Raw genomic sequence first — 57,671 nt, forward strand, 5'->3', positions numbered from 1 at the left:
CTCTTTCTCCTTCAAACAATATAGGAGGCTTATGTAGTACAGTTTTACTTTCATTTAAATAATCAATAAAATCTAGAAGCCCTCTTTCAGAGTAATATTCTTTTTCTACAACCTCTTCTTTTCTATTATCTATAAGAATAAGCCTTATTCCTTTGTTTTGAAAGGCTAATTCCTGGAGCCTTTCATCTATAACATCAAATTTAAATTCTGTAGTAGAAAATACTTCTTTATCAGGTAAAAACGTTACCTTAGTCCCTGTCTCACTACTCTTACCTATTACTTCTAACTTAGTTTTTGCAGTACCTGGCATACTTTTTTTCATTGAAGGGTCATATGAATATTCGAATCTTTGTTTGTATATGTTACCATTTTGCTTTACTTCAACCTCTAGCCATTCAGAAAGCGCATTTACAACGGAGGAACCAACACCATGAAGACCACCAGAGGTTTTATAACTAGAATTATTAAATTTCCCTCCTGTATGAAGCTCCGTAAATACCATCTCTACTCCAGATTTTTTCTTTGTAGGATGTATTCCTGTTGGAATTCCTCTGCCATTATCTTCAATGGTAACGCTTTTATCTTTATTTAAAGTAATAGTAGCTCTATCTCCATATCCATTAGTTATTTCATCTATAGCATTATCCAATATTTCCCATATACAATGATGAAGTCCTTTACTTCCTGTGGAACCAATATACATACCTGGTCTTACACGCACTGGCTCTAACTTTTCTAAGGAAGTTAATGCTGTAACATCATATATTGAACTGGTTTCAAAATTATTATCCATAACCTTCCTCCTGACCTTTATATATCACAAATCAAAATTATATCAGATATGAGGATTAAAAACAAATGTTCTTATTATTCCTCTAAAAATAATATTAGGGATTTTTGCTATAACAAAAATCCCTACCTTGTTATTATATTTTATCTTCTAGGATTCCTTCTTTATATTCCCTTGTGTAGGCATATATTTCTTCATATTTTTATCTACGGTTCTCTCACAGTAATTATGTCGTATTTATTTAAAACTTCTTTATTCATTTCTATATAAAATCTATTCATTAACTCTTTGATTTTCTTCATTATCCCCCCAGCTATGTAATATCAAAAGTCATTTGCTTTTTTAAAAATAAATGTTGATAAAATTACCGATAATATAATAAACACTAGTGGAAAAATAAATTTAGGTGAAAATGGGTTTAATATATTTCTTCCCATTATAGAATAGCATATAGTCTCTGGTATTACTCCTAAGAGAGATGCTAAAATAAAATCTCTATATTTAATTTTGCTTAATCCACATGTGTAACTTAGAGGGTCATAGGGCAGTATCGGTGGAAGTCTTAATAGAAACAATACCTTGAAACCATTCTTCTCTAAATTTGCATTAACTTTAGCAGCTCGTCCATGCAAAATACTATTTATCCTAGATTGTCCCCAAAATCTGGCTATAGAAAAAGCAAGTGTACCAGAAAAGAAAAATCCTACCATATTTAAAATAAATCCTTTAATTGGTCCAAATAATATTCCCCCTACTATAGAAAATATCGTTGTCGGCATAAAAACTAATAGTGGCTTTAATGCACATAATATTAAAAAACATACAACTGCATATTTACCATATTTAATTACAAAGCAGACTAATAATTCAATATTAATTTTTTCAATTCTAATATTGAACTTTCTTACCAGATAGTATATTGATATCCCAATAGTAGTACAAATACCTAAAGTAGTAAAAGAATCTTTATTTTTCATAATATACCTCTAAAAACCTTAACTATTAATTTATACAATTCTAATATTACAATAGATAACTTATTTATTCAATTAAAACACAACCATCCTTTTGCATTTAATATAATTGAGACTTCTTATTATTTTTCTTATTTTTAATATGGATGAAGGACTTACACTAAATTCATCAAGTCCCATTCCTATTAGTAACGGAATTAACTCTTCTCTACTGGCCATTTCACCACACATTCCAACAGGAATACCAGCTTTATGTGCATTTTCAATTACTAATTTTATTAATCTCAAAACCGCTAAATCGTTAAAATCATATAAATAAGATATCTTTTCATTGGTTCTATCTACTGCTAAAGTATATTGCATGAGGTCATTAGTTCCAATACTAAAGAAGTCCACTTCTTTAGCTAAAATATCGGATATTATTGCAGCAGAGGGTACTTCAATCATTATACCTACAAGTAAGTTCTTATTATATTTTATGTTATCCTCTTCTAACTCCACTTTACATTCATCTAATAACTTTTTTGCTTTTCTAAGTTCATTTAAATTACAAATCATAGGAAACATAATTTGTAAATTCCCGTAGATAGAAGCTCTTAATAATGCCCTCAATTGGGTTTTAAATATATCTTTTCTATTAAGACATAATCGTATAGCTCTTAGTCCTAAAAATGGATTTAACTCCTCTTCCATTGGTAAATAAGAAAGTTTTTTGTCCCCGCCTATATCTAAGGTTCTTATGACTACAGGCTTATCTTTAAATTTTTTCAAAACTTCTTTATATTTATTAAATTGTTCTTCTTCTGAGGGCAAACCATCATTTTCCATATACAAAAATTCTGTTCTAAACAGTCCTATTCCTTCTCCTCCATTTTTATTAACATCTTCCGCTTCTTTTAAATTTCCTATACTTCCATTCACCTGAAGTCTTTTTAAATCTAGAGTGAAAGTAGTTAAATTTTTATAATTTAGCAGCTCATTTTTTTCTTCCTGAATCTTGTTAATTTCTTTTCTATATACTTCTAAAGTTTCTTCATCTGGGTTTATTATAATGATTCCTTTATTTCCATCTAATATAATCAAATCTCCCGTATTAACTTCATTTAATAAATTCTTTATACCTACCACTACTGGAATACCTAAATTTCTTCCAATTATTGCAGAGTGCGAGGTAACTCCACCTATTTCTGTAGCAAAACCTAATACTTTTTTTCTTTTCATTTGAGCTGTTTGTGATGGAGTAATATCTTTACCTATTATTATAGAATCTTTTTCAACTACATTTATAAAATTTTCACTTTCACCTTTTAGTATGCTCAATATTCTACTTCCCACATCTTTAATGTCTGAAATTCTTTCTTTTATATATTCATCCTCTATTTCCTTAAAAATTTTTATTAATTTATCTATTACCGTTTGAACTGCATATTCTGAATTAACTTTTTCATCTAATATTTTTTCCCTTATACTCCCCACAAATTCTGGATCTTCTAATATCATTAAATGACTCTCAAAAATATCTTTGTTTTTTTCCACTTTATGCAATTCTTTCATTCCCTTTTGTACAGCTTCATTAAATCTTTCTAATTCTTTTAATTCATCTTTTACTACAATCTTTATAATATTAAACTCTTCTTCTTTTATAACAAAGGCTTTGCCAATTGCTATGCCAGAGGAAACTTTACTTCCTATAAGCATAAAAAAACCTCCACACTGTAAATATATTACACACATTATATCATTTATTATAATTTGTCAGTAATAAAAAAGACGCATTTGCTAAAAATATAATAGATAGTTCACGATAAGGAGTTGATTTCATGAAGGCATGGAAAACCGTGGCAATTTCAATAATTACTATTTTAATAGGCGCAATAGCCCTTTACACCTCCTTTCATCTACAGGTTTCAAGATTTGATAATAAAATATATCCTAATACTTTTATAAATGATATTGATGTATCTGGGAAAACAAAGGAAGAAGCCCACAATATTGTGACAAAAGCTTTAAATGATTTAAAAGAGAAAAAAATTTTTATTAAAGCTAGTGATAAGACTTATAACTTTTCACTATCTAACATAAAGATGAATGATTCTTTAGATAATATATTAGATAAAGCTTTTTCTCAAGGAAAAAATTTAAATTTTTATAGCAAATACAAACTTATAAAAAGCAGTGAACGAAAGGATTATAATACTCTTTTAAATTATAAAGAAGATATCACAAAGATAGTGAATAAGATAGAAAAGGAAGTAAACAAGGACCCTAAAAATGCTTCTATTAAATCTATAAATAATGGTAAACCAATAATTATTAAGGATGTAGCAGGAGAAAAGTTAGATAAAGAAGATTTGGTAAATAAAATCAATTTAAGTTTAAAAGATGGTGAAGATAGTAAAGAAATCATAGCTAAATTTCAAAAAACCGAGAGCAAAATAACTGAAAAAAAATTAATGGAAGTTAATTCTATAATATCTTCTTATTCTACTAGTTTAGGCAATTCTCCTATAGGTAGAGTTAGAAATATACAGCTTGCCACAAGTTTTATAAACGGCACTCTCTTAATGCCTGGAGAGGATTTTAGCTTTAATAAAAAGGTTGGTAAAACTTCAGCTCAAAGAGGTTTTCAAGAAGCTCCTATAATATTAAATAATCGTTTAGAAAAAGGCATTGGTGGAGGTATATGTCAGGTTTCAACTACTTTATACAATGCTATTACTACTTCAAATATAAAACCTGTAGAAAGAGTAAATCACTCCATCCCTCCCGCTTATATCGAACCTGGTTTTGATGCAACCGTGAGCGAAGATAGTATTGATTATAAGTTTAAAAATACCCTTTCTTATCCCTTATATATAGAAGGTTTTGTAAAAAACGGAAGTATATATTTTAATATTTATTCGAATTCTTCTCTTAATAAAATTAAATACAAACTTGTCAATGAAGTTTATGACGAAACTCCACCTAAAACTATATATGAAGATGATCCTTCTTTACCTAAGGGAACTGTAGAAAAAGTTCAATCTGCTAAACCTGGTTGCAAGGTGAATGTTCATTTAGTAGGGTTTAAAGATGGAAAGGAAATTTCTAGAACACTAATTTCAAAGGATGTTTATAAAGCTTCTGATGAAATAATTAAACGTGGTATTAAATAATAGCTATATGATAATAATATTTTATATAAGTCTTAAGCTTAAGGAGGTACATTATGAATAAAGTTGATAGCATTAAGGTAAATTCAGACACTAAAAAAAGACCTATAGAACAGCATGATACAGCAGCTTGGGCCAATGTAGAATCTATTAAACCTATTTCTCAAGTTACTATACCAAGTGAAGTTGATATGCATAATGCTAAGGAATGGGTGGATTCAAATCAAAAGTAATTTTATGAACAAGTGTCATTACAAAAGCCTTGATAACCTCAAGGCTTTTTTGTTTTTCCTTTTTTATGATAAAATAATGTTATAAATATGCAAGAGGTGATTAATTTGGATAAAATATTTAATGTAGGTCTTATTGGTTATAGTGCCGGCGGAAGAATTTATAATGGTCCTATTATAGACAGTGTACCAGGCTTTCAGATAACAAAAATATTTGAAAGAAAGGACGAAAATGTACGTCTTGCAAATAAAAACTTCCCCAGGGCATCTATAGTCTCCAGTATTAATAATATATTAGAAGATGAATTGATAGATTTAGTAGTTATTGCTGTACCCACTCCTCAGCACTACTCCTTGGCCAGACAATCTCTTTTATCGAACAGACATACTATAGTGGAAAAACCTTTTACTATAACTTCTGAAGAAAGTGAAGATTTAATAAAATTAAGTGAAGAAAAAAATAAGCTTCTCTCCATTCATCATAATAGAACTTGGGACAATGATTTTTTAACCGTTAAAAAAATCATTAAAGAAAGACTGCTTGGAAGATTAGTTCAGTACGAATGTAATTTTAATAGATTTAGACCTGACATAAAACATAATACATGGAAGGAAGTAAATTCTAAAGGTTCTGGGGTTCTTTATGATTTAGGTTCTCATTTAATACATCAAGCCATATTTTTATTTGGTCTGCCTAAATACATAAATGCTAATGTAGGAATTGAAAGAACTGGTGGACTCGCTCCTGATTTCTTTAAACTCACCTTACACTATGATGATTTAACAGTGAATTTAAATTCTAGCATGTTAGTACGTGCAAATCTCCCTCATTTTGTTTTACTAGGCGATAAAGGTTCCTATGTAAAATTCGGCATGGACCCTCAAGAAGAAGATTTAAAAAAAGGACTTATACCTAAAAATCATGAAGAATGGGGAATGGAGAGTGAAGATAATTGGGGTGAAATAGATACTTTAATTAATGGGATTCATATAAAAGGTAAAGTAGAAAGTGCTAAAGGAGACTATAGAAAATACTACCAAAATATATATAATACTCTCATAGGCAAAGACAAATTAATTATCACTCCTAAGCAGGCAAGAGACGTTATAAAAGTTATTGAGATGGCTATGGAAAGTAGCGACAAGGGCTGTACTGTGTCTTTTAAATAATATTATAAAAAGTAAGCTAATTGTATTAAAGTAATATTAAAACCTTAAAAAAAGCACCCAAATTTGGGTGCTTTTTTATTAAAAGTTTTCTGATAGTGTTTTGTATATTCCATACCTTCTCTTTGCATCTTTTTCTGATTCACTAAACATATCTTCAGCAACTTCTGGGAATACGTTAGCTAAGGAAGTGTATCTTATTTCTCCTCTTATGAAATCTTGGTAAGATCCTTCTGGTTCCTTAGACTCAAGTATAAATGCTTTCTTTCCTTCTTCTTTAAGCTGAGGATTGTATCTATATAAATGCCAATATCCAGATTCAACTGCTTTTTTCATTTCCATCATACTAGTTCCCATTCCTGATTTGATTCCGTGGCTAATACATGGAGCATATGCTATTATTAATGAAGGTCCTTTATAAGCCTCTGCTTCTCTTATTACTTTAAGGGTTTGAGTCATATTAGATCCCATTGCTATTTGGGCAACATACACATAGCCATAGCTCATAGCCATAAGTCCTAGGTCTTTCTTTCTTATTCTCTTTCCTGCCGCTGCAAATTTAGCCACAGCTGCAGTAGGTGTAGATTTAGACATTTGACCTCCTGTATTAGAATAAATTTCTGTATCAAAAACTAATAGATTTACATCCTCACCAGTAGCCAATACAGCATCTACTCCTCCAAATCCAATGTCATATGCCCAACCGTCTCCACCTATTATCCAAATAGATTTCTTAACTAAATAATCTTTTTTATCCATTATTTCTTTTAATACAGGGTCATTTGCATAATCTGTATTCTTTAATGCATTAACAACTTTTTCGGATGCAATTTTTGATTTTTCTCCATCATCTACATTTTCTAGCCACTCTCTTAAAGCTCCTCTTAGTTCATCACTAATATTTTTATTTAATGCTTCTTCAGCTAAAAGCATTAACTTTTCTCTTATTTGCTTAACACCTAGATACATTCCATATCCATATTCAGCATTATCTTCAAACAAGGAGTTCGCCCACGCTGGACCATGACCTTTTTCGTTTGTTGTATATGCCGTGGATGGTGCACTTGCTGTCCAAATAGATGAACAACCTGTAGCATTAGCAATTATCATTCTATCTCCAAATAGTTGAGTAACAAGTCTAGCATATGGAGTTTCTCCACAACCTGGACATGCTCCATTAAACTCTAAAAGTGGTTTATTATATTGACTTCCCTTAACAGTTCCTGGATCTTGAATATTGTGTTTTTCAGATAAGGTAACTGCAAAATCCCAGTTATCTGCTTCCATTTCAATTTCTTGTTCCGCTGGCTTCATAATCAAGGCTTTACCCGGAGCTGGGCAAATATCTGCGCAGTTTCCGCAACCAGTACAATCTAGTGGAGCTATCTGAATTCTATACCCATAACTTTCAAGTCCTTTTCCTACTGCCTTTTTAGTTTTAAATGTATCTGGAGCCTTAGCTTTTTCCTCATCATTTAATAAGAATGGTCTCACTGTAGCATGAGGACATATATATGAGCATTGATTACATTGAATACATTTGTCAATCTGCCACTCAGGAATATATACTGCAATTCCTCTCTTCTCATAAGCTGTTGTTCCTAGTGGGAAAGAACCATCCTCTATTCCATTGAAAGCACTTACAGGTAATTCGTCCCCTTCCATTCTAGCAACAGGAATTTGAATGTTTTTAACGAAATCTGGTACGCCCTTTATAACATCCTTTTCTACCTTAACACTACTCCAACTCTGAGGAATGCTTACTTTATGAAGCTCTTCTACGCCCTTATCTACAGCTGATTTATTCATTTGAACAATTTTTTCACCTTTTTTACCGTAGGTTTTCTCTATAGAATCTTTAAGATATTTTACTGCATCTTCTATTGGAATAACCTTTGCTAGTTTAAAGAAAGCTGCTTGCATTATCATATTTATTCTTCCGCCAAGCCCTATGCTTCCTGCTATTCCAACGGCATCAATAGTGTAAAAGTCAATATTATTGTCCGCTATATACTTTTTAACGTAATCTGGTAATTTTTCTCCTAATTCTTCTTCATTCCATGGACAATTCAGAACAAAAGTACCACCTTTTTTAAGTCCTTGTAATAAATCGTAATTATATAAGAAGGACCTATTATGACAAGCAATATAATCTGAATTATAAACTAAATATGGTGATTTTATTGGCTTCTTACCAAATCTTAAGTGAGAGACAGTTGTACCTCCAGATTTTTTACTATCATATGAGAAATATGCCTGGGCATATAAGTTTGTCTTATCTCCTATAATTTTTACTGCTGTCTTATTTGCTCCTACAGTTCCGTCAGAACCTAAACCATAGAACTTACAACTTATTGTTCCTTCCGGAGTAGTATCTATAATCCCTTTTGAAGGTAGTGACGTATGGGTTACGTCGTCATTTATTCCAATGGTAAAATTATTCTTTGGATTATTTTCCTTCAAGTTATCGAATACAGCTATCATTTGGGATGGAGTTGTATCTTTGGAACCGAGTCCATATCTTCCACCTACTATTACTGGTTTTTTATCATTTTTATAAAATATATTTGATATATCTAAATATAAAGGCTCTGCTACTGATCCTGGTTCTTTTGTTCTGTCTAAAACTGCTATTTTCTCTACTGTTTTAGGCAATACCTTTAAAAAATATTGCTCACAGAAAGGTCTATATAGTCTAACTTTTATAAAACCAACCTTTTCTCCTCTTGCCATAAGATAATCTATAGTTTCTTCTAAAGTGTCGCATACTGAACCCATAGCAACTATTATATGCTTTGCATCTTCTGCACCATAGTAGTCAAATGGATGATATTCTCTTCCTGTAATATTTTTAATCATTCCCATATAGTCATTAACTATATCAGGAACTGCTTGGTAAAATTTATTGGAAGCTTCTCTTCCTTGGAAGTATATGTCTGGATTTTGTGCTGTTCCTCTAATCACTGGGTGTTCAGGATTTAAAGCTCTTTTCCTAAATTCATCTATAGCGTCATAGTCTACAATTTTAGCCACATCTTCATAATTTATAAGTTCTACCTTTTGATATTCATGGGAAGTTCTAAATCCGTCAAAAAAATGTAGGAATGGAACTCTAGATTTTATTGCTGCTAAGTGAGATACAAAACCTAAATCCATTGCTTCTTGTACGTTAGAAGACGCAAGTAATGCAAATCCTGTTTGTCTACAAGCCATTACGTCTTGGTGATCTCCAAATATAGATAGTGCATGAGCTGCAAGAGCACGAGCACTAACGTGAAATACTGCTGGAAGTAATTCTCCTGCCATTTTATACATATTAGGTATCATAAGAAGTAAACCTTGGGATGCTGTATATGTTGTAGTGAGTGCTCCGGTTGCTAAAGAACCATGTACTGCCCCTGCCGCACCAGCTTCTGACTGCATCTCGGCAACCTTCACCCTTTGACCAAATATATTTGTTTTTCCGTGGGCAGACCATTCGTCAACTCCTTCAGCCATAGGGGTTGATGGTGTTATTGGATAAATAGCGGCAACTTCAGTGAAGGCATAGGAAGCATATGCCGCAGCCTGGTTCCCATCCATTGTTTTTGTAACTTTTGTCATGATTTAATCTCCTCCTATTTTTATATGTTAAAGAACATCTATGTCTTTTCTGTCATTAACGCTATCATTAATTGCTTTTCTTTCTAAGGTTTGAGAAAACTCATTTACACTGTGTTGTCCCTGAGTTTTCACACCCTTTTTAATATAATCTTTTCTATTTTCATCTTTTACTTCATCTCTACTTTTCATATTTCATCCTCCTAATTTATAATTATTATGAATTTATAATTCCCTTATAAATAATTATCTATCCTCAAAAAAATTATTTTTCAAAAAATAGAAAAGGGATTTGATATTTTCTATCAAATCCCTATATATTTTAATCAAGATATCGCTATTATTTGATTAGTGTTAAAAAACACTATAGCTCCTGCTGGTATACCGTCATATCCTACAGTTAATTTCAAAACTAGAATATTTCCTTCCCTAGATGCTTCTACAATTTCTCCTACAGCTATAGGAAAAGTAGCACTAGTTGTAACTACAGTAACTGTTACTCCATCGAACAAATAAGCAATCTTATTTAAATCCATAAAGTTCACCTCCTTGCTTGCATAAGTACATCATTTTCTAACCTTTTGTTGTTACTTATAGAGGGAACTCTAATAATACTATATGAATAATTTAAAAATTAGTGATTAAGAATTTATTCCTTTTAAGCTTCTTTTGGTTCATACCCAAACATGTCCTCCACATCTAGTCCTCTTTTTAAGTATATTATACCTGTAATGGAGGCTATAATATCTGAAATAGGGTAAGCAATCCAAGCACCAATCGCACCAAACATCTGAATTAACACGAATAGCAGAGGTATGAATATAACAATTTGTCTATAAATAGATAACATAAAAGACGCTTTTGCTTCTCCCATAGCTTGATAAAAATAAATTGTTACATAATACACACTTACACATGGAAAAACCAATATTACTATTCTAAATATCCTAGCTGCATCAAATAAAATATTATTTTCGCCTACAAATAAGCTAATTATATCTTTTGCAAATATAAACATTCCTAGCCAACATACAACAGAAGAAATTATAGCAACTTTCAAAGTACTCATGACTACTTCCTTAACTTTATCATAATCATCTCTTCCAAAGTTAAAGGCTGCTATAGGCTGCATGGAAGAACTTATTCCAATTAATGTTATAAATAAAAACATTGAAATTCTTGTTACCAAACCGAAGATTATAACAGACTCTTCTCCTCCATAGCTTAATAAAAGATTATTTAATATGAAAGCTACCAAGGCATCTGAGATTTCTATTATAAATGTAGAAAATCCAACACTAACTATGGATGTTACTACTGCTTTTTCAAATGAAAATTGAAATTTTAAATTAAATCTTTTTCTTACCTTATTAAAGAAATAATAGGCATATATAAAAGACGCAATCTGGGATATTACTGTAGCAATAGCTGCTCCCCTTACCCCTAAATTAAAGTTTATTACCAATATATAATCTAAAACTATATTGCAAATTGCCCCTAGGGAAACTGCCTTTAAGTTAATTTTCGTATCTCCTAGTGCAGTCATAATATGACAGTATACCACTGTTAAACATTGAAATATTCCCCCAAATATAACTATGGAAATATAATCTTTTGCATAGGGGAATATTCCTCGACTGGCACCTAAATTTAAAATTATCCTCTCTCTAAATATAAATATTAATAGCGTAAGACCCAAAATTATGGATATGGTTAAAGTGATTGAATTTGCTATGGTCTTCTTCATTTCCTCTTCATTATTTTCTCCTAAGTATCTCGCAACAGCGGTGTTAACTCCCACTGCAATCATTAGCCCTAAAGCTATTATCAACCTTTGTATAGGGAAAGCTACTGTTAATCCTCCAACAGCCATAGCGCCAATAGATCTTCCTACATAAAGGGTGTCCACCATGTTATATAATTCATTTACTAAAAGAGATATAATACATGGCACTGCAAATTTCAACAACAATTTATTAGTACTTTTTTCATAAAAAATATTACTACTATCTTTCATAATAATCCTCCTCAATTTAAATTAATATACTATGCTTCAAAAGCCATACTTTCACTTTTGCTCTCACCTGCTTTCTTATTACTCTAATTATAAGTATACACATTTTTTGTAAAAGCTTCATTCATCATTGTTCCCACTATAATGTATAACTCATGGTATTTCATTATAGTAGTTTTTACCCCAAATATAAAAAAAGCACCTTAGATTAAGTGCTTTTGTACTTTTTGCAGTATTATTAATGTAGCTCCATAGCCCTCAACCTCTGTAATTATATTGAATATAGGGCTTTTTCTGCTATATGATAGAGTGATATAGGGATTACTTATTTTCTTAAAAAGTACTATTTCCTCGTCTTTTAAGCTTTTAGGGCTCCCCATGTTGACCCAATTATTATATATTGAACCCTTTTTTTCATTAATTTCGTACTTTATTACTCTATAATCTCCAGGCAGACCTTCAAAATTTATAGAATATTTACTTTCAATAGTACTTTTGTCCTTTTTGGAGGTGTACAGTATATTATCTATCTTATCTTCTTTTATTTTATCTTCAAGGGTATAAAGAAGTATTTGTATGTCTTCATCTTTTTCAGTTATAATGTACCCCTCTCCCTTAGATAAAATATTATTCCCTAGCTTAGATAATAAATAATAGGCATAATAAGAAGGCTTTTTTATACCCTGAATATTTACAATACTACTGCCCCCAAAAAACACTTCATTATTTATCAATTCATCCTCTTTAAATTCATCAATTACCCTTAAGTTGGATTTAGTTTTCCCTTTATTTAAATATCCATATATTAAATAAGGCAGCATCATTGGACTATCATAAATTTTATTATAATTAGGATTAATTATTTTCTCTTCTAAAACTTCTAAACCATAGTCCATTAAATATTTTCTCAGTATATCCTTTTTTTCTTCCTCTAGGTCTTTATCTATATAAAATCTCCATTTTTCCATTTCATAGCTACCATAGCTATCCTCAAAATAATCTAGAAAGGAATAAAAACCTAAAGAATAATCTTCTATATATATAGCAGGCTTTATGTCTAAGTCTAATAAAAACTGAATGACCTCTCTTATTTCTCTCCAGTAGTAGAATTCCTTATTTTTCACAGGTATAACTTCTGTTAATAAAATATGAGAAAAATTAATATCCTTTTTCATTTCTATTATTATATTTTTATTATTTTCATTAAACAATTTATCTACATTTCCTAGAATAAATAAGTCTTCCCAATATCTATTAAGAATTTCCTCCGATGATAAAGATACATCAATTCTATTTATTTTTCCTTCATAATTAAATCTACTATAATCTTGAAGATAGTAGGAAACTTCCTCCAAAGCTTCTTTTATGGGAAAATTAGTGAACTTTTTCATCTTTAAAAATTTTTCTTCATCTACATAATACTTTTTCCTATATTGCATAGGAGTGCACTTATAGTGCTTCTTAAAGTGTTTATTAAAATATCTAGTATGAGAAAAGCCCAGTTCCTCGGATATTTCTGATATAGTTTTTTCGGTATCTAACAAAAGCTTTATGGCTTCTTCAACTCTAGTTAAGTTAACGAAGTCATTAAAACTATAACCTACCGTAGTTTTCATACTGGTGGAAAGATAATGGGAACTTAAATACTCCCTTCTAGCTATATCTTGAAGGCTTATTTTATTGTTGTAATTTGAATAAATATATTTGATTACTCTGTCATAACGTTCAAATTGTTCTTCATTTTCTTTTAATCCCTCTTCATCATAGATTAAATAATGAAAATTATTTATTAAATGATAAAGTAAATCCACCAACGTATCTTCAATTACATCTTCAAAGTCTTCACCCTTTTGCGCCATTTCACAAAGAAGTATACTTAAGTAATTTCTTAGTTCCTCATATTTGCTATGCTTTTGAGCATCTTTAACGGAGGACTCAGTATAAAAAAACATATTATCTATATTATAGTATTTATTAAAGAAGGTAGTATCGATTTGAAACAGTAATATTTTATTTTCCGTATCTAAGCCTTTAAGACTATGTGCTTCATCAAAGTTTATAATTTCTAATTCTTCTGCACCTATTACATGAGTTTCAGTCTCAATATTTATTTTAACTCTACCTTTTAAACAATAAATTATTTCCATACAATCGTGCCAATGGATTGGATATTCATTAATATCCATATAAATCAAATTTATAGGTAGACCGGATGCAAAATCTACATATTCCCTTCTCATACTCCACTCCCTCTCCTTTTTAATATTTCCATCTATAATGTCCATCAACCTTTAAATTTTTATAGTTGTATAAAGTTTCCCTAGCATGAGGATAGTAATTGTGAATAATATATGGTACTCCATTTCTATCTCTTTTATCGGAAACTATAACCACATGCTCACTAGGTTTATACATGATTATTATATCTCCAGGTTGCCACTGTTTTAAATTTTCTATATCTCCTGGTATTATTTCTGTAGTCAAGCTTTCTGCATTATTTTTTAAAAACACATCTTGATTGGGTACTCTTCTAAAATCTATATTGGGCTCTGGTTTACCCTGTACTCTCCAATAAAGCTCCAAATTTTTCTTAATATCTTCATCTATTAAATCTTTAAGATTTACATTTATTCCATTAAATGCTCTCCATATTACATCGGTACATACCCCTTGGGTATCTGGCGGATATCCTCCATTATAATATGCATCTACATATTTTGTTTTATTTAAAACTTCAAGTCTAGCGCTTTCTACTAGGTCTAAAGGATCTGGTATTCCATTTTTATTCTTATCAACTTTCGAATGGGTTTCAGGAACAATAACTCTTTTTTTTAACATTTGTTCCATTTTAATAACTAATTTTTGAAAGTCGTAGTCTACACTTTTAAAAATTATTATTCCTAGCAATATAAAAAGTATTAATGCAAACAAAAATGCTCCTTTTTTCTTCTTCTTCATTTCAAACACCCTAATTCAATTGTTTACAAGTCAATAAGAGTTTATCAATATAAGTCTTTATAGCAGCTAAAATAGGCACTCCAAGTATCATTCCAATAGTACCGTATAGCCCTCCTCCTAAAGTTACTGCAAAAATTACCGCAAAGGGCTTCAATCCTACTTTGTCTCCTATAAGCTTGGGATCTAAATACCATGCATCAAATTGCTGAAGAAGGAATAAGAACACTAAAACAATTATAGCTTTTATTGGACTAAAGAAAATATTTATTGTAAATGCTACTATCATACCAATAAACGGTCCAAAATAAGGTATCATATTAGTTATTCCTACTATTAAAGCTATTAGCAAGGAGTACGGAGATTTTATGACTACTAGTCCAATGAAAGCCATTACACCTATTATTGTAGAATCAATTGCTTTAGTGCCTATATATACTCCTATCATATCATGTAAATTCCATAAGAACTCTAAAACTCCATCTGCACTCTTCTTTCTTAGTAATATATATACAAGTTTTTTCCCTAATTCCATTAAATTTTCCTTATCCATTAAAATATAAATGGATATAATGAAACCAAATAGCCATTTAACAAAAGAATTAGTAAATGATACTGTCTTTAGTAAGAATGTATTTAATACAGCTGCTAAAAAACTACTTACTTTAGAAACTATAAAGTCAGGCTTTAATTCCATATCCCCAGTAGATAATAATATACTTTTAATTCTTTCATCTGCCAATAATGTATTAAAATAATTTTGTGATATTTTTGTAAACTCAGGTATATTTTTAATTATATCCATTATACTCGTTACTATCTTAGGCATTAAATAAGCAGAAAACACCGTAAAAATGGCAACTATTAATATATAAGTAGTCAATATACTTTTACCTCTATTAAATTTAAATCTATCTTCAAAAAATTTCATTATTGGATTTAATATATATGCAATAATAAAGGCATATATAAATGGAGAAACTATACTAAAAATTTTCTTTACCCAGTGAAAAAACAATTCATAGTTATCTATGATTTTGATAGTTACCATTATTGTTATAACTATTTTTATTATGTCTAAGTATTTTATTTTGTCTTCTTTAAATAACTGCACTTATAATCCCCCTTGTGATAATTATATATTTCATAAATTATAACATTAATTACCACTGCAAACTATTAATTATTTATTAAGTTTAAAAATATCATAAATGATTTTTTCATAAATATTAGGTACCACTGAAAAAGAGTACGATATATTAACTCTCTCCGAATATTTATGAAAATCCTTGCCAAGTCCACCAAATACTACAGATGGAATATTCAACTGAGATAATTCCATAACTGGCATGTGGTAACATTTATTTATTCCAATGATATTGGAAACTATAGAATTTAAACCATCTAAATCTTCTACTCCAGTATAGCTCATATCGCATAATCCCATATAATAATGATCTAACTCTATGTCAGTTCCAAACTCTTCTCTTGAAAACTTAATTCCATCTCCAATGATTTTTAACAAAATTTCATCTTCTTTTCTAGATAAATTTAGATGTTTATTAGGATAATAAGGTGGAGCAAATCCAATGATTATGCAAGGACCCTTATTGCTATATTGAAGATAAGTTTCTTTCATTATATTAATAGCTATAGTTTGTAAATCTTTCTTTTCCTGTCTCCAAATTTCAATTTTTTCTTCAATAAATTTTTCAAATTTCTCTCCCTTTTCCTTTAAAACCTCTTCATATATTTCACTAAAATTTAATACTTTAGCTTCCATCTTCTCTCTAACATTATTGCTTTTTGAAACCACATTATATTTTTCAACATTTTTTTCAACAATATTGACTGCATTATTAAAAGCTTCGTAAGCTATTTTCTCTAATTTTTCCATGAGCTTATCTACAGATAAATTAAGCGTCAATATATTATAATAGGAAGCTGCCATTAAAGGCGTTTGTACTGAATATAAATCCTTTAAATCTGTAGATTTCAAACAAATCGGTGGTGGTGTTACATTTCCCCTATCTTCATCACAAAAATCCGGGTTTAATTCAAGCAATCTGTTTAATTCAGAGGACAAAAGATTCGGATTAAGCCCTGTATGAGATTCATATACATGAGTTTCTTTGCCTACAAATAAAAATAAGGGCATTACCTTGCCTGATGTTCCTAAATATATTCTTTTTTTCTCGTCACCTATTTCTTTTGGAATACAACACTCTGTTACAAAAAGTCCTTTATACTCTAAATTATATTCTTCTTTTAATTTTAATAAATGAGGTACAGCAGCTATCATTCCTTCAGAATTACTTTCTTCTCCTGGTACTGCTAAAAACAATATATTTCCTTGGAAATCATCTCTAATTGATAACTCTCTTAATAATTCTATTCCTAAAGAAATACCAAACTTCATATCAGCAGTTCCTCTACCAAAAATCCAATCTCCTGATTCTAAGTCCTCCATAGCTTCTTTATTTAAAGATAATTCTTTAATTCTTTCCATTAATTCTATAGGCTTAAAAGCTAAGTCCCTTAAATGTCCAAAATCCTCTACATCAACCACATCTAAATGCCCTGTAATTACTATTGTATTATTGCTAGGTTCTGAGCTACAAAACAAAGCACTGACAAAATGCCTTTTTAGCGGATCTCCAGTTACGTCTAGTATTTGAAGTTTGTCCTTATTTTCTTTAAAGTAATCTATTTCACTTATAATTTCATGTATTCTATTTGCAGTTAAGTTTTCATCCTCTGTCCCTGCAATACCTTGCATTTCAACTAGTTTCAAAAGTGTATCCATTATTTTGTCTTTAATGTTCATTTATCTGCCCCCAGTCTAAAAATTTTATATTTATTTTTTTACCATAAACATTGTATATCCTAAAGAGCAGCTTGTCTATTAGTATTTTCTTCAAAGAAGAAATAGCAAATAATAAAGAACAGATAAGGATGAAATTCTATAGGAATTTTATCCTTATCTGTTCTCTGGTCTTTGTTATCTATTATTTAAAGAAGGAATGTTTACATCGCTTCTTCAAGCATTTTATCTATTTCTTCCGCTGGTACTGGTCTACTAAACAAATATCCTTGACCAATATCACAACCATACTCTTTTAATAGTCGTAGTTCTTCCTCTGTTTCTATACCTTCCGCTACTACTTCTAAACTAAGAGCTTGTCCTAAATTTATTACAGACTTAACAATTTCTTCTTTTTCAGGATTTTTCCCTATGTCTTGAATAAATTCTCTATCTATTTTAAGAATGTCTATGGGTAGGGCTTTTAAATAGGTTAAGGAGGAATATCCCGTACCGAAATCATCGAGAGCTATTTGAATTCCTTTAGTTCTTAATTTTTTAAGAGTTTCTATAGCTATATTCATATCTCCCATAACAGCGGTTTCAGTAATTTCAAATGTAATACTTTCCTGATTAACATTAAAATTATCTAGCAAATCATCAATTTCCCAAGATAGGTTACCTTTTTTAAACTTTGAGCTGGACAGATTTATTGACACCTTTAAATCTTTATATCCTTTTTCTTCCCAATTCTTTTTTTGGTGTAAAGCAGTTTTTAATACCCATTCGCCTATTTCATTAATTAAACCAGTTTCTTCTGAAAAAGGTATAAATTCCGTAGGCGAAATAAAGCCTTTTTCTGGATGTATCCATCTTATCAAAGCTTCTACTCCTATAATTTTTCCAGATTTTAAATTTATCAAAGGTTGATAGAACAAAGCAAATTCTTCATTATTTATAGCTTTTCTAAGTTGATTTACTAAGTTTAAATAATTATAGGATTTTTCTCTCATCTTATCTTCATAGAAATTATATGCATTTTTACCCTTTTCCTTAGTATAAAACATAGCAGTATCTGAATTTTTCAGTAAGGTTAAAAAATTTTTTCCGTGTTCAGGATACATAGCAATTCCCATACTTATAGATATAAAAAATTCATTTTCATCATTTACCCAAGGCACTCTAATATCTTTAAGTACTTCTTCTAGCTTAAAAACTACTTCTTCTCTATCGTCTATGTCTTCTAATACAATAACAAATTCATCTCCACTTAACCTTCCTATTAAATTTGGGGTTTTAAAGTGGTTTTTCATTATATCTGATATATATTTTAATAATATGTCTCCTGTAAAATGACCTAAAGTGTCGTTTACATGCTTAAAATTATCTATATCTAGGTATATAAATGCAAACCTATAATTTTCATCCTTTTCTCTTTGCGTTATTAAATTTTCAACCTTTACTTCAATCATATCTCTATTTAGCAGCCCAGTTAAAGAATCATAGTAAGCTAATTTATGAAGCTTTTTCTCTAAATTTTTTCTTTCTGTTATATCTGTACCAACAGATATAATTTCTGTAATATTTCCTTCATTATTAATTATGGAACTACTATTCCATAAAACATCAACAATTTTGCCGCTTTTGCTGATGAGCTGACTTTCATGGTTTAATGGCATCTCTCCATTAATTATCTTTCTATAAATAGATTTCATATAAACTCTATTTTCTTTTGGCACTAAAGTATCTAACCAACTATTGTTATACACCTCCATAGATGAATACCCCAAACGTTTTTCTGCGAAGGAGTTAATTCTTTTAATCTTTCCATTCTTATCCCAAATGGCAATAATTACCGAAACATTATTCATAATATTTTCTGATAAAGCCCTTTCTCTTCTTAAATATTCTTCAATATTTAATTGCTCTGTTATATCCGTATGAGAACCAGCAAATCTAAACACATTGCCCTCACCATCTAATAAGGCTTTACCATGGCTTAATATCCACCTATAAGTACCATTTTTAGTACGAACTCTATATGTATTTTTATAAGTTTCTAATGGCTTTTTTAAATAGTCGTTTAATATTTTAATTGCCACTTCTTTGTCATCTGGATGAATTAGACTTTGCCATACTTCTATTTTATTTTCAAGTTCCCCTTCTATATATCCAAAAGATTCTTTTAAATTTAAAGAGAAAAAGTATTTCCCTTTAGGTATATCCCAATCCCAAATACCATCATTGGCTCCTTCTACAGCAAGTTCATAACGCTGTTCGCTTCTTATCAAATCATTTTTACTTTTTTGAAGTTCATTAAATTGCTCTCTTAATTCTTCCTCTATAGCAGTTAATTGTTCATAGGAGGCACTAAGTTCCTCGTAAACCCTTATGGTTTTTTCCATTTGCTTTTTAATAATGTGAATTTTATTTTGTATTAATATATAAATTATTACTGAAGATAATAGTACGAATATAAATCCTTTATAAGTTTGCATAGCTTTATATAGCTTCAAATCACTGCTAAATATATCTAGAATTGAATCTGAAAAAACTATCCATAAAAAACCTACCAAGCTATAAACAACTGAAATCCTTAAAGCTTCAATTCTTGGATTCATTTTTTCACTATTACAAATATCTTTATTTCCCTCCTTGTTCATGTTTGCAAATTTAAACATTTTTCTCCCTACCTTTTGTTTTTATTCCATTATTCTTTCTTATTATATTAATTTTATCATCTTTTTCCATATTATTAAAGTATATCTAAATTTTATTTTAAATTTTATTTCCAATTTGATATTATATCCTCGGTAGATTCTATATTGCTTCTATGATACAATGAATATGTTTTTAAAAATTCTGTTGATTATGCTAGAAAAGGATGATGATAATTGAATAAAAAAATTGTAAAAGAGGTGCTTTCTGTAGCGCTGCCTGCAGTAGCAGAAATGTTTCTCTATATGATGATTTGGCTCTTTGATACGATGATGGTAGGAAATTATGGTGGACAAGTTGCCGTAAGTACTGTAGGATTATGTTCTGAAATAATGACAGGAGTTGTAAACATATTCATTCTCCTAGGTGTTTGTGTTGGTGCCATATCCCTAGTTTCAAGAACTTTAGGGGCAAATAAATTTGATTTAGCAGAAGAATATGCCACTCTTTCTCTTATGATAGGAATTATACTTTCCTTAATAGTATCTAGTTCTGCTTTTATATTTGCACCCAAAATTTTATTCTATGGTGGTGCTAAAGGTGAGGTTCTAAGATTAGGAATAGTATATTTGAGAATAACCTCCGTCGGCTTATTTTTTAATATGATTATGAGCGTGCTTAACTCAATACTAAGAGGAACTAAAAATACAAAAACCCCATTAATTGCCGCTATAATTATTAATATTATAAATATATTTTTAGATTGGGCTATGATATTTGGTAAGGCTGGCTTTCCTGAGATGGGTATTAAAGGAGCTGCAATTGCAACTGCATTTTCCCATATAGTAGGTTTTATATTTATTTCTATCTATACTTTCAAATATTCAAAAATAAAACCTCGATTAAAATACATAAAAAGTCTTTCATTATCTAGAATTAAAAATCTTGTTAAACTAATTATTCCCTCTTCACTCCAAGAAGCCGCTTACAGCATAGCTAGAATACTTGGAATTTCTATGATGATGAGGCTTGGTGAAGCTGCATTTGCGGCAAATCAAATTGCTACTATTATTGAAAATGTTTCATATCTACCCGGGACAGGATTTGGTGTAGCTTGCACTGCATTGGTTGGTCATAAGGTGGGAGAGAAAAATTTTAAGGAAGCTAAAGAATATGCTAATACCTGTGCATTACTAGGACTTATTTTTATGGGATTTTGCTCTGCCATGTTTTTGATTTTTCCAAAACTAATAGTTTCATTGTTTGTGGGCAATAATGAATCAGAGGTTATAAGACTAGGTATACTTTGCTTAATGGTGGGTGCTATAGAGCAGCCTACAATGTCTCTATATCTAGTTTACGGAGGAGCTTTAAAAGGATCTGGGGATACTAAAACTCCCTTCTATATTTCCCTGCTTGCTGCATGGATGATTAGAGTGCCCCTAATGCTGTACTTTATAGGCTACTTAAAATCACCGGTATATTACAACTGGTGGATTTCAGGAGCTCAATGGGCTTTCCAAGGAATATTTATGTACTTGCTTTTTAAAAGGAGATTTAAAAAATTACAAAGGGATGTTTGTGAGCAAGCTGCTTAATGATAAAATTCCTCTTGAATTTCTATAATAGAATTTCAAGAGGAATTTTTTATTCTATGGTTGTTGTTTCTTTAGGAAGGTTTGCACTCCATCCTTAACTTCTAATATGGTAATAGATTTTACTGGGTTGTGATTGCTATCTATTGAGAAGGAACCAGTAATTCCTTTAAAGTCTTTAGTGGCAGCTAAAGCATCTTTTAATTTTTCTCTATCAGGAGCACCCGCTCTATTTAATGCATCTACAAGGAAATATGCAAGATCGTATCCTAAAGCATTAAATGCATCTGGCTCTTTGTTAAGCGCTTTTTTATAGGTATCTATAAATTTCACTACCTCAGGAGTATTATCTTTTGAAGAATAGTGATTAGTATAATAAATTTTATTTAAGGCATCTTTTCCTGCAAGTTCAAGTAGTTTCGGAGAGTCATAGCCGTCTCCTCCTAAAATTGGAACGTTTATTCCTAATTCCCTTGCTTGTTTAATGATTAAACCTACTTCTTCATAGTACCCTGGTAAATAAATTGCTTCAGGGTTAACATTTTTAATATTTGTTAAAACTGCTTTAAAATCCTTGTCTTTTGCTTGGTAGGCCTGCTCAGTTAAAATTTTTCCACCTAAACTTGTATAGGTTTCTTTAAAGCTCTTTGTCATACCTTTGCTATAATCACTGGTTGTATCCATTAATACTGCAGCATTCATAAGTTTAAGATCCTCTGCTGCAAAGTTTGCAAGTATTACTCCTTGGAAAGAATCGCTAAAGCAAGTTTTAAAAATATACTCTCTTACCTTTCCATTGCTGTCTACAGTAACATCGTCTGCTGTGGATGATGCTGAAATTACTGGAACCTTGTTTTGAATAGCTATGGGTGCTGCAGCTTTCATGGGTCCCGATGTTGCAGGTCCTAGTATTGCCACCACCTTGTCCCTTGTGGCAAGCTTAGATGCAACGCTTGCAGCTTCTGCTGTATCTGATTTATTATCTACTTTAATGAGTTCAATTTGTTTACCTAAAACCCCACCTGCATCATTAATTTCTTTAAAGGCAAGCTCCAAACCGCTAACAACACCTTGTCCATAGGTAGCAACTTCGTTTGAAAGTTCATAGTTTAATCCAATCTTTATTGTATTTCCTTCATTCCCATTTGTTTTCTTTGCACCGCATCCTGTAAATATTGATGCCGTCATTAACATTGCTATAAATATTGATAATTTCTTTTTCATAATTATTCTCCCTTCTTATTTTCCTTATTTTTTAATTAATATACTACACTACCATCATCATCCATATTACTGACTAGCCCCAACAAAATCGCCCCCTTTTGTATTTTTGTATAAAAAAAGCCCCTATACATAGATATACTACGTATAGAGGCGTATTTCGCTGTACCACTCTAATTCGTTACTATTTTTCAACAGTAACCTCAATAGGTTCAAACAAACCGTGCACTGTAACCTGTGCTAAAGGGTGATAACCTACTACTACTTCGGCTATACAATTCAGGAGCTACTATTACATATCCATTAATACTAGGCTCACACCATCCCTAGCTCTCTTTAACTAATTTGTGGATATTTTTCTCTCCGTCTTCATTATTTTCATATTGATTATTTGTCCCAGAACGCTGTTTATATAAAAAAACCTCTATACGTAGTTATACTACGTATAGAGGCGTATTTCGCTGTACCACTCTAATTCGTTACTATTTTTCAACAGTAACCTTAATAGGTTCTAATAAACCGTGCACTGTAACCTGTGCTAAAGGGTGATAACCTACTACTATTTCGGCTATACAATTCAGAAGCTACTATTATATATCCATTAGCACTAGGCTTCCACCATCCCTAGCTCTCTTTAACTAATTTGCAGATATTTTTCTCTCCATCATCATTGTTTTGTTATTATACTAAATAGTTTATCACACTAAAGGATAATCGTCAATGGGTTTAATAACTATTACCAAATAAAAATTGTCCTTACTTTTTTAACCACCTAAATAAGTCTTTTTGACATTTTCATTATTTAATAAATCACAACCATTACCCTCAAGCGCAATACTTCCAGTCTGTATAACATAAGCTCTATGCGCTATTGATAAAGCCATATTAGCATTTTGCTCAACTAAAAGTACTGTTGTACCAGATTTGTTTATATCTTGTATTATGGAAAATATTTCATCAACCATGATTGGTGCTAGACCCATAGAAGGTTCATCAAGTAAAATTAATTTTGGTCTAAGCATTAAAGCTCTTCCCATAGCTAGCATCTGTTGTTCCCCACCACTTAGAGTACCTGCCATTTGAGTTCTTCTTTCTTTAAGTCTTGGAAATCTTTCAAAGATTTTTTCATAATCTTCTTTAATCCCCTCTTTATCTGTTCTTATATAAGCTCCCATTTCTAAGTTTTCCATAACGGACATATTGGCGAAAACCCTTCTTCCCTCTGGAACATGAGCTATTCCCATTTTCACTATGTCTGAAGCACTAGCACCAGTTATATCTTTATCTAAATATTTAATTGCCCCCTCTTTTGCCTTAACTATGCCAGATATTGTTTTTAGCATTGACGTTTTTCCAGCCCCATTGGATCCAATCAATGTTACAACTTCCCCTTCATTTACGTGAATGGACAAATCCTTAAGCGCATGAATACCTCCATAGAATACATTAATTTTATTTAGTTCTAACATGCTGCATTCCTCCCTAGATAAGCCTCAATAACCCTTGGATTATTTCTAACAACTTCTGGCTTACCTTCGGCAATTAAGGTTCCATAATCTAAAACGGATATTTTATCACAAATATTCATTACGAGTGACATGTCATGTTCAATTAATATAATTGTAAGTTCGTAGTTCTTCTTTATCCATCTTATTAATTCCATAAGTTCTCTTGTTTCATTTGGATTCATTCCCGCTGCTGGTTCATCCAACAGTAAAAGACTAGGATTAGAAGCAAGAGCTCTTACTATTTCTAATCTTCTTTGCTCTCCATAAGGTAAGTTTTTAGCAAGCTCATCCTTCTTATGATCTAAATTGAATTTCTTTAGAAGTTCTAATGCTTCACTATAAACTCTCTTTTCTTCTTTATAGAAAGAAGGAAGTTTAAAAAAGCTAGCTAAGAGGCCATACTTAATATTTTTATGAAACCCTAAAGTTACATTTTCAATTACAGTCATATTTTTAAACAATCTTATATTTTGAAAGGTTCTCGCAATTCCATAATCCGTTATTTTATACGGTTTTAAGTTGTTTAAGTGTAAATCCTCAAAAGAAATTTTTCCACTAGTTGGAGTGTACATTCCGGTTAATAGATTAAAAAAGGTTGTTTTTCCCGCTCCATTAGGACCAATGAGTCCAACTACATCCCCCTTATCAATCATCATGTTAATATTTGATACTGCCTTTATACCCCCGAAACTCTTTGATAAATTATCAATTGTCAATACTGCCATTTGATTTTCCTCCTTTCTCAAACAATTTAATTTTACTTTTATTTTTACCTTCACTTTTACCTAAAAGACCTTGAGGTCTATATACCATGATTAAAAATAATATTACTGAGTAAATAACCATTCTAAGCTCTGGAATGTTTTGAAGAAATAAGGATATTATAGAAAGAGCAATTGCTCCCGCAACAGATCCTGCAATGCTTCCCATTCCTCCAAAAACTACTATAACTAAAATATCGATGGATCTCATAAATCCGAAGTTATTTGGCTTTATAAAATAGAAGTAGTTTGCATATAAAGCTCCAGCTATACCTGCAAAGAAAGCACCTACTACAAAGGCCAAAACCTTATACAATGTAGTGTTAATTCCCATAGCTTCTGCTGCTATTTCATCTTCTCTTATGGCTATACACGCTCTTCCTGCATAAGAGTTTATAAAATTTTTAATTAAAATAATTGTTCCTATCACTCCAAAGAAAACCCATCTCCAAGTAGTGTACTGTGGAATATCATTTAATCCACTAGCTCCTCCTACATATTCAAAATTTAATAATATTATTCTAACTATTTCACTAAAACCTAGGGTAGCTATAGCAAGATAATCCCCCTTTAATCTTAAAGTTGGTATGCCTATGACCAATCCCATTACTGCTGCCAGAAGCGCTGATACAAGGATAGAAGGTATAAAAGAATATCCCATCTTTGCTGTCATAACTGCTGATGTATAAGCTCCTACAGCCATAAAAGCCGCATGACCTAAGGAAAACTGTCCAGTAAAACCTGTTATTAAATTTAAACTTACTGCCAATATAATATTAATTCCAATTAAGACTACGTTTAACAATATATATGAATCTATAATTCCTGCACTTATTAACACTTGTAATAGTACATATAGTATAATTATCAAACCAAAACTTATAATATTTTTCTTATTAAACCAATTCAAAGTATCGCCCCCTATACCTTTTCCTTAACATTTTTACCTAATAATCCATTAGGTTTTACTATTAAGACCAGGATTAATATGGCAAAAGCAACTGCATCTTTATATAGTGAGTTTCCATAAGCACTTACCATTGTTTCTGTGAAACCTAAGAATATTCCACCAAACATAGCGCCAGGGATGACACCAATTCCTCCTATAACTGCTGCTACAAAGGCTTTAAGACCCGGTAGCATACCCATTAGAGGATCTATTGAATTGTAATATACTCCAACTAATACTCCTGCAGCACCTGCAAGAGCTGAACCAATTGCAAAAGTGTATGATATTGTATTATCCACATTTATTCCCATAAGTTGTGCTGCTTCTCTATCGTGAGATACAGCTCTCATAGCCTTACCTACCTTTGTTTTATAAATTATATATTGAAGTAAAAGCATCAATAAAACTGTTATTATAACTATATAAACATCTTTTGTATTTAAAAGTACTTTATTATTTAATAATCCTATTTGTTTTCCTTTTAACACCTCAGGAAAAGTTCTAGTTTCTGCTGAAACAAAATACATAGTTCCATATTCTAAAAATAGAGAAACGCTGATTGCTGTTATTAGAGCAGCTATTCTCGTTGAATTTCTAATAGGTTTATAAGCTACTTTTTCTATTATAATTCCAATTATTGCACAAGATAACATTGATATTAGAAGTGCTGGTATAAAGCTTAGATGCAAAATCGATGTTACTGCAAAACCTATATAAGCCCCTAACATGTATATATCTCCATGGGCAAAGTTTATTAAATTTATTATTCCGTATACCATGGTATAACCTAGTGCTATAAGAGCATATATACTTCCAAGGGAAATACCATTAATTAACTGCTGCAAAAATTTCTCCATTTAATCACTTCCTTTTCTTAAAATTGAAGGGGTAGGAGGGGAAATATCCCCTCTCTCTATTTAAATTTTATGGTTGTTGCTTCTTTAAGAATGTTGCTTCTCCATTTTTAACTTCCAATATAGTTATAGATTTTACTGGATTATGATTGCTATCTATGGAGAAAGTTCCAGTAATTCCTGTAAAGTCTTTAGTTCCTGCAAGAGCATCTTTTAATTTTTCTCTATCAGCAGCTCCTGCTCTCTTTAATCCATCTGCAACAAAGTATGCTAAATCATATCCTAATGCATTGAATGCGTCTGGCTCTTTGTTAAATTCCTTTTTATAAGTTTCCTTAAACTTTACAACTTCTGGAGTAGTATCATTTGATGAATAGTGATTTGTATAATAAACCTTGTTTAAAGCTTCTTTTCCTGCAAGCTCTGCTAGCTTTGGTGAATCATATCCATCTCCACCTAGTATTGGAACATTAATTCCTAATTCTCTAGCTTGTTTAACAATTAAACCTACTTCTTCATAATATCCTGGTAAATAGATAATATCTGGATTAGCATTTTTAATGTTTGTCAATACCGCTTTAAAGTCTTTATCCTTTCCTTGATACGCCTGCTCAGTTAAGATTTTCCCACCTAACTTTATATAAGTTTCTTTAAAGCTTTTTGTAAGACCTTTGCTATAGTCACTGCTTGTATCCATTAAAACTGCAGCATTCATAAGTTTAAGATCCTCCGCTGCAAAGTTTGCAAGTATTACTCCTTGGAAAGAGTCACTAAAACAAGTTTTGAAAATATAATCCCTTACCTTTCCATTGCTATCTATAGTAACATCGTCTGCTGTAGAGGATGCCGATATTAATGGAACTTTGTTTTGTGTAGCTTGTGGTATTGCTGCTTTAACGCTACCTGATGTTGCAGGTCCTAGTATGGCTACAACCTTATCTCTTGTAGCAAGTTTTGATGTAACGCTTGCAGCTTCTGCTGTATCTGATTTGTTATCTGCCTTAATAAGTTCAACTTTTTTACCTAAAACTCCACCTGCTGCATTAATTTCTTTAAATGCAAGTTCTATGCCTTGAACTAGACTTTGTCCATATGTGGCAACTTCATTTGAAAGCTCATAGTTTAATCCAAGTTTTATTGTATCTCCTGATTTATCTCCAGTAGATTTATTTCCATTTCCACCGCATCCTGTAAATATTGATGCTGTCATTAACATAGCCATAAATAATGATAATTTCTTATTCATAATATCTCTCCTTCTTTCTTACTAAATTAACTTTTCTAATTAAAATATCTATAATACCATCTTCATCCATACTGCTGACTAGCCCCAACAAAATCGCCCCCTTTAAATCATTGTATAAAAAAAACCTCTATACGTAGTTATACTACATATAGAGGCGTATTTCGCTGTACCACTCTAATTCGCTACTGCCTTGCGACAGTAACCTCAATAGGTTCTATAAAACCTTGCATTGTAACGTATGCTAAACGGTTATAACCTACTATTATTTCAGCTATACAATTCAGGAGTGAGCATTCTATATCCATTAGTACTAGGCTTCCACCATTCCCAGTTCTCTTTAACTAATTTGGGGATATTTTTATCTCCATCATCATTTTTGAATTATTTTTCCTAACATATACTTATGCATAAGTATGATTTCTTTCTCAATAATCTTCTCTGCGAAAAATTATTATATCAAATTTAACACATTGATTTATAAAGGTCAACAGGGTTTATTAATGTTCTATTATTATAATTATTGACCTGTTAATTGCATCTATATACATTTATAATTAACCAATGTCCTTCATCGTCTTTTTAATATGCAAGTTTTTATTCATTATTATTTTTGTGTTTTTCCTGATTGATATGCAAATTTCTCTTTTTTTTAGTGAAATGGATTACATTTATAGTTTTCTATCAATTTACAGGATGCAACACTCATAAATATGAAAGCTGCAAAATATATCCTCATATGTTTCCTTATAACACACACTTGTTTTTGAAGAAAGTATTCTTGCAAATTTTATCCCTCCATTAAAATTATGTAATGTTTAAACTATTACCACTCCCCTCTTATTATAAGCTTTTACACCTTGTATACGTTACAAACCTTGAGAATACTACTTTATTATATTTGAAGGTAATCATTCATTTTTGTTAGATAAATTTTAAAAAAACTAAAAAAAGTTATATGATGATATTTTAAATCACCATATAACTTCTATTTTTCTTTCAATCCTACTTTCACTATGCCTGTTATGGGTAAATAAGAATTATCCGTAATAATCTCTGAATTAATTAATACCCCATCTTCATAGGTATTTCTAATAACTCTTACTTTATAACCATTATATCCTTTTTGAACTACAGAAGTATATCCTATAGGCAACTCCACATCATCAACAGTTTGAGTGTTTGCCTGTATTGTTTTATACACATCACTTACTAAAGTATACTTTCTGTTTAATAGCGATGAATTAGAATAAACATTAATACTTATATTTTTATTTTCAATATATGCTTCAATGAAAATAGGATACTTTAATGTATTTTTAAACTTAAAGTCAATATTATTCCAATCAACAGTAGCATCTAACCCTAAATCCACATATGTAGGCGGTATAGTGTGATGAGCTCTTTCAAGAGGTTTTATTCCAGACATAAGCACTGCATTATATAATGTGGAAGATACTTGACATATTCCTCCTCCCAACTCCGTCTTAAAGCTATCATTTACTATAACTGGTGCTTTCATGAACCCTCTCTCTTTTGTTCTTTCCCCTACAAAGTCATTAAAACTGAAATATTCACCTGGCATAAGCAGCTTTCCGTTAATAGCTCCTGTTGCTAATTCAATATTTCTAGTTCTCTCTACAGTAGATGAACCAAAATTTGTCTTAAAGGTTGCAATTACTGAATTAACAAGCAAGAGCTTGTCTTTTGTAACCGGTGGCTCCACCTCTTCTTTTGGCGCTTCAATAGTTATCTCTTCACTGGATTTGTTACTTATTCTATCCTTAATTAATTCCTCAAGCTTCTCCCCTTGAATCTTAAGCCCTTTAACATCACTAATAACTTTAATTTCACCATTTTGCATTTTCTTAACTGTTGCATTCATTGATTCTTTATTAGCATCTTTTTCAATATAAGCAACAAATTCCTTAATATAGCCTACGTCATAGGTAAAATTTATACTATACTCTTTCTTATTATCATTTTTAAGCATAGTAATTTTTTTATACAATTCTACATTCTTACCTAAGTTAAAAACTTCTTCAATAATATTATCAATATCATAATCAATAATTAATCTTGAATTATCCATTAAATAAAATTTATCATGAACCTTTATTTTTATCTCTCTATTTAGATAGGAATCAATGTATTGAGACTTAATTAAAGACCTTACTTCTTCTTTAGTTCTCCCCCCTAAATCTAAATGGGCTATCTTTACACCTGGATAAATTAAAGTATCCCACTTTTTCACTTCACCGTAGGCTCTCCATGTAAATCCAAATAAGAGCCCAGCAGAGCATACTAAAAATTCAACTATTAAAATCTTCACAGTCCTCGTAATACGATACTCTTTTTTTCTCATTATATGTACCTCTTTATAAAATAAGAAAAATAACTTAATAAATGTATTTAATCTTTATTTTTCAAAAAAATCTATGATTTTATTTATTTTTTCCCATTCATATTTTATTATATGTCTTTGCTCTTCTAGCATAGTTTCTTTTATTGATATTTGCTCCTTATATTTTTCTATTAGCTGTGCTAATTTAAATATTTCATCTTTATATTCTTCAATAGTGCCGATGGTTGTTTGCTCATAATTATTGATAAACTCATTTAAAATACTTACTCTTTTACTTCCATCGGAAATTAGTTTATTTAAATCTGTATTAGAAGCCTCAATAATGTTCATTACAGAATTCTTTTTTACTTCATAGGGCAAACTTTCAGGAAGTGCATTAATAAAATTTCCTAACATAAAAACTGTACCTATGTTACTATTCTCAATTCCATAGGATGAATATATTTCAGATATATTCATGATCTTTTTAAAATCTAAATTTGATTCAATTGCTTTTTCCTCAACTCCATTATTCATCAACATAACTTCCTCGTTTTCACTTTTATTTTCATTTTTTACTTCTTCAAATTTAGCATTAATATTAATGTCATTATCTACATTATTTTCATTAGTAGTTTCATTATTAACTTTTTCTAACAAGTTAAATTTTTCAAACATAGACATTATTTTTGACATATCTTTTTCTCCTAAAAACATAATTATTTAATTTAAACATGAACTATAAAATAAGAAATAGATATTCTTTTCCAAAGAATATACCCAATATAAATATCAATGACCAAGATAGTATATAATAAAATCCGCTAGTCAATTTATATTGTTTTGATAATAAATATTTTTGTAATAAAAAAATTATACCTTTACAAAATACAGCTAACATTATAAAGGCCATACATTGAAAAAAAATTAATTTAAGCCACATAAAACAATCACTCTCATTTAACTTCATGGTATTTAATATTATATTTAATTTAATAAATATTAATATTAAATTTTTATTCATTATAATTATATACTATTATGTATAATTCGGCAAGATATTCCATATATCAAGAAACTTTGTACAAATAGCAAAAATTCCCCGAAGGGAATTTTCATCATAATTATTCATGTAAAAATTACTTAACTAAAAAACTCTCTAGAAATACTAACCCCTTCCTTGGCATCTTTAGCATAGAAATCTGCCTTTATCATATTAGCATACTCTTCATTTAATACTGCTCCACCAACCATTACCTTGCAGCCTGCATTATTATCCTGTAAATACTTTATTGTTTCCTCCATGGTTTTTACTGTGGTGGTCATAAGCGCACTTAAACCAATCAACTTAACATTATATTGCTGTACATTTTTTAAAATTTCTTCCTTAGTCACATCTTTTCCTAAATCAATAATCTTAAAGCCGTAGTTTTCTAAAAGAGTTTTTACTATATTTTTTCCTATATCATGAACATCACCTTTTACTGTGGCCAGTAATATTGTACCTTTAGTTATTTCATTTTTATTTTTTAATACTAAGCTTTCTTTTATGGCCTCAAAGGATTTTTTAACAGTTTCTGCAGCTTGAATAAGCTGTGGTAAAAACAGTTCACCTTTTTCATATTTTTCTCCAACTAAGTCTAAGGCTGGTATTAGAAATTCTTCAACTATCTCCAGCTCTTCTTTTTTCTTTAAAATTTCTTTTGTTTTAGAGTAAGCTTCTTCTTTAATACCCTTTATAATAATATCCTTTAAATTTACTTCTTCTTTTTGCTCAGTATTATCTTTTATTGCTTTATTAGAATATAAATTTATATATTTTTCTCCGCTAATATCTTCGTTGTTTAACACCTTAAAAGCATTTATAGCATCCATCATATCTTCTTTATTTGGATTTATTATTGGCAAATCTAGTCCTGCATAAAGAGCCATATTTAAAAAACTTCTATTTAAAAGCTCCCTATTAGGCAATCCAAAGGATACATTAGAAACCCCTAGAGTAGTTTTCACCCCTAATTTTTCTTTAACCATAGTTAATGCCTTTAAAGTTTCTAAAACTTCCTTTTGCTGAGCAGAAGCTGTAAGAGTTAGGCAATCTATAATTATATTTTCTTTCTTAATACCATATTCTAAAGCTTTATTAACGATTTTTTCTGCAACTTCAAATCTTTCCACTGCAGTTTTAGGTATCCCTCTTTCATCAAAGGTTAATCCAACTACCATGGCTCCATATTTTTTTACTAAGGGCAGTATTGTATTTAAGGATTTTTCTTCACCATTTACGGAATTTACAATTGGCTTTCCATTGTATATTCTTAAACCTTTTTCAATAATTTTAGCATCATTTGAATCTATTTGGAGTGGTACATCTACTATGCTTTGCAGTTCTTTAATAACCTTAACCATCATCTCTTCTCCATTAATTTCTGGAAGACCTACATTGATATCTAAAATATCTGCTCCATCTTCTACCTGACTTATACCTTCTCTTAAAATATAGTCCATGTCCCCATTTTTCAAAGCTTCTTTTAATAATTTTTTTCCTGTAGGATTTATTTTTTCACCAATAGTCCTAACGCCCTCAATAAAAACAGGTTTTGAGGGTGTGCAAATAGCAGAATACATCTTAGGCTCTATTTTTCTTGTTTCCTTCTCCTTAAATAAATTACTTAGTTCCTCTATAAAACTTTCATCAGTTCCACAACAGCCACCTATTATGCTAACGCCTGCATCTACCATAACTTTCACTGCTTCTCCAAATTCCTTTGGAGTAATTTTATAAATAGTCTCCCCTTTTTCAACTTTAGGAAGTCCCGCATTGGGCTGGATCATAACAGGTATACTAGAATATTTTAATACTTCCTCAACTATTCCTTGAAGCTCAATAGGCCCTAGAGAACAGTTAACACCTAATGCATCTACCCCCAAACCCTCTAAAGTCATCACCATAGAAGGAATAGTGCAACCTGTGAAACTTCTTCTATCTTTTTCAAAGGTCATTGTACAAAACACAGGAAGACTTGTATTTTCTTTAGCTGCAAGTACAGCGGCCTTAGCCTCATATAAATCCGTCATAGTTTCTATAATAATTAAATCTACCCCATACTCTTCTCCCACAAGCGCTTGGGCTTTAAATATTTCATATGCTTCTTCAAACTTTAACGTTCCCATAGGCTCTAGCAGTTCACCTATAGGGCCAATATCTAAAGCAAGTAATACATCTTTATTACCTATAGCTTCCCTTCCATTTTCTATAGCAGCTTTTATTATTTCTTCAACGGAATAGATAGATTTACTTAATTTTTTACTATTGCATCCAAAAGTATTGCAAGTTATTATATTAGCCCCAGATGCAATATATTTTTTATGTATATTTACAACAATATCTCTTTTTTCAATGTTTAATACTTCAGGAATTTCTCCTATTTTAAGGCCACTCTTTTGAAGCATAGTTCCCATAGCTCCGTCAAAAATTAATACTTTTTCTCCAATGAGCTCTTTAATTTTCACAACTTTCACCAGTCTTTCTATAATTACAGTTATTTTTATTTAAACAGTTTTCACAGCTCTTTTTATTACTGCTTTTTCCTTTAGGTATTATGCCAACTATTGCAGTTACAGATTTTTTAGGTATAAGCATATTACTTTCTGAAAGATATAGCCCAATGTCCTTATTTCCCTGCAATAATTTTAATAACTCTCCTTGAACATCCAAGGACAAATCTCCATATCCTGGGCTATATCTCCAAGTTAGTTCCTCATAATCGGAGCAAAATTCCTCTTTAATTAAACTTTCAACATAATTACATCCTTCTTCTATAAAAGCAGTAGCACAAGCATTTACTATTAAAGCCTTTAACATATCACATTTTTGATAGTAATTTATTCTCCTATCTATCTCACTACCTAGAGTAGCTGCCAACACTACACACTTAGAAGAATTTTTTAAATGGCTTTTTATATGCTGACCTTTTAGTAAAATTTCAACATCTTTTAATATAACTCCTTTAGATTCCTGTACTATGGAATAAATATTATAAACCCATCTAAATCTAAGAATATTTCTTGTCTCTTCTTTTATATCTTCTATGAGGGGAAGCATATCTTCTCCGCTATTTTTTGAAACACCTAAATATCTAAGAATTTCCCTGCTATCTCCTTTGAAAATCCACTCTTTCATTAATTGTCACCATAGATATTTAGACTAAAGCCTTTTTCCAGTACATATTTTGCATACTCTATTGCCCCGAAAAGAGATAAATCTCTATAGTTTCCACATTGCAAATCATTTGATGCTGGGACTTCTTTAGCTTCAACTACTTCTTTTAAAGACTTTTCTAAAGCTTCTTTTATTTCAGCTGCATCCCTATTACCCCATAGAATTAAATAAAACCCCGTTCTACATCCCATTGGTGATAAATCTATTATTCCTTGCAAATGCTCTCTTAAAAGTCCAGCAAGTAAATGTTCTAGAGCATGTAGTGCTCCCGTTGGAATAGCTTCTTTATTAGGCTGAGTAAATCTTAAATCAAATTTAGTTACAAAATCACCATTCTCACCCTTTAACACAGCACACTTTCTTACGTAAGGTGCTACAACTTTTCTATGATCTAATTCAAAACTTTCAACTTTATTCACAAGTATCTCCTCCTCATTATTCATTTACAGACTTTAATATTGAGCTTATATTTTCTACAATTTTTTTTGCTACATAAGGATTATTCATAGTATAGAGATGAATTGCTTTTACTCCACTAGATAATAAATCCACTATTTGTTCCACTGCATAGGCTATTCCTGCATCTCTTAATGCTTCTTTATCATGCTCATATTTATTAATGATTTTTATAAATTTATCTGGTATTGTTGCACCACAAAGGGTATTAATCGTTTCAATTTGCTTTTTATTTATTATTGGCATTATTCCAGCTTCAATGGGTGTATATATCCCATTTTTATTTAATTTATCAATATAATTATAGAAAATATTATTATCTAAAAACAACTGTGTAATTAAATAATCTACACCTGAATCTACTTTTTCTTTAAGTCTTTTTATATCTTCATCTATATTTTCGCATTGATAATGCCCTTCTGGATAGCATGCCGATGCTATGCCAAAGTTCCCTTTCTCTTTAAGATAATTAATTAGTTCATAAGCATATTTAAAATCACCATATATTTCTCCATTATTAGGTATATCTCCTCTTAATGCCAATATATTTTCAATATTGTTATCTTTTAACTGATTAATTATTTGATCTAAGTTATTTTTTGTTGAGTTTATACATGTAAGGTGCGATAAAGCTTCTATGCCATGCTTATTTTTAATTAAAGAGGAAACCTCACAGGTTTTATTATCCCTAACACTTCCTCCCGCACCGTAGGTAACACTTATATAGTCTCCACCCAAACTACTTATTTCTTCAATAGTATTATATATTTTTTCAATGGTCATCCCTCCTTTAGGTGGAAAAACCTCGAAGGAAAAAACTACTTTCTTCTGGTCAAAAATTTCTTTAATTTTCATTTGTAAGCCCCCTTTTTTAGTAATAAAAAACACCTAAAGGATATTCCTTTAGGTGATTAATTCCTAATATCCTTATCTTTCAGCATAAGCTGCTGGATTTAGCACCTTGTACCACTAAGGTACGGTTGCCGGGTTTCACAGGGCCAGTCCCTCCACCACTCTTGATAAGCAGTATTAAATTACTAATAAGTATATTACAAATTTTATTAAATGTAAATATGAATTTTTACATTTAAGGCCGTATATACGCCCAACCATCTCCTTGTTTTTTTACTAATTCTCCTACTCCAGACGGTACAATGTTAATAGGTTCTATTAATTCTTTCTCATCTATGTTCATTCCCTTTAAAGAATTTTTACAGAGAACAAATTTAACTCCTAGCTTTGATAGTTCATGTATTTCTTTTTCATATTTAAAATCTTTATTTTTAAATTCCTCTACAGCCACACTATTTATTACTAGCTCTATCTGAAGATTTTCTATACCTAAGTCTATTATTAAATTTTTTATGTTATTTAATGATAATTTAATCTTTTCTTTCTCACTTACGTGAAAAATCACTTTATATTCCTTATTCATAACCATATGATTTATTTTCACCCCTAAATTATTTAGTGAAATAATATTATTCCCACATAAGCTAAGGTATCTTCTGAATAATTAAACTTAAGCCCACAGGACTTTAAAATTGCTCCTAAATCTATGCCATAAGCTTCTGCTGAAGATATGGCTTCTTCTGGATAAATACATTCTTCTCCTTTAATATAACTACAATTTTTACATATTACACAGGGCCCTGCTCCCATAGGAAAAATATCTTTCGTATTATACTTATTTTTAAGATGCTTACTTAAACTTCTAGTAAATTGATTATGCGTATCCCTTATTCTATCTGTTTCCTTCCTGTCTTTAATATTTTTCACAGGATGAATTGTTTGATACACAACTCCCTTTGTAAACTTCATTAGGTCGCATTTTAATTTATCTATTTCTCCAACTCCGGGAGGACACATCCAATTAGTACCATAATGCCCACATAAGTTATCTTTGCAGTAGTCCCTAAATTTATTTGAAAACTCCAATTCATCTACTTTAAAAGGTTTAGCATATTTCGCTCCAAAATTTAAAACATCTTTAATAATTTTTTCTTCATTTAGATTATTCATTTAAACTTCATCTCCTTACTAATTCCACACATACAATCTCTGGATTATTAAAAATTCTTTGCGGAAAAACACTGTTTCCAAGTCCTCTACTTACTACCATAGTCGTGCTAGATTCCTTATATAATCCTTTATAATACTTTGGAAAAAATCCTTGATTTGGTGACAATATCCCTCCTATAAAAGGAATAATAATTTGTCCACCGTGGGCATGACCTGAAAAAACTAAATCTATATCTTTTTCTCTATAAAGATTAAATAGTTCAGGTCTATGTGAAAGCAGTATATTAAAACTACCTGCTTTTTTTATTTTTTCTATCTCATCCTCAATAATTTTATTACCTTTATAATCCTCTCCATATCCAGTAGTGCTAAAAGCTGGATCATCTACCCCTAATATAGATATTTCCTCATGGCCTTTTCTTAAAATTATAGATTCATTTCTTAATACAATTACTCCATTTTCATTAAGCTTTTTTTCTAATGAAGAAAACTTTCCTGACCACCCTTCATGATTACCTGTAACATAATATATGGGAGCTATATCTTTAATTTTCTCTACTAATAGCATAGCTTTTTCTTCATTATATTTTCGCCTATCAATTAAATCCCCTGTAATTACAATTATATCAGGATTTTCTTTGATAATTTTGTTTACAATTTTATTATTATCTTTTCCAAAGGTTTTACTATGTAGATCAGAAAGATGTATTATTTTAAAATTGTTGAAGCTATCAGGCAATTTATTATTTAATACTCTGTGCCTTGTCATTACTAAGCTGTTATTTTGAGAGTACAACTGGAAAGTTAATACTATAACAGCTATAACTAATAATACTTTTTTCATTTCTTATTATCTCCATTATCTATTTGTTTCAATATTTTTATATCCAACTTTTCTAATTTTTTATATAAAGTAGTTCTGTGAACACCTAAATCATTTGCTGTTTTTGCTATTTTATAATCATTTTCCATTAAACTTTCAATAATTATATCCTTTTCAAACTCTTTTAATATTAAATCCAAATTATTCATATTTTTGTCTATTGATACACTATTATCCGCTGTTAACAAATTAGATGGAAAATGCTTTATACCGATAATATCCTTATCTGCAATAACATAAGCACTTTCAATAACATTCTTTAACTCTCTTATGTTTCCAGGCCACCTATGATTTAGTAATAATTCTTGCGCTCTTTGAGATATAGTTATATTTGTTTTATATTTTTTATTTAATTCATTTAGAAAATTATTTATAAAAAGTTCTATATCTTCTTTTCTCTGTCTTAGAGGAGGTATTTTAATATTTATTACATTTAACCTATAAAATAAATCTTCTCTAAATTTCTTTTCTTTTATTAATTTTCTTAAGTCTTGATGGGTAGCCGCTATTACTCTAACATCAATAGGTATGGGTTTATATCCCCCTATCTTTTCAATTTCATTTTCTTGCAATACTCTTAATAATTTAGCTTGCATGTGAAGAGGCATGTCTCCAATTTCATCTAAAAATATTGTACCTTTGTTTGCAAGTTGAAATTTACCTTTCTTACCACCTTTTTTGGCTCCAGTAAAAGAACCCTCCTCATATCCAAATAATTCAGATTCTAAAAGCTCATGGGGTATAGCAGCACAATTTATAGTTATTAACGGATTATTCTTTCTAGAGGACCCGTAATGTATAGCATTGGCAAAAACCTCTTTACCCGTTCCTGTCTCTCCATTAATTAGTACTGGAAGATTGCTATTAGATGCCTTTTTAGCAAATTCCATAACTTCTAAAAAACAATGGCTTTTCCCTAATATTTTATTAAAAGCAAACCTAAATTGACCAAGCCTTTGTAGTTCGTCTTTATAATATTTTATTTCCTCATCTTGCTTAAATAGCTTCTTCGCTAACTCCATTGTATGAAGTCTAAATTTCACTTGTGCAACGGCCGCAATAACTTGACCATCTTTCTTTACTGGCGCTCTTGTAACAAACAAAAACTTATCCCCTTTATAGGTTCTATCTCCTACAAGTTCATGTACCATGTCTACCTCTTTAATTCCCATCTTAGCAATTTGAGGCATTTTTGTATTAGGTATAAATTTATTTATATGACATCCGATGGCTTTTTCTTTTGTAGTCTCCAAAAAATCACAATAAGCATTATTTATTTCTAATATAGTTCCATCTGGCGAAGTAACTACAAATCCATCTTCTGTCATATCTAGGATTTCTTCAAAGATAAGTTTATATTTTTCTAAACTACTATTTTTACTCATAGCTATAAACTCTCCTAATAAAAGTAATAATGATAATATTATATCATACTTAATATTTTAAGGTGGTACAATACTTGCTATATTTATAAAAAACAAAATATAGGAGGGTATATATGAATTATAATAATTTATTGTTGAAAGAAAATGACTCTATATTAACTATTACCTTTAATCGCCCAAAATCGTTAAATGCTTTGAATAGTGAAACCTTGAAAGAGCTTGAAGACGCAATAATTTATGCAAATAATAATCCTGAAATAAAAGGAATAGTGTTAACTGGTGGAGAGTGTAAAGCCTTTGTGGCGGGAGCTGATATTGTTCAAATGCTTCCATATAAAGCTGAAGAAGGAAGGGATTATGCATCCTTTGCACAAAAGGTTTTTAACTACATGGAGTCTATAGAAAAACCTGTGATTGCTGCAGTTAATGGCTATGCTTTAGGTGGTGGATGTGAACTTGCCATGAGTTGCGATATAAGAATCGCATCAAACAAAGCAAAATTTGGACAACCTGAAGTAAACCTTGGAGTTATACCTTGTTTTGGTGGCACTCAAAGGTTGACTAGATTAGTTGGCGTAGGCATGTCTAAGGAATTAATTTATACTGGACGATTAGTTGATGCTTCAGAAGCCAAGGCCATTGGTCTAGTAAATAAAGTTGTTCCTTCAGAAGATTTATTGAAAGAAGCTTATGCTATGATGGAAAGTATTATTAATAAAGCTCCTTTAGCAATAAAATACTCTAAAATTGCTATTGATAGAGGTAGTAATATTGATCTATATAATGCATTGGAACTTGAAAAGAACTTGGCAGCCCTTTGTTTTGCTTCAGAAGATAAAAATGAGGGCATGGGAGCTTTTATTGAAAAGAGAACTCCTTCTTTTAAAAACAAATAAAAAAAGAAAAGTTGTAGAAAAATTTCTACAACTTTTCTTTTTTTTATAATATTTTGTTAATTGGCAACTTGAATTACCCTTATATATCAATAGAAATATAGCTATTGTAGAAAATTTTCTACAATTTATAAAATACTCTACACTTTTTTCAATTTTTTTACTAATATTTTAACTTTTATTTCCTCTTCTTCAATGATAATTGATATTTTTTCTACAACCAGTACTTATTGGCACAATTTATGCTTATATAAAAATTGAATATTTTTACAAGTAATAGTTATGATTTTAACAATGATTAATGGGAGGTGTAATTATTAAAGTATAGTACATTTCTAAAACTTATATCAAAAATAATAATAGGAGGTTCAATAAATGTTAAGTATTATCGGTTTATTAATAGGGTTAGGATTATTAGCTTTTCTAATCATGAAGGGTTATCACATTATTATAATAGCAATTTTATGTTCTGCTATAGTTGCATTAACAGGTGGATTAAACTTATATACTGCTATAACTGATACCTATATGGCTGGTTTCGTATCCTTTTTCAAGTCCTATTTTCCTGTATTTTTAGTAGGTACAATCTTTGGCAAGTTTATGGAAAAAACAGGAGCCGCTGCTTCCATAGCCCATTTAATAGTATCAAAGCTGGGAAAAGGCAAGGCAGTTCTTGCAGTTTCATTGGCCTGTGGTATTTTAGCCTATGGTGGCGTAAGTGTATTTGTTGTTGGTTTTACAGTTTATCCCATAGCTTTTATGCTATTTAAAGAAGCAAATCTTCCCCGTAGATTTATTCCAGGAACTATTATTTTTGGTTCTATAACCTTTGCAATGACTTGTCCTGGCACCCCACAAATCCATAACATTATACCAATTAAATTTTTAAACACTACCCCAATGGCAGGAACTACTGTTGGATTTATAACCGCTATATTTATGTTGGTTGTTGGCCAAATATGGTTAGAAAAAATGATTAAATCCTCAGTATCTAGTGGTGAAAAGTTTATCCCTAGGGCTTCAGATAATATAAGCAACAATGATAAAGAACTTCCCTCTGGGTTGCTATCTTTTATACCTCTTATAAGTTCAATTGTATTTTTAAATGCACTTAATTTCAAAGTCGAAGTAGCGGTTCTTTGTGGTAATATAATAGGTTTTCTAACTTTATACAAGCACGTAAATTGGAAAGAACTTTCTGACGACCTTGGTAAAGCTTCTGTGTCCGCCGTAGGTGCAATCGCGAACACTTGTGCCGTAGTAGGTTTTGGTTCTGTAGTAAAATCTGTTCCAGCTTTCACAATCTTAGTTGATGCAATTGTACAAATTCCTGGTCCTGTATTAGTTGGAGCTGCTGTAGGTGTATGTTTAGTAGCTGGAATTACCGGTTCTGCTTCTGGTGGCATGGGAATTGCTGTACCTTTATTAGCACCAATATATTTATCTCGAGGTGTTGCACCTGATGCTCTACACAGAATTTTAGCTATCGCCGCTGGAGGTCTAGATTCATTACCTCATAATGGTTATGTAGTAACTACCTTAAATGGTATTTGTGGAGAAAGTCATAAAGACGGTTATGCACCAGTATTTTGGCTCACAGTTGTTCTTCCAATAATAGCCACTGGATTAGCTATTCTTCTATTTACCTTATTCCCAAATTGGCCTTAAAAACATAAGTATTAATAGATATATGAGGAGGATATATATATGTGTAAAATAATTTCATCTAAAAAGGCTATAGATTTAATAAAAAATAACCAAACCTTGGCTATAGGAGGCTTTGTTGGCTTTACAATTCCTGAAGAACTATTAGTTACTCTTAAAGAAAAGTTTTTAGAAGATAAAAAACCTAACAATTTATCTATTTTCTACTGTGCAGGCATTGGCGATGGAAAAGAAAGAGGATTAAATCATTTGGCCCATGAAGGATTAATTGGCAAGTTATACTGTGGTCATATTGGACTAGCACCCAAATTAGGTGCCTTAGTTTCTAAGAACTTATTTCCAGCCTACACCGTTCCCCAAGGAGTAACGGTACATTTATTACGTGCCATAGCTGGTAAGAAACCTGGTGTTTTAACCCATGTAGGATTAAAAACCTTTGCTGATCCTAGGATAGAAGGCTGCTGTGCCAATGAACTAGCGAAAAAGGAATCTATTATAGAAATTATATCTATAGACAACAAGGATTATTTATTATATAAATCCTTTCCTATTGATGTTTGCTTTATAAAAGCTACTACAGCAGATACCCATGGAAGTCTAACTTTTGAAAATGAAGCGGTTTTTGCAGATCAACTTACTATGGCTGAAGCTACTAAAAATTCTGGTGGTATAGTAATAGCTCAAGTCGACAGAGTAACTGAATATGGAACCCTAGATCCTCACAGAGTTAGAGTTCATAGTCATTTAGTTGATTATGTTGTAATAGGAAAACCTGAAAATTCTCCACAATCCTTCTTATTTAAAGACTTTGTTCCAGAATGGACTGGTCAAATAAAAAGACCTTTAGATAGTTTTGAAAAAACGGATTTAAATGAACGTAAAATTTGTGGTAGAAGAAGTATTTTAGAAATTAAGAAGAACATGCTAGTTAATTTAGGAATAGGTGTACCTGAAGCTGTTGCCTCCGTTGCTAGTGAAGAAGGAATTTCAGACAAATTTACCTTAACTATTGAATCTGGAGTAATGGGTGGTGTTCCCGCTTCTGGTCTTGGTATAGGTGCTACTTATAATCCTGAAGCTATTCACGAACAAGGCTCTATCTTTGATTTATATGATGGTGGTGGAATCGATGTAGCTTGTCTAGGCGCAGCTGAAATAGATGAAAAAGGTAATGTAAATGTTAGTAAATTTTGCGGTAGAGTAGTTGGACCTGGGGGCTTCGTTAACATATCTCAAAATACAAAGAAGGTTATATTCTGTGGTTCCTTTACAGCTAAAGGTTTAGAAATAAAAGTTGAAGATGACAAACTTAAAATTATGAAAGAAGGCACTAACAAGAAATTCAAAACCAAAGTTGAACAAATTACTTTCAGCGGAGAATATGCTAATGATTCTGGGCAAGAAGTTTTATATGTTACTGAAAGAGCTGTATTTAAACTAACTAAAGCTGGTCTCATGTTAATAGAAATTGCCCCTGGTATAGACTTAGAAAAAGACATTCTCTCTAATATGGAGTTTAAACCTTTAATATCTGAATCCTTAAAGGAAATGGATGTAAGAATATTTAAAGATGAACTAATGAATATAATTCTTTAAAATTTTATTTTATAATGAGGAGGTTTTATAAATGAAGTTTGATTTTACTAGTGAACAAATTATGGTAAGAGAAAGTATTAAAGCTTTTGTAGAAAATGAAATCGCACCTATTAGTGCAGAAATTGATAAAACCCACAAGTTTCCTAGAGAAACCTTTAAAAAATTAGGTAAATACGGTTTTTCTGCTCTAACCTTTCCAAAGGAATATGGAGGAGCTGAGGGAGATGAAATATCTAAATCCATAGTTCTTGAGGAAATAGCTAAAAAGTGTGGTGCTACTTCAGCAATTTTATCCGTTCATTACCTTCCAATTAATTTAATATTAAAATTTGGAAACGAAGAACAAAGGAAGAAATATCTTCCTAAAATGATTAAAGGAGAATGGATTGGGGGTTTTGCATTGACTGAACCTAATGCAGGTTCCGATGCTTCCAATGTACAAACTACAGCAGTATTAAATGGAGATGAATACATTTTAAATGGAACTAAATGCTTTATTACTAACGGCGGTGAAGCAGAAATTTATATAATTCTTGCTATGACAGATAAAAGCAAAGGAACTAAGGGGATGTCTGCTTTTATAGTAGAAAAAAACACTCCTGGTTTTACCATAGGTAAAATAGAAGATAAAATGGGCATACGCGCTTCTTCAACTGCGGAATTGATTTTTGAAAACGTAAAAATACCTAAGGAAAATTTGTTAGGTAAACTTGGAGAAGGCTTTAAAATTTCCATGGTGGGATTAGATGGTGGAAGAATAGGCATAGCGGCTCAAGCTTTGGGAATTGCCCAGGGCGCTATGGAAGAAACAGTAAAATATCTTCAAGAAAGAGTTCAATTTGGGAAACCATTATCTAAATTCCAAGGATTACAATGGTACTTAGCTGATATGGAATCCAGAATAGATGCTTCAAGACTTCTTGTTTATAATGCTTCATATTTAAAAGATAGTGGTAAACCTTTTACCAAAGAAGCAGCTGTTGCTAAATTATTTGCTTCTGAAACAGCAATGTTTGTAACTCATAAGGCCCTTCAGCTTCACGGTGGATATGGATTTATGACGGATTATCCTTTAGAAAGAATGCTTAGGGATGCTAAAATTACAGAAATATATGAAGGAACTTCAGAAGTAATGAAGATGGTCATTGCCAATCAAATTATTAAATAATGCTTTTTTAAGGAGGATTAATAGATGAAAATTGTAGTTTGTATTAAACAAGTTCCAGATACTAACGAGGTTAAAATCAACCATGAAACTGGAACTTTAATAAGAGATGGAGTACCTAGTATAATAAATCCCGATGATAAATATGCTTTAGAAGAAGCTTTACTTATAAAAGATAAATATGAGGACGTACATGTAACTGTGTTAACCATGGGACCTCCTCAGGCTGAGGCTGCATTAAAAGAAGCTATTGCTATGGGAGCAGATAATGCTATTTTATTAACTGATAGAGCCTTTGCTGGCTCAGATACTTGGGCAACTGCAACAATTTTAAGTGCTGCTATAAATAAAATATCAGATTACGATATTATATTTTGCGGTAGACAAGCAATTGATGGAGATACAGCACAGGTTGGACCAGAAATGGCTGAGTTTCTAAATCTCCCCCAAATTACCTATGTAAATAATTTAGAAGTTAATCTTGAACAAAGGGAAGTTATTGCTCATAGATCTGTTGAAGATGGCTACTATATTATAAAATCCCAAATGCCAGTTTTATTGACTGCAATAAAAGGATTAAACTCTCCTAGATATATGTCCACTTGGGGTATTTTCAATGGTATAGCAAATACTCCTATTACAAAATGGTCTTTGCAAGATTTAGATGTTGACACTACTCAAATTGGACTTAAAGGTTCTCCAACAAATGTATTCAAAACCTTCGTGCCTGTGCGAAAGTTTCATGGTGAAGTTATTAATGGAGCAAACAGTAAAGAGATAGCGGATAATTTAATATCAAAATTAAAAATTATGCAAATATTATAGGAGGAAATATATATGACTAGGTCAAAAGTAAATACTGGAATAAACATAAATGATTATAAAGGAATTTGGATTCTTGCTGAACAAAGGGAAGGTAAAATTCATCCTGTATCTCTAGAACTCCTAGGTATAGGAAGAAGCTTAGCAGACAAATTGAATGTTGAACTTACAGCTATACTTCTAGGTTATGATATGAAAAATTCTGCTAAAGAATTAATTAAATATGGTGCAGATAGAGTAATATTTAATGAGCATAAATTACTACACACTTATACTACTGATTTATATACCACTGTAATTTCCGACTTAATTTTAGAAAGAAAACCTGAAGCTTTTTTAATAGGAGCAACAACAATAGGTCGTGATTTGGCCCCTAGACTTGTAGGAAGAGTTGGAACTGGACTTACTGCCGATTGTACAAAATTGGATGTAGATGAAACAGACGGTAAAATACTTCAAACTCGTCCAGCCTTTGGTGGAAACTTAATGGCTACAATAGTTTGTAAAGATAATCGTCCTCAAATGTCTACTATCAGGCCTGGTGTAATGGAAAAATCTCCTTACAGCCCAAATAAGGAAGGTTATATAGAAGTTTTAAATCCTCTACTAAAGGAAGAAGATATACGAGCAAAAGTAATAGAAATCGTTAAAGAAGCTAAGGAAAAGGTTAGTTTAATAGATGCTAAAATTATAGTTTCTGGTGGCCGTGGTCTTGGTAACAAAGAAGGTTTTGAATTATTACAAAAATTAGCAAATAAACTAGGAGGAGTTGTAGGTTCCTCTAGAGCTGCTGTAGACAATGGTTGGATAGATCCTTCTCACCAAGTTGGACAAACTGGTACCACGGTAAGACCTAGTCTTTATATAGCTTGCGGAATTTCAGGGGCTATACAGCATTTAGCTGGTATGAGTGAGGCAGAATGTATTGTTGCCATTAACAAGAATTCAGATGCTCCTATATTTAAAGTAGCTAATTATAGTATTGTAGGTGACTTACATGAGATTATTCCATCAATAATTGAATCCATAGATAATTAAATTTATAAAAGCACTAAAGGAATGGAATGCACTCCACTCCTTTAGTGCTTTTTAAACAATAAATTTTACACTATTATATATTAATCTGAAATTTGATGTATAATTTAATTATATCATTAATTGACAAAGGAGCGAATATTTATGAGCTATTCTTTTAAACTAATCCCTAAAGAAGAACAAAAAAGTAGTGTTTGGGCCGGCGGAAGTTCAACTCAATTAGCTATTTATCCTGAGGATGCTGAATATAGTAAAGTAAATTTTAAATGGAGATTGAGCTCCGCTAAAGTAGAAATTGTAGAGTCAAATTTTACACATTTACCTAAAGTAGATAGATACATAATGACCCTAAACGGCGATTTAAAATTAGACCATGGTGAGCATGGAAATGTAAATCTTAAACCCTTTCAAGTGCATAACTTTAATGGGGAGTGGACTACAAAAAGTTACGGCATGGTAACAGATTTTAATTTAATGCTTAGAGATGGGTGCAAAGGAAACATTTCTCCAATATTAATGGCCAGTAATTCAAATCATGTAATAGAAAAAAATTTATCCCAAATTGAAGCCTTTTACTGTGTAGAAGGAACTGTTACTATTCTAATAAATAATGAAGATAATATATCCCTTAACCAAAATGATTTACTTCTTCTTTATACTGATAATGAGGATATTATTGTTACTTTAAATTCTTTAGAAGAAGATTGTAAGCTAGTTAGAGCTCAAATTTATCAATAGTAACGATTATAATAAAAATCCAATTTAATTGGGTTTTTATTTTTTTATGAATTTAATTAAGATATACTATTGATTTTTACTTAAAGAATGATATAATAATTTCATAATGCATACTAAACATATAGGTATTATAGATATTATTTTAAAAGGAGAGTTTTTTATGAGTATTTTGATTTTTCCATTGTTAATATTATTTTTATATTTTTTAAAAGTTAAAAAAATAAGTTTTGGTAATAGAGTATTGATTTCTATGATCCTGGGAATTTTAGCGGGAATTTTATTTAAAGAAAATGTTAAATCCATAGAGATATTAGGTAAAGCATATGTAAATTTAATTAAAATGCTAGTAATACCCTTGGTTATTTCAACGGTTATAAACAGCATTGCATCCATAGAAGATCCAGGTAAATTAAAAAAAGTTGGATTAAAAACTGTAGGATGGTTATTAGCAACTACTGCTACCGCTGCTATAATTGGAATAATTGTATCATTAATTATAGACCCAGCATCAGGTATAGAGTTTGTAAAAGATTCAAACTATAAAGTTAGAGAAATACCTACTATATCTAATATAATATTAGATATGATTCCTTCTAATCCAGTTTCTGAAATGGCAAATGCTAAGATTATACCTGTAATTATTTTTTCAATATTAATAGGTATATCCATAACAATTGAAGGTGTTAAGCATCAATCTACTATAAAACCTGTTAAAGACTTTTTTAAAGGCTTTTCACAAATTATGTTTAGAATCACAAAGATTATACTTAAAGTTACACCTTATGGTGTGCTAAGTCTTATGGCTTCCGTATCATCAAAGTACGGATTAAATACGCTATTGTCTCTTGGTAAATTAATTGTTGTAGTATATTTAGCTTGTGCTATACAAGTAGTTTTAGTTCATGGTGGCCTATTAGCCTTCGTAGCCAAGGTAAATCCTTTAAAATTCTTTAAAAAAATCTACCCTGCTCAAGTTATAGCTTTTACAACTAGAAGTAGTTATGGAACACTGCCTATAACCATCAAATCCTTAACAGAAAGAGTAAAAATTTCTGAAAACATTGCAAGCTTTGTGGCTCCTATGGGTGCTACCATGGGAATGAATGGTTGTGGCGGATTGTATCCTGTTATTGTAGCTATGTTTGTGGCTAGAGTATTTAATATTCCTATGAACTTCTACAGCTATATCTTATTAATTTTAGTTACTACTATCGCTTCCATAGGTACCGCAGGAGTTCCAGGAACAGCTTCCATAATGGCTACTGTGGTTCTTGCAAGTATGGGACTTCCTGTAGAGGGAATCGCAATGGTTATAGGGATAGATACTTTCTTAGATATGGCCAGAACTGCCACTAATGTTACAGGTGCTTCTGTAGTTGCATTGTTAGTTGCAGAATCTGAGGGAGAGTTTAATCGAGAAGAATTTAACACAAATAAAACTGATAGCTTAGAATTAAGTATATAAAAAATCAAGGTAACTAATTGGACATATCTCCAACTAGTTACCTTTTTAATTAGCAAACCGCTATAATCTTTTCTTGCCAAGTATTTTTTCTATACATGACATATCCATATACACATATTATAAAATTACTAAAGCACATGGAAAACCATATGCCCGAGGGGCCAATTGTGGTAAAATACTTAAACATTAATATCATAGGAAGCCTCACAAACCAAAGTCTACCTACCTCCATACTCATGGAATACTTTGTATGTCCTGATCCTTGAAATATTCCCTGTAAAACACTAAATATGCCCATAAGAGGCATTGAATATGAAATATACTGAAGGTAAGTTATTCCTTGAGATATTACATCGGCGCTATCTCTTGATTGTATGAAGAAGTTAATTATTTGCTCATCTTTCCATATTAAAATAAAACATCCTATAGCTCCAAAAGTAATAGTTAATTTCATAGATTTTATAAAGGCTTCTTTTATTCTTTCTATTTGATTACAACCTAAATTTTGCCCTACTATTGCAGTCAATGCAGCTCCAATTCCCATAGCTGGCTGAGATACTAAAGAAGTTATTCTATTTACCATACCAAAAGCTGCAATCGTTGCATTTCCATAAGAAACAATAAAGCTATTTAAAACTATAAATCCTAAAGCTGAACCTGATTGTCCAATAGAAGAAGGTAATGCTACATCTACAATCTTTTTCACTATTTCCTTGTCAAATTTAAAGTTTTTAAAACTAAGCTTGATGTGCATGGAAGAATTAAACAACATATATATTCCTAAAACTGCAAGTATAGCTTTTGATAACAAAGTAGCTATAGCAGCTCCTGCAATTCCCATGTTTAATGTAAATATAAAAATAGGGTCTAAAATAACATTTAATATGGCACTGATTCCGCTAAGTATAGTTGGAGTTATAGTATTACCTTGGGCATTCATAATTGAACTATAGTTAAAAAACAGAAAGGTAACGGGCATATCTAAAAAAGTTATTTTCAAATATATATTACTAAACTCTCCTAGTTCTCCAGTTCCCCCCATAAGTTTAATTATAAAAGGGCTTAGTATATATCCTAATGCTGCAAAAATAATTGAGGCTATTAATGATATTGCTACAAGTTGACTTGCATATTTATTTGCTTCTTTATATTTAGATGCTCCTATTAGCTGTGATAGAAGTGATGTCCCTGCAATAGACAATCCAATACCTAATGATATAAATAAAAAATTAACTGGCCATACAAAAGAAGTAGCTCCAAATTGAACGGAACCTAATTTACTTACCCATACCCCGTCAGCTAAATTATAAAGAGTTTGAATTAAATTATTTATCATAATTGGTAATGATAAAGTGATAATTAATTTATACATATTTCCATTTAGTATAAGATTTTTTCTTTGATTTACTTCCATTTAAACTTCCTCTCATATTACTTATTATGCCACATTAATTATTATATCATTTAAGTAACACAAAATGGTAGCTAGATTTGTTCTAGCTACCATTTGATTAAATTTCTAAAGCTCTTCAATCTATAGTCCATTTACGATGTTATCTGGCTTTTCTCCATTAAGCACCTTTATCATATTATTCCAAGCTATTATTTGCATTTTTTTAAAAGCTTCAGTTGTAATTCCTGCAATATGTGTAGTTAAAATGAGTTTACTTGCAGCTTCTTCAGGCAAATTTAGCAATGGATGTTCTGGATGTGGTGGTTGAGGGCTAATGGTGTCTACAGCGGCTCCTTCTATTCTATTTTCTATTAAAGCTCGTGCTAAATCTTCTTGATTGATTATTCCACCCCTTGCAGTATTTATCAAAATTGCATCTTTTCTCATTAAATTAATAGTATCTTTATTTATTAAATTCTCCGTTTCCGGCATCAATGGCACATGTAAACTTATTACATCACATTTTCTTAAAATTTCTCCTAATGGCAAATAATCTATTCCTAAATCTGTTTCTACATCTATTGGTTTTCTAAATGGATCATAATAGCTTATCTTACAATTAAAAGGTTTTAGCCTTTTAACCACTTCTTTACCTATATTACCCAAGCCCACAAGACCGATATGGCATGATTGTAATTCTCTCATTCCTCTTACTTCATAATCTCTATAATTTTCTTCAAAATTACCTTTCTTAATTTGTCTATCTGCTTCAACTGTACGTCTTAAAGATGCCAATATAAGTCCAATAGTATGCTCAGCTACAGCAACTTTATTTACCCCGCTAGCATTGCACACATATATTCCTGCTTCTTTTGCAGCTTCAGTATCAATACCATCATATCCAGCGCCCTCTGACTGTATCAATTTAACGGTTTTTAATTTATTTATAACATTTCTGCTAGCAGGAGATAGGGAAAGGAATAAAAATGTAGCATCTTTACTTTTTTCAATTAATTCATCCTCTGTATAAGGATTGTTTATATATACAAGTTCAAATCCTTCTGGAGGTTTTATTCCATACCTCTCAATCCTGCTTTTAGGACTACTTACAACAACCTTTATCATATTTAACCTCCCGTATATGAAACTTTAAAGCTTATTAAATACTACATAAGAGCTTCTAAATACCATTTTAACGACCAGTCTATATGTTCATTTAAAGCAATAATTAACTTCTCTAATTCTTTGTTTTTTATCAAACGCAATATTTCCATATGTTGTGAAATACTCTCTGCACTGGATCTAAAATTGAGATATGAAACATATTGATACAGTTTAATCTTTAAACCTATACTATTATATAAACCTTTAACATAGTCATTATCACATCTAGTGATTATTAAATTATGAACTTTCATATCTATTTCTGTGAATTCTCTTTCTTCTGCAATTCCCGCTTCAAATCTTACACTTATATCAGAGTATTTATTTAGTAGCTCCGATACTTCTAGTTCAGAAACATTATTGATTGAAGTTTTAACTGCTATGATTTCTAAAGCTTTTCTTACTTCAAAAATATCCTTTATTTCTTTAAAAGAAAACATTTTCACAATAGTTCCTATGCCATCTCTAGATTCTACAACCCCCTCAATTGCTAGCATTCTAATAGCTTCTCTTACCGGTGTTCTACTTATTCCTAACTCTTCTGCTATAAGGCTTTCGCTTATTAGTTGCCCAGGCTTTATGCCATTATTGAAAATTTTTAGTCTAATCGCATTGTAAGCCTCTTGAGCCAGGTTCTTCTTTTCATTTTTATTGTTTTTTTTAATCATATTTTTGTCACGACCTTTTTTAACTATTTCTATATATATTTTACATTATCTTTAAATATATTGCATTGCTTTTATATTCTATACTAATTCTAATTTGCTATTTTTCTTAACATAATCAACTAGGGCATCAGATACATATATATATTCAAGTTCTAATGTATTTTTTATTTTAACTATTTTTAAGTTATCTTTATCTGCATTTCTCAATACCTTTATAGCAATTTTCAAAGCCTCATCCTCATTTTCAGATATCAAAGGTATCTTGCAATCATCTATGCATTTTACTGCTATGCTATTAGCATATATTGACTCGTAATCTAGTTGTTCAAAAACTTTTCTAGTTATTATATCAAATATTCCCATACCAATTGCATTACCATGAGACTCCTTTGACACATCCAGTAGTATCATTTTATTAATTTTAGGTACCTCTAAAACGTATTCCTTTAAAATATAGCTTTTACCTAAAATATTTGGATCGTATCCTGCACCAGAAATGTTTTTACCTATCTCCTCTACTATCAGTATATCTATTTCTGGTATCATAAGGGTTGGCATATTTTGTCTTGCAACTTTAACCAATTCTATTTCCCGAGAAATTAAATTCTTTGATGGAATAAATTTAATTTTAGCCGTTTCATCATAGGCATTTTCTAATATACCAACGCCAAATCCCACATTAACCTTTTCCATTATAAGGGAAGCAGCTTCCTTTATAATGCTTCCAAAATTATCGAACTCTTCTTCATGTATAGCGGAACATCCCACATGATTTCCTAGTCCAATTACTAGCATTTTACACAAACCACTTTGTATATCCGCCACAAAATCTGTATGAAGTTTAATTCTATTTATAGGCACTATTACATCCGCTGAGGCAGCTACTTTATCAAAGTAAATATCAAAGCCTTTTTTTGTTTTACCAAGATGCATAACATCAGTTTTTGTAATAACTGGAACCCCCATATATTCTTCAGTTATACCATAGCCGTAGAGTACTTCTCTTTGCCCTTTCTCTGTTCCACCACCATGGCTTCCCATAGCTGAAACTATAAAAGGTTCTCCCCCCATTTCCTTAATTTTATCTATGGTAAGCTTTACTATTTGCTGTATATTTTTTATTCCCCTGCTGCCAACAGCAACGGCTACCTTTTGACCTGGTTTAATTATAGATACTATAGATTCCTTTTTAGCCTCAAAATTTATCGTTTCCTCTATACTATCTAACTTTTCTCTATTAAAGCTTTGCCTTACCTTGTGCATATTAGGTAAAGGCATATTTAAGTCTTCTTCTAACAGTATTGGCATTTATTTCACTCCTTTAGCTCTTACCCCTTTATAAGTTTAACAAGGAACATAGTTGTTGGTTCGAAATAGGTTGTTAACATAAGAATTACTAATAATGCTCCTATTAATAGTTTAAGGTATTTCATCATTTGCTCCATTTTTACTCCAGCTACGGCTTGGGCAACAAATAAGTTTATACCATACGGTGGTGTTACAAATCCTATAGCCAGATTCATAGTTAACATTACACCAAATTGAGTGGCTGTCATGCCAAGTTTTGTTACTATTGGTAGTAATATTGGAGCTAATATAATTGTTGCTGGTATATTATCAATAAAACATCCTACAGCTAATAATAATAGGTTTATAAGTAATAATAACAAGAATTTATTTGATGTTACACTAAGCATAGCAGTAGCAAGTTTTATAGGTATTTGTTCCATGGTTAAAAATGCTGCAAATACAGCTGATAATCCAACCATAAACACTGTAGCACCATTTATCTGCATACTATCGAATAATGCTTTATAAATATCTTTAAATTTCATTTCTTTATATACAAACACACTTACGAAGGTTGCATACACAACAGATACAACTGCCGCTTCCGTAGGGGTAAATATTCCTGCATATATTCCTCCTAAGATAATAACTGGAGTTAGTATTGCCCATATTGCATCCTTAAAAGCTATCCATAATTCATCAAAGGTTAATGGCTTAGCATTTTTATCCCCAAGAATTCCACTTTTTTTAGATACTATATGATTTACAACCATAAGTCCTAAGCCCATGGAAATCCCCGGAATCAATCCAGCTATGAATAAATCTCCAATGGAGCTTCCCGTAACAACTCCATATAATACAAAAGGAATACTAGGAGGAATAATTACACCTATAGTACCAGCACTTGCAGCTAATGCAGCACTATAAGCCTTATTATATCCCCTTTTTTCCATTTCAGGTATCATAAATCCGCCAATTGCAGCTGTTGTTGCCATGGCAGAACCGGATATAGCTGCAAAAAACATACAAGCTATAATGGTTACTAACCCTAAGGCACCTGTTCTTTTTCTTAACAATAGATTGAAGAATTCAATAAGTCTTTTAGCAACTCCTCCTGAACTCATTAAGTTTCCAGCAAGGATAAAAAATGGTATCGCCATCAATGGAAATGAATCCGCCCCTGCTACAGCATTTTGGCTTATCATTACAAGAGGTATATCAGAAAAACCTATCATAGTTAATAATGTAGCAACACCTATTGCATATCCTATTGGCACTGCTAAAAACAACAATCCAAAGAATGAAGAAAATAGAAATATAGTAGATGTCATAGTGACTCGCTCCTTTCATAGTTTTTAAATACCTTTATTTCTTCGTATATATTTCCAAGAATTCTAAACAGGATTACTAAAGAACTTAAAGGCACACTCAAATATACAAGATATAAAGGAATTCTCATACCAGAAGATAATACTCCCCTTTGAATCATCTTATCAACCAATTGAAAACCGTAATTTACTAAGAATATATTAAAGGCTAAAGTTATAATATTTCCTATCATGTTATAAATAGCCTTTGCTCTTCCTGTTAATTTGTCTCGTACCATTTCAATAGATATATGTTGTTTATCCCTAAAAGCTAAGCTTGCCCCTAGCCAAACCTGCCAAATAAATATATATCTACATAACTCCTCGCTCCAGGAAAGTGATGAATTAAACACATACCTCATTACTACTTGTATAAATACTATTATTACTGTGAAAGCCAAGCTTCCGACTAACAAATATTCCTCTGCTTTATTGTAAAAATCTTTAACTTTAATAAGACCTTTCATTTTATCACCCCTAATATATAAATAAATTTTTAATGTGGCTGGAATGCATCTAAATAACTTAATATGATTTTAGATCCTTCCAGCCACATTATTTCAAGTTCAAATTACTTATTTATATTTTGCCAATGAGTTAAATATCTCTTCTCCCATTTGCTTTTTGTATTTTTCATACATTGGGGAAACTGCATCTGCAAATTTTTTAAGATTTTCAGGAGTTACATCGTTTACTTTCATTCCTGCTGCTTCTAACTTTTTAATATATTCCTCGTTTCCTCCGTCCTCTTGAGCAATTTGCCATTCTGTTAACCACTCTTTTGCTCCCTTATCAAGTATAGCCTTATGTGCATCGGATAAACTGCTATAGAAATCTGCATTTATAATATTTGCACAGAATCCATAAACGTGGTTAGTTTTACTGAAGTACTTTTGTACCTCTTGGAATTTTGAGTCAAAAATTAATGACGCTGCGTTTTCTTGTCCATCAACGGTTTTTTGTTGTAGGGCTGTAAATAATTCACCAAAACTTATAGGAGTTGGGTTTGTTCCAAGTAGTGTAAACATATCTATAAATATTGGACTTTCCATAACTCTCATTTTAACACCCTTTAAGTCTTCTGGTTTTGTTATAGGCCTTACGTTGTTTGTAATGCTTCTCATTCCATTGAAGCTATAGCCCATATTTTTTATTCCAACCTTATCTAATTCTTTATTAAGCAAATCTCCAGCTTCTCCATTAAGAGCTTTAAATGCATTCTCAGTACTACTGAACATAAAAGGCATGTCTAAAGCACCAAATTTAGGAGAATACATAACAAGTGTGGATGTGGAAGGTAATGCCATATGAAGTGTTCCTAGTGCTACAGATTCAGTCATTTGAACGTCTCCACCTAACAATGCATTAGGATAAACTTCAACTTTTAATTCCCCACTGGATTCCTTTTCCACATAATCAGCAAATTTCATGGCTGCCTGTGTTTGCGCATTGGATTCTGGAGCTATTAAACCATACTTAATTACAATTGTCTTTTTAGATTCATTACCCTTAGCTTCTCCTGTACCGCTGGTGGTGTTTGTTTTTCCGCTACAACCTGTTGCTAGTACTAATGACATTGCTAATAGTGCACTTATTAACTTTTTCATTTTCATTGATATGCCTCCCCATAATTATCTTTTTAAATTATCTTTATAACAAACTACTTTAAGGCGCTTGTTCAAGCGTCAATTAATTGATAATGAATCTTCATATTTTATCCACTTGTTTATTTATCTTATAATATTTCAATATACCCCTGATCAGCATCTATTCTAATTCTGTCTCCATCCTTTATAGCTTCATAAAATTCATCTTCTACCTTATCTACCATAGGAACTTCCATTATAATGGCACTAGAAACTAAAACAGTTTCTGGATATTTTATAATCATACCTTTAGGACAATTACCTTTCATATTAAGCTGATATAATCCATCAGCTTGTACAACTGAACTGCCTTTTCCACTTGGGAAAATTAAAATTTTATTGGCAATGGATTTTCCTTCTAAGGAATGGGCTGGTTCTATAACTGTGCCAGTACTTGGATCAATTAAGTAAAACATAATATCATCATTAGATATTATCACTTCTCCCTCAACAACACCTTCTGAAATTTTATGACAGCTAAATTTTCTTTTAGTCATGTTATATTACCTCCCCAGTTAACACTGCTTCAATGCAGGTATCTAAATCTCTAATAACAAAATTAATTCCCCTACGTTTTGGATAATATGCACATTTTGGTGATTCTGTAACACCTATCTTGCCATTTAAATGCCTCCAACAGGGTTGGTCTGGGCAAGTATCTGGTACTATGTTTCCTCCAGCCTTTTCAATTACAGCAGTTAACCCCATCCTATCTGACATTTCCTTAACGTGACTTGATGTTAATATCCACATTTCTTTTTTTAATACCTTTCCATGAAGTTTTGATGCTATATGTCTTACTTGTTCAATTGTAAAGTGAGGGCATCCAAACATTGCAAAATCAATTTTTCTGTTTCCTTCTAGTGATATTTCCTCTAAGATTTCCTTTAAGTCCTCATTTGTGATAACTACTTTTCTCTTAGGTTCTTTCCCTCCAAATGCTGCTTCCACAGTTGGAGCTTCAGGTGTAAACCCTAGGAT

At 31.0% G+C, this 57,671-nt stretch carries 49 protein-coding genes, 1 riboswitch and 1 other annotated feature (2 of these 51 only partly in view); of the genes, 12 read left to right on the forward strand and 37 right to left on the reverse strand.

Going from position 1 to position 57,671, the window contains the following annotated elements; translation table 11 throughout:
- The 3 genes from ABDZ69_RS09365 to ptsP form a co-directional block, all read right to left on the reverse strand.
- On the reverse strand, window positions 1-793 hold the beginning of the coding sequence (locus ABDZ69_RS09365) for a DNA gyrase/topoisomerase IV subunit B (protein ID WP_343769041.1). It extends 1,163 nt beyond the left edge of the window; the window shows 793 of its 1,956 coding nt (coding positions 1-793); its start codon is at window positions 791-793; its stop codon lies beyond the left edge, outside the window.
- A 320-nt stretch (window positions 794-1,113) separates the two neighbouring features.
- The gene (locus tag ABDZ69_RS09370) at window positions 1,114-1,767 is read right to left on the reverse strand and encodes a TVP38/TMEM64 family protein (RefSeq protein WP_343769042.1); all 654 of its coding nucleotides are present in this window, start codon (window positions 1,765-1,767) and stop codon (window positions 1,114-1,116) included.
- 72 nt (window positions 1,768-1,839) lie between these two features.
- Window positions 1,840-3,462, reverse strand: a complete 1,623-nt coding sequence (ptsP, locus tag ABDZ69_RS09375) for a phosphoenolpyruvate--protein phosphotransferase (RefSeq protein ID WP_343769045.1) — start codon at window positions 3,460-3,462, stop codon at window positions 1,840-1,842.
- Between the two features lie 122 nt (window positions 3,463-3,584).
- Between ptsP and ABDZ69_RS09380 the strand changes: the two genes are divergently transcribed.
- The 3 genes from ABDZ69_RS09380 (at window position 3,585) to ABDZ69_RS09390 (ending at window position 6,316) form a co-directional block, all read left to right on the forward strand.
- Window positions 3,585-4,919 carry a VanW family protein gene (locus ABDZ69_RS09380; RefSeq protein WP_343769047.1) on the forward strand — a complete coding sequence of 445 codons (1,335 nt, stop codon included), beginning with the start codon at window positions 3,585-3,587 and terminating at the stop codon, window positions 4,917-4,919.
- A 53-nt stretch (window positions 4,920-4,972) separates the two neighbouring features.
- Window positions 4,973-5,149, forward strand: coding sequence for a CDIF630_02480 family spore surface protein (locus tag ABDZ69_RS09385; RefSeq protein WP_343769049.1), 177 nt, complete (start codon window positions 4,973-4,975; stop codon window positions 5,147-5,149).
- A gap of 105 nt (window positions 5,150-5,254) precedes the next feature.
- Window positions 5,255-6,316 carry a Gfo/Idh/MocA family oxidoreductase gene (locus tag ABDZ69_RS09390; RefSeq protein ID WP_343769051.1) on the forward strand — a complete coding sequence of 354 codons (1,062 nt, stop codon included), beginning with the start codon at window positions 5,255-5,257 and terminating at the stop codon, window positions 6,314-6,316.
- A gap of 78 nt (window positions 6,317-6,394) precedes the next feature.
- Here ABDZ69_RS09390 and nifJ read toward each other — a convergent pair whose 3' ends face one another.
- The 9 genes from nifJ to ABDZ69_RS09435 all read right to left on the reverse strand — a co-directional run bounded on the left by nifJ (window position 6,395) and on the right by ABDZ69_RS09435 (window position 20,366).
- The gene (gene nifJ, locus ABDZ69_RS09395; RefSeq protein ID WP_343769052.1) at window positions 6,395-9,916 is read right to left on the reverse strand and encodes a pyruvate:ferredoxin (flavodoxin) oxidoreductase; all 3,522 of its coding nucleotides are present in this window, start codon (window positions 9,914-9,916) and stop codon (window positions 6,395-6,397) included.
- Between the two features lie 27 nt (window positions 9,917-9,943).
- A complete protein-coding gene (locus ABDZ69_RS09400) occupies window positions 9,944-10,105 on the reverse strand; it encodes a hypothetical protein (RefSeq protein WP_343769053.1) in 162 nt (53 codons plus the stop codon).
- A gap of 134 nt (window positions 10,106-10,239) precedes the next feature.
- Window positions 10,240-10,449 (reverse strand): hypothetical protein, encoded by a 210-nt coding sequence (locus ABDZ69_RS09405; protein ID WP_343769055.1) that lies wholly within the window; start codon window positions 10,447-10,449, stop codon window positions 10,240-10,242.
- A gap of 122 nt (window positions 10,450-10,571) precedes the next feature.
- A complete protein-coding gene (locus ABDZ69_RS09410) occupies window positions 10,572-11,930 on the reverse strand; it encodes an MATE family efflux transporter (RefSeq protein ID WP_343769057.1) in 1,359 nt (452 codons plus the stop codon).
- A 200-nt stretch (window positions 11,931-12,130) separates the two neighbouring features.
- Entirely contained in the window at window positions 12,131-14,167 is a 2,037-nt protein-coding gene (locus tag ABDZ69_RS09415) for a helix-turn-helix domain-containing protein (RefSeq protein ID WP_343769059.1), read from the reverse strand.
- Window positions 14,168-14,186: 19 nt separating this feature from the next.
- Window positions 14,187-14,885, reverse strand: a complete 699-nt coding sequence (locus ABDZ69_RS09420) for a DUF1287 domain-containing protein (RefSeq protein ID WP_343769061.1) — start codon at window positions 14,883-14,885, stop codon at window positions 14,187-14,189.
- 10 nt (window positions 14,886-14,895) lie between these two features.
- Entirely contained in the window at window positions 14,896-15,996 is a 1,101-nt protein-coding gene (locus ABDZ69_RS09425) for an AI-2E family transporter (RefSeq protein WP_343769062.1), read from the reverse strand.
- A gap of 69 nt (window positions 15,997-16,065) precedes the next feature.
- Complete coding sequence (locus ABDZ69_RS09430) at window positions 16,066-17,709, reverse strand: M20/M25/M40 family metallo-hydrolase (protein WP_343769064.1); 1,644 nt, start codon at window positions 17,707-17,709, stop codon at window positions 16,066-16,068.
- 200 nt (window positions 17,710-17,909) lie between these two features.
- Complete coding sequence (locus tag ABDZ69_RS09435; protein ID WP_343769066.1) at window positions 17,910-20,366, reverse strand: sensor domain-containing protein; 2,457 nt, start codon at window positions 20,364-20,366, stop codon at window positions 17,910-17,912.
- Between the two features lie 213 nt (window positions 20,367-20,579).
- Here ABDZ69_RS09435 and ABDZ69_RS09440 point away from each other — a divergent pair, with 213 nt between their 5' ends.
- Window positions 20,580-21,941 (forward strand): MATE family efflux transporter, encoded by a 1,362-nt coding sequence (locus tag ABDZ69_RS09440; RefSeq protein WP_343769067.1) that lies wholly within the window; start codon window positions 20,580-20,582, stop codon window positions 21,939-21,941.
- A 54-nt stretch (window positions 21,942-21,995) separates the two neighbouring features.
- On the opposite strand, the gene ABDZ69_RS09445 is transcribed toward ABDZ69_RS09440, so the two are convergent.
- From ABDZ69_RS09445 to ABDZ69_RS09520, 16 genes are all read right to left on the reverse strand, one after another.
- Complete coding sequence (locus tag ABDZ69_RS09445; protein ID WP_343769069.1) at window positions 21,996-23,162, reverse strand: ABC transporter substrate-binding protein; 1,167 nt, start codon at window positions 23,160-23,162, stop codon at window positions 21,996-21,998.
- Window positions 23,163-23,923: 761 nt separating this feature from the next.
- Window positions 23,924-24,628, reverse strand: a complete 705-nt coding sequence (locus tag ABDZ69_RS09450) for an ABC transporter ATP-binding protein (protein WP_343769071.1) — start codon at window positions 24,626-24,628, stop codon at window positions 23,924-23,926.
- Window positions 24,622-25,392, reverse strand: coding sequence for an ABC transporter ATP-binding protein (locus ABDZ69_RS09455; protein ID WP_343769072.1), 771 nt, complete (start codon window positions 25,390-25,392; stop codon window positions 24,622-24,624). The genes ABDZ69_RS09450 and ABDZ69_RS09455 overlap by 7 nt, the downstream gene beginning before the upstream one ends.
- Window positions 25,373-26,338: a branched-chain amino acid ABC transporter permease gene (locus tag ABDZ69_RS09460; protein ID WP_343769073.1), complete on the reverse strand. Its 966-nt coding sequence runs from the start codon at window positions 26,336-26,338 to the stop codon at window positions 25,373-25,375. The genes ABDZ69_RS09455 and ABDZ69_RS09460 overlap by 20 nt, the downstream gene beginning before the upstream one ends.
- Before the next feature lie 11 nt (window positions 26,339-26,349).
- Complete coding sequence (locus tag ABDZ69_RS09465) at window positions 26,350-27,234, reverse strand: branched-chain amino acid ABC transporter permease (protein WP_343769075.1); 885 nt, start codon at window positions 27,232-27,234, stop codon at window positions 26,350-26,352.
- A 67-nt stretch (window positions 27,235-27,301) separates the two neighbouring features.
- A complete protein-coding gene (locus ABDZ69_RS09470) occupies window positions 27,302-28,477 on the reverse strand; it encodes an ABC transporter substrate-binding protein (RefSeq protein WP_343769077.1) in 1,176 nt (391 codons plus the stop codon).
- 147 nt (window positions 28,478-28,624) lie between these two features.
- Window positions 28,625-28,857 (reverse strand) — a binding site (T-box leader).
- 605 nt (window positions 28,858-29,462) lie between these two features.
- Window positions 29,463-30,839, reverse strand: a complete 1,377-nt coding sequence (locus tag ABDZ69_RS09475; protein ID WP_343769078.1) for a VanW family protein — start codon at window positions 30,837-30,839, stop codon at window positions 29,463-29,465.
- 54 nt (window positions 30,840-30,893) lie between these two features.
- Complete coding sequence (locus ABDZ69_RS09480; protein WP_343769079.1) at window positions 30,894-31,514, reverse strand: hypothetical protein; 621 nt, start codon at window positions 31,512-31,514, stop codon at window positions 30,894-30,896.
- 447 nt (window positions 31,515-31,961) lie between these two features.
- The gene (locus ABDZ69_RS09485; RefSeq protein WP_343769081.1) at window positions 31,962-34,328 is read right to left on the reverse strand and encodes a homocysteine S-methyltransferase family protein; all 2,367 of its coding nucleotides are present in this window, start codon (window positions 34,326-34,328) and stop codon (window positions 31,962-31,964) included.
- Window positions 34,318-34,998 (reverse strand): vitamin B12 dependent-methionine synthase activation domain-containing protein, encoded by a 681-nt coding sequence (locus tag ABDZ69_RS09490; protein ID WP_343769083.1) that lies wholly within the window; start codon window positions 34,996-34,998, stop codon window positions 34,318-34,320. The genes ABDZ69_RS09485 and ABDZ69_RS09490 overlap by 11 nt, the downstream gene beginning before the upstream one ends.
- Complete coding sequence (locus tag ABDZ69_RS09495; protein ID WP_343769084.1) at window positions 34,998-35,456, reverse strand: S-ribosylhomocysteine lyase; 459 nt, start codon at window positions 35,454-35,456, stop codon at window positions 34,998-35,000. The genes ABDZ69_RS09490 and ABDZ69_RS09495 overlap by 1 nt, the downstream gene beginning before the upstream one ends.
- A 16-nt stretch (window positions 35,457-35,472) precedes the next feature.
- On the reverse strand, window positions 35,473-36,348 hold the full coding sequence (gene metF, locus ABDZ69_RS09500; protein ID WP_343769086.1) for a methylenetetrahydrofolate reductase [NAD(P)H]: 876 nt from the start codon (window positions 36,346-36,348) through the stop codon (window positions 35,473-35,475).
- A 69-nt stretch (window positions 36,349-36,417) separates the two neighbouring features.
- Window positions 36,418-36,519, reverse strand: a riboswitch (SAM riboswitch).
- 61 nt (window positions 36,520-36,580) lie between these two features.
- A complete protein-coding gene (locus tag ABDZ69_RS09505; RefSeq protein WP_343769088.1) occupies window positions 36,581-36,928 on the reverse strand; it encodes a DsrE family protein in 348 nt (115 codons plus the stop codon).
- Between the two features lie 32 nt (window positions 36,929-36,960).
- Window positions 36,961-37,515 (reverse strand): DUF2284 domain-containing protein, encoded by a 555-nt coding sequence (locus ABDZ69_RS09510; RefSeq protein ID WP_343769090.1) that lies wholly within the window; start codon window positions 37,513-37,515, stop codon window positions 36,961-36,963.
- A gap of 7 nt (window positions 37,516-37,522) precedes the next feature.
- Window positions 37,523-38,359 carry a metallophosphoesterase gene (locus tag ABDZ69_RS09515; protein WP_343769092.1) on the reverse strand — a complete coding sequence of 279 codons (837 nt, stop codon included), beginning with the start codon at window positions 38,357-38,359 and terminating at the stop codon, window positions 37,523-37,525.
- Window positions 38,356-39,783: a sigma-54 interaction domain-containing protein gene (locus ABDZ69_RS09520; protein ID WP_343769094.1), complete on the reverse strand. Its 1,428-nt coding sequence runs from the start codon at window positions 39,781-39,783 to the stop codon at window positions 38,356-38,358. Before ABDZ69_RS09520 ends, ABDZ69_RS09515 begins: the two co-directional genes overlap by 4 nt.
- Window positions 39,784-39,896: 113 nt before the next feature.
- On the opposite strand from ABDZ69_RS09520, the gene ABDZ69_RS09525 reads away from it, so the two are divergent.
- The 8 genes from ABDZ69_RS09525 to ABDZ69_RS09560 all read left to right on the forward strand — a co-directional run bounded on the left by ABDZ69_RS09525 (window position 39,897) and on the right by ABDZ69_RS09560 (window position 49,162).
- A complete protein-coding gene (locus ABDZ69_RS09525; protein ID WP_343769095.1) occupies window positions 39,897-40,679 on the forward strand; it encodes an enoyl-CoA hydratase-related protein in 783 nt (260 codons plus the stop codon).
- A gap of 372 nt (window positions 40,680-41,051) precedes the next feature.
- Entirely contained in the window at window positions 41,052-42,344 is a 1,293-nt protein-coding gene (locus ABDZ69_RS09530) for a GntP family permease (protein ID WP_343769097.1), read from the forward strand.
- 39 nt (window positions 42,345-42,383) lie between these two features.
- The gene (locus tag ABDZ69_RS09535; protein WP_343769098.1) at window positions 42,384-43,937 is read left to right on the forward strand and encodes an acyl CoA:acetate/3-ketoacid CoA transferase; all 1,554 of its coding nucleotides are present in this window, start codon (window positions 42,384-42,386) and stop codon (window positions 43,935-43,937) included.
- Between the two features lie 31 nt (window positions 43,938-43,968).
- Window positions 43,969-45,105 (forward strand): acryloyl-CoA reductase, encoded by a 1,137-nt coding sequence (gene acrC / locus ABDZ69_RS09540; protein ID WP_343769100.1) that lies wholly within the window; start codon window positions 43,969-43,971, stop codon window positions 45,103-45,105.
- Window positions 45,106-45,129: 24 nt separating this feature from the next.
- Window positions 45,130-45,927: an electron transfer flavoprotein subunit beta/FixA family protein gene (locus ABDZ69_RS09545; protein ID WP_343769102.1), complete on the forward strand. Its 798-nt coding sequence runs from the start codon at window positions 45,130-45,132 to the stop codon at window positions 45,925-45,927.
- Between the two features lie 12 nt (window positions 45,928-45,939).
- Window positions 45,940-46,962: an electron transfer flavoprotein subunit alpha/FixB family protein gene (locus tag ABDZ69_RS09550; RefSeq protein ID WP_343769103.1), complete on the forward strand. Its 1,023-nt coding sequence runs from the start codon at window positions 45,940-45,942 to the stop codon at window positions 46,960-46,962.
- A 141-nt stretch (window positions 46,963-47,103) separates the two neighbouring features.
- A complete protein-coding gene (locus ABDZ69_RS09555; RefSeq protein ID WP_343769104.1) occupies window positions 47,104-47,697 on the forward strand; it encodes a HutD/Ves family protein in 594 nt (197 codons plus the stop codon).
- A 160-nt stretch (window positions 47,698-47,857) separates the two neighbouring features.
- Window positions 47,858-49,162 (forward strand): dicarboxylate/amino acid:cation symporter, encoded by a 1,305-nt coding sequence (locus ABDZ69_RS09560; RefSeq protein ID WP_343769106.1) that lies wholly within the window; start codon window positions 47,858-47,860, stop codon window positions 49,160-49,162.
- Window positions 49,163-49,211: 49 nt separating this feature from the next.
- Here ABDZ69_RS09560 and ABDZ69_RS09565 read toward each other — a convergent pair whose 3' ends face one another.
- The 9 genes from ABDZ69_RS09565 to ABDZ69_RS09605 all read right to left on the reverse strand — a co-directional run.
- Window positions 49,212-50,576 (reverse strand): MATE family efflux transporter, encoded by a 1,365-nt coding sequence (locus ABDZ69_RS09565; protein ID WP_343769107.1) that lies wholly within the window; start codon window positions 50,574-50,576, stop codon window positions 49,212-49,214.
- A 120-nt stretch (window positions 50,577-50,696) separates the two neighbouring features.
- Entirely contained in the window at window positions 50,697-51,680 is a 984-nt protein-coding gene (locus tag ABDZ69_RS09570; protein WP_343769109.1) for a 2-hydroxyacid dehydrogenase, read from the reverse strand.
- Window positions 51,681-51,721: 41 nt separating this feature from the next.
- Complete coding sequence (locus ABDZ69_RS09575; protein ID WP_343769110.1) at window positions 51,722-52,387, reverse strand: GntR family transcriptional regulator; 666 nt, start codon at window positions 52,385-52,387, stop codon at window positions 51,722-51,724.
- A gap of 78 nt (window positions 52,388-52,465) precedes the next feature.
- Window positions 52,466-53,695 (reverse strand): nickel pincer cofactor-dependent isomerase, group 22, encoded by a 1,230-nt coding sequence (locus ABDZ69_RS09580; protein WP_343769112.1) that lies wholly within the window; start codon window positions 53,693-53,695, stop codon window positions 52,466-52,468.
- Between the two features lie 20 nt (window positions 53,696-53,715).
- On the reverse strand, window positions 53,716-55,008 hold the full coding sequence (locus ABDZ69_RS09585) for a TRAP transporter large permease (RefSeq protein WP_343769114.1): 1,293 nt from the start codon (window positions 55,006-55,008) through the stop codon (window positions 53,716-53,718).
- Complete coding sequence (locus tag ABDZ69_RS09590) at window positions 55,005-55,511, reverse strand: TRAP transporter small permease (RefSeq protein ID WP_343769115.1); 507 nt, start codon at window positions 55,509-55,511, stop codon at window positions 55,005-55,007. Before ABDZ69_RS09590 ends, ABDZ69_RS09585 begins: the two co-directional genes overlap by 4 nt.
- Window positions 55,512-55,619: 108 nt before the next feature.
- On the reverse strand, window positions 55,620-56,657 hold the full coding sequence (locus ABDZ69_RS09595; RefSeq protein ID WP_343769116.1) for a DctP family TRAP transporter solute-binding subunit: 1,038 nt from the start codon (window positions 56,655-56,657) through the stop codon (window positions 55,620-55,622).
- Window positions 56,658-56,779: 122 nt separating this feature from the next.
- The gene (locus ABDZ69_RS09600; RefSeq protein WP_343769118.1) at window positions 56,780-57,187 is read right to left on the reverse strand and encodes an aconitase X swivel domain-containing protein; all 408 of its coding nucleotides are present in this window, start codon (window positions 57,185-57,187) and stop codon (window positions 56,780-56,782) included.
- A 1-nt stretch (window position 57,188) separates the two neighbouring features.
- Window positions 57,189-57,671 carry the 3' end of an aconitase X catalytic domain-containing protein gene (locus ABDZ69_RS09605; RefSeq protein WP_343769120.1) on the reverse strand. Its footprint extends 723 nt past the window's final position, so 483 of the gene's 1,206 nt are visible here — the last part of the coding sequence; its start codon lies beyond the right edge, outside the window — the gene reads right to left on this strand; the stop codon is at window positions 57,189-57,191.

This window comes from Clostridium malenominatum (assembly GCF_039521365.1).
Taxonomy (GTDB): domain Bacteria; phylum Bacillota; class Clostridia; order Clostridiales; family Clostridiaceae; genus Clostridium_AW; species Clostridium_AW malenominatum.

What these genes read in the sequence shown, in the direction of transcription:
- ABDZ69_RS09520 (WP_343769094.1), bottom strand. Translation starts at nt 39,783, where the DNA reads ATGAGTAAAAATAGTAGTTTAGAAAAATATAAACTTATCTTTGAAGAA.
- ABDZ69_RS09545 (WP_343769102.1), top strand. Translation starts at nt 45,130, where the DNA reads ATGAAAATTGTAGTTTGTATTAAACAAGTTCCAGATACTAACGAGGTT.
- ABDZ69_RS09525 (WP_343769095.1), top strand. Translation starts at nt 39,897, where the DNA reads ATGAATTATAATAATTTATTGTTGAAAGAAAATGACTCTATATTAACT.
- ptsP (WP_343769045.1), bottom strand. Translation starts at nt 3,462, where the DNA reads ATGCTTATAGGAAGTAAAGTTTCCTCTGGCATAGCAATTGGCAAAGCC.
- ABDZ69_RS09405 (WP_343769055.1), bottom strand. Translation starts at nt 10,449, where the DNA reads ATGGATTTAAATAAGATTGCTTATTTGTTCGATGGAGTAACAGTTACT.
- ABDZ69_RS09510 (WP_343769090.1), bottom strand. Translation starts at nt 37,515, where the DNA reads ATGAATAATCTAAATGAAGAAAAAATTATTAAAGATGTTTTAAATTTT.
- ABDZ69_RS09560 (WP_343769106.1), top strand. Translation starts at nt 47,858, where the DNA reads ATGAGTATTTTGATTTTTCCATTGTTAATATTATTTTTATATTTTTTA.
- ABDZ69_RS09490 (WP_343769083.1), bottom strand. Translation starts at nt 34,998, where the DNA reads ATGAAAGAGTGGATTTTCAAAGGAGATAGCAGGGAAATTCTTAGATAT.
- ABDZ69_RS09590 (WP_343769115.1), bottom strand. Translation starts at nt 55,511, where the DNA reads ATGAAAGGTCTTATTAAAGTTAAAGATTTTTACAATAAAGCAGAGGAA.
- ABDZ69_RS09435 (WP_343769066.1), bottom strand. Translation starts at nt 20,366, where the DNA reads ATGTTTAAATTTGCAAACATGAACAAGGAGGGAAATAAAGATATTTGT.
- ABDZ69_RS09430 (WP_343769064.1), bottom strand. Translation starts at nt 17,709, where the DNA reads ATGAACATTAAAGACAAAATAATGGATACACTTTTGAAACTAGTTGAA.
- ABDZ69_RS09530 (WP_343769097.1), top strand. Translation starts at nt 41,052, where the DNA reads ATGTTAAGTATTATCGGTTTATTAATAGGGTTAGGATTATTAGCTTTT.
- ABDZ69_RS09595 (WP_343769116.1), bottom strand. Translation starts at nt 56,657, where the DNA reads ATGAAAATGAAAAAGTTAATAAGTGCACTATTAGCAATGTCATTAGTA.
- ABDZ69_RS09535 (WP_343769098.1), top strand. Translation starts at nt 42,384, where the DNA reads ATGTGTAAAATAATTTCATCTAAAAAGGCTATAGATTTAATAAAAAAT.
- ABDZ69_RS09555 (WP_343769104.1), top strand. Translation starts at nt 47,104, where the DNA reads ATGAGCTATTCTTTTAAACTAATCCCTAAAGAAGAACAAAAAAGTAGT.
- metF (WP_343769086.1), bottom strand. Translation starts at nt 36,348, where the DNA reads ATGAAAATTAAAGAAATTTTTGACCAGAAGAAAGTAGTTTTTTCCTTC.
- ABDZ69_RS09505 (WP_343769088.1), bottom strand. Translation starts at nt 36,928, where the DNA reads ATGAATAAGGAATATAAAGTGATTTTTCACGTAAGTGAGAAAGAAAAG.
- ABDZ69_RS09465 (WP_343769075.1), bottom strand. Translation starts at nt 27,234, where the DNA reads ATGGAGAAATTTTTGCAGCAGTTAATTAATGGTATTTCCCTTGGAAGT.
- ABDZ69_RS09415 (WP_343769059.1), bottom strand. Translation starts at nt 14,167, where the DNA reads ATGAGAAGGGAATATGTAGATTTTGCATCCGGTCTACCTATAAATTTG.
- ABDZ69_RS09400 (WP_343769053.1), bottom strand. Translation starts at nt 10,105, where the DNA reads ATGAAAAGTAGAGATGAAGTAAAAGATGAAAATAGAAAAGATTATATT.
- ABDZ69_RS09370 (WP_343769042.1), bottom strand. Translation starts at nt 1,767, where the DNA reads ATGAAAAATAAAGATTCTTTTACTACTTTAGGTATTTGTACTACTATT.
- ABDZ69_RS09450 (WP_343769071.1), bottom strand. Translation starts at nt 24,628, where the DNA reads ATGTTAGAACTAAATAAAATTAATGTATTCTATGGAGGTATTCATGCG.
- ABDZ69_RS09565 (WP_343769107.1), bottom strand. Translation starts at nt 50,576, where the DNA reads ATGGAAGTAAATCAAAGAAAAAATCTTATACTAAATGGAAATATGTAT.
- ABDZ69_RS09515 (WP_343769092.1), bottom strand. Translation starts at nt 38,359, where the DNA reads ATGAAAAAAGTATTATTAGTTATAGCTGTTATAGTATTAACTTTCCAG.
- ABDZ69_RS09385 (WP_343769049.1), top strand. Translation starts at nt 4,973, where the DNA reads ATGAATAAAGTTGATAGCATTAAGGTAAATTCAGACACTAAAAAAAGA.
- ABDZ69_RS09420 (WP_343769061.1), bottom strand. Translation starts at nt 14,885, where the DNA reads ATGAAGAAGAAGAAAAAAGGAGCATTTTTGTTTGCATTAATACTTTTT.
- acrC (WP_343769100.1), top strand. Translation starts at nt 43,969, where the DNA reads ATGAAGTTTGATTTTACTAGTGAACAAATTATGGTAAGAGAAAGTATT.
- ABDZ69_RS09445 (WP_343769069.1), bottom strand. Translation starts at nt 23,162, where the DNA reads ATGAAAAAGAAATTATCAATATTTATAGCAATGTTAATGACGGCATCA.
- ABDZ69_RS09410 (WP_343769057.1), bottom strand. Translation starts at nt 11,930, where the DNA reads ATGAAAGATAGTAGTAATATTTTTTATGAAAAAAGTACTAATAAATTG.
- ABDZ69_RS09600 (WP_343769118.1), bottom strand. Translation starts at nt 57,187, where the DNA reads ATGACTAAAAGAAAATTTAGCTGTCATAAAATTTCAGAAGGTGTTGTT.
- ABDZ69_RS09580 (WP_343769112.1), bottom strand. Translation starts at nt 53,695, where the DNA reads ATGCCAATACTGTTAGAAGAAGACTTAAATATGCCTTTACCTAATATG.
- ABDZ69_RS09480 (WP_343769079.1), bottom strand. Translation starts at nt 31,514, where the DNA reads ATGTCAAAAATAATGTCTATGTTTGAAAAATTTAACTTGTTAGAAAAA.
- ABDZ69_RS09455 (WP_343769072.1), bottom strand. Translation starts at nt 25,392, where the DNA reads ATGGCAGTATTGACAATTGATAATTTATCAAAGAGTTTCGGGGGTATA.
- nifJ (WP_343769052.1), bottom strand. Translation starts at nt 9,916, where the DNA reads ATGACAAAAGTTACAAAAACAATGGATGGGAACCAGGCTGCGGCATAT.
- ABDZ69_RS09570 (WP_343769109.1), bottom strand. Translation starts at nt 51,680, where the DNA reads ATGATAAAGGTTGTTGTAAGTAGTCCTAAAAGCAGGATTGAGAGGTAT.
- ABDZ69_RS09380 (WP_343769047.1), top strand. Translation starts at nt 3,585, where the DNA reads ATGAAGGCATGGAAAACCGTGGCAATTTCAATAATTACTATTTTAATA.
- ABDZ69_RS09575 (WP_343769110.1), bottom strand. Translation starts at nt 52,387, where the DNA reads ATGATTAAAAAAAACAATAAAAATGAAAAGAAGAACCTGGCTCAAGAG.
- ABDZ69_RS09550 (WP_343769103.1), top strand. Translation starts at nt 45,940, where the DNA reads ATGACTAGGTCAAAAGTAAATACTGGAATAAACATAAATGATTATAAA.
- ABDZ69_RS09585 (WP_343769114.1), bottom strand. Translation starts at nt 55,008, where the DNA reads ATGACATCTACTATATTTCTATTTTCTTCATTCTTTGGATTGTTGTTT.
- ABDZ69_RS09470 (WP_343769077.1), bottom strand. Translation starts at nt 28,477, where the DNA reads ATGAATAAGAAATTATCATTATTTATGGCTATGTTAATGACAGCATCA.
- ABDZ69_RS09475 (WP_343769078.1), bottom strand. Translation starts at nt 30,839, where the DNA reads ATGAGAAAAAAAGAGTATCGTATTACGAGGACTGTGAAGATTTTAATA.